The organism is Nocardioides sp. P4_G10 (genome assembly GCF_056401175.1).
Genome location: NZ_JBFUJV010000031.1, coordinates 1 through 41,729, shown reverse-complemented (window position 1 = coordinate 41,729; position 41,729 = coordinate 1). Strand labels below are relative to the sequence as shown.

Below are 41,729 nucleotides of genomic sequence, written 5' to 3'. Positions count from 1 at the left end.
TCCCCGGAGGCCGCACGGCTCAGGCTCCTCGTCGCGGCGGAGTCGGCGGGCGCCCTCGCGGCCGCCGAGATGACCCACGCGGGTGTGCCGTGGCGCGTCGACGTGCACGAGGCGCTGCTGGCCGAGCGGCTCGGCCCCCGCCCGCCCCGCGGCGCGCGCCCGCGGCTGCTGGCGGAGTGCGCCGACGACGTACGACGCCTCCTCGACGCCCCCGGCCTCAACCCGGACTCCCGACCGGAGCTGCTGACTGCCCTGCGCCGGGCTGGCCTCGAGGTCACCGACACCCGGGCGTCGACCCTGCGTGCCGTCGACCACCCGGTCGTGGAGCCGCTGCTGCGCTACAAGTCCCTCGCCCACCTGTTCTCGACCAACGGCTGGGCGTGGATCGACGAGTGGGTCCGCGACGGCCGGTTCCGCGCGGTCTACCAGCCCGCCGGGTCGGCGACGGGACGGTGGTCGTCCAACGGTGGCGGCGCTCTGTCCTTCCCGGTGCAGGTGCGGTCGGCGGCCGTGGCCGACGAGGGCTGGGTGTTCGTCGTCGCCGACGTGGCGCAGCTCGAGCCGCGCGTGCTGGCCGGTATGAGCGGTGACCGCGCCCTGGCCCGGGCCGCGCGGGGTGCGGACCTCTACCAGGGGATGGTCGAGGCCGGAGCGGTCGCCACCCGGCAAGACGCCAAGCTCGGCCTGCTCGGCGCGATGTACGGCGCCACGAGCGGCGAGAGCGGCCGGATGGTCGCCGGGCTGACCCGGCGCTACCCGCAGGCGTTCGGGCTCGTCGAGGAGGCGGCCCGCGCGGGCGAGCGGGGGCAGGTGGTCCGCACCCTTCTCGGGCGGGGCAGCCCGACCCTCGGCGGGTCCTGGAACGAGTCCCCCGACGCACCTCCGGCCGACCTCGACGACCTCGACCGGCGACGTCGCTCCTTCGGCCGGTTCACCCGCAACTTCGTGGTGCAGGGCACGGGCGCCGAGTGGGCACTGTGCTGGATCGCCGACCTCCGCAACCGCCTCTGGCGACTCGGCGGCGAGGGAGTCCTCGAGGAGAGGCCGCACCTCGTCCTCTTCCTGCACGACGAGGTCGTCGTGCACGCCCCGGCCAGGCTCGCCGACGCCGTCGCCGCGGAGGTGACGGAGGCAGCGTCCACCGCCGGCCGACTGCTGTTCCGCGAGCTGCCCGTCGACTTCCCGCTCAACGTCTCGGTGGTGCGCTCCTACGCCGACGCCGGCAAGCCGGGGACCTAGGTCCCTGCCGGCCACGACCTTCGCCCCTGACCCTCCCCGGCGCTGCGGTGGATGCTCGAGGTGGAGGACGGAGGAACCGCCATGACCGCACTGGTCGTCCACGAGTCCCACTGGGGCAACACCCGCGCAGTCGCCGAGGCGATCGCCGACGGGCTGTCCGACAGCGACGGCGGCCCGGTGCAGGTCGTCGACGTCGGGTCGGCACCGTCGCCGCTGCCCGACGGCGTCGACCTCGTCGTCCTCGGCGGCCCCACCCACGCCTTCTCGATGAGCCGGCCCACCACCCGGCACGACGCCCACGACCGCGGGGCCGAGCCCGGGCACGAGGACCGGGGCATCCGCGAGTGGCTGGCGACCCTGCCGGCCGGCGGACCCGCGTGCTCCGTCGCGACCTTCGACACCCGCGCCGAGCAGGTCCGTCGGCTGCCCGGCTCGGCGGCCCGCGCGGCCGCCCGGTTCGTCGCGCGGCACCGGCTCGRCCGGATGGTCGCCACCGAGTCCTTCTACGTCGAGGACTCCCCCGGCCCGCTCGTCGACGGGGAGCTCGAGCGCGCACGTGCCTGGGGCCGGGCCCTGGCGTCAGGGCGTGCCTGACCCGTCCTCTCCGGGCTCGTCCGCCTGACCGACGAGCCCCCGCCGTGTGGGCCTCGTCTCAGTTTGAGCGAACATGCATACTCCCGGTTTGCGCACCGGTGCGGATGTTTGGTCTGGTCCTCGGATGGCCACCGGAATCGAACACCCGCGAGACCTGCCCACACCCGACGTCACCGACGAACCACACCCCGCACTGGACGCGGCCATCGAGCCCACCGAGCCTCGAGAGACAGGCCTGGACAAGGTCGTCTTCGGCGTGACCGCGGTCGTCAGCCTCGCGTTCCTCGTCTGGGGCTTCCTCAGCACCGACAGCCTCGCCGACGCCTCGGGCAGCGGCCTGGGCTGGACGATGAAGAACACCGGCTGGCTCTTCGTGCTCACCTCGAGCGCGTTCGTCGTCTTCGTGATCTGGCTCGCGCTCGGCAAGTTCGGCAACATCCCGCTCGGTCGCGACGACGAGGAGCCCGAGTTCCGGACCATCTCCTGGGTCGCCATGATGTTCAGCGCCGGCATGGGCATCGGGCTCATGTTCTACGGCGTCAGCGAGCCGATCAGCCACTTCGTCACGCCGCCGCCCGGCACGGGCGCTGCCGGCAACACCGAGGCTGCCCAGCACGCCATGGCGACCACGATGTTCCACTGGACCCTGCACCCGTGGGCGATCTACGCCGTCGTCGGCCTCGCGGTGGCGTACGGCGTCTACCGCAAGGGCCGCCTCCAGCTGATCAGCTCGGCCTTCGAGCCGCTCATCGGCCGCCACGCCCACGGGCTCGGTGGCAAGGCCATCGACATGTTCGCGATCTTCGCGACCCTGTTCGGCTCCGCCACCTCGCTGGGCCTCGGCGCCCTCCAGATCGAGTCGGGCCTGCAGATCGTCGCCGGCCTCGGCAACACCGGCAACGGCGTCCTCGTCGGCATCATCGCCGTCCTCACCGCCGCCTTCGTGCTGTCCGCCGTCTCCGGCGTGGCGAAGGGCATCCAGTGGCTGTCCAACATCAACATGGTGCTCGCCGTGGGGCTCGCCCTGTTCGTCTTCATCGTCGGCCCCACCGTCTTCATCCTGAACCTGGTGCCCACCTCGATCGGCAGCTACGTCGCCGACCTCCCGATGATGGCCGCGCGCACCGCCGCCGAGGGTGACGAGGTCAGCACCTGGCTCTCGACCTGGACGGTCTTCTACTGGGCGTGGTGGCTGTCCTGGACGCCGTTCGTCGGCATGTTCATCGCGCGCATCTCCCGCGGTCGCACCATCCGCCAGTTCGTCACCGGCGTGCTGCTGGTGCCGAGCCTGATCAGCGTCGTGTGGTTCTGCATCTTCGGCGGCGCCGCGATCAACCTGCAGCAGAACGGCACCGACATCGCCGGTGCCGGCGGGCTCGAGAACCAGCTCTTCAGCACCCTCGAGGCCTACCCGCTCGCCACCGTGTCGAGCATCGTCGTGATGGTGCTCGTCGGCATCTTCTTCGTCTCCGGCGCCGACGCCGCCTCCATCGTGATGGGCTCGCTGTCCGAGCGCGGCACCATCCACCCGAGCCGCCCGACCGTGATCTTCTGGGGCGTGGCCACCGGTGCCGTCGCCGCCGTGATGCTGCTCGTCGGTGGCCCGGACGCGCTGAGCGGCCTGCAGACCATCACCGTCATCGCCGCGCTGCCGTTCGTGCTGATCATGATCGGCCTGGCGGTCGCCCTGGTGAAGGACCTCGCCCAGGACCCGAGGGTCGTGCGCCGCAAGTACGCCATGGAGGCCGTCGAGGCCGCCGTCATCACCGGTGTGACCGAGCACGGCGACGACTTCGTCTTCTCCGTCGAGAAGGGCGAGACCGACACCGTCAAGGACGGGGTCGAGGACGAGCTCCACAACGAGCTCCACGACGAGCTCCACGACGAGCTCGAGATGGACCACGCCCGACGCTGACGTCCACCGTCGCGGGAGCCGCTCACCACGGATGGGGCGAGCGGCTCCCGCGGTGCGTCGGCCTCACGCCTAGGCTCGGCCCCATGACCGTCACCATGCGCATCGGCTTCGTCACCGGCGCGACCCCCGACAAGTGGGCACGCCACTGGCGCGACCGCCGTCGCGAACGGTTGGAGCTCGTGCCGCTGACGGAGGCCGACCAGCTCGACGGCGTGCGCGACGGGAGCCTCGACATGGCGCTCGTACGCCTCCCCGTCGACCGGGACGGGCTGCACTGCGTCCGGCTCTACGACGAGCTGCAGGTGGCCGTCGCCTCGCGCGACCACGTGCTCGCCGCCGCCGACGAGGAGGTCACGACCGGTGACCTCGACGACGAGCAGCTCGTCCGCCCCCATCCGAGCGGATGGACACCCGCGGCCGACCAGCTCGACTGGCCGCCGATGAGCGAGCAGGAGGCGATCGAGACGGTCGCCGCCGGCACCGGCGTCGTCGTCGTACCCATGTCGGTCGCGCGGCTCCACCAGCGCAAGGACGTCGTGACCCGCGTCGTCACCGACCTCGAGCCCACCACGATCGCGCTGGTCTGGCTCGTGGAGCGCGACGACGACGTGACCCAGGCGTTCGTCGGCGTCACCAAGGGACGGACGGCCAGGACCTCGCGCTGAGTCTGCGCCGCCCGCGACTGGGTACAGGTCGCGCATGCGCATCGTCATCACGGGAGCCAGCGGCAACGTCGGCTCCGCCCTGGTCCGACGGCTGGCCGACGACGGCGGGCACGAGCTCGTCGGGGTCGTCCGGCGCCCACCGACGGGCGACGTGTCGCTCCCCGCGATGGAGTGGGTGTCCGCCGACCTCACGGACGACGCGGACACGGGAGCGCTGCACGCCGCCTGCGAGGGCGCCGACGCCGTCGTGCACCTCGCGTGGGGCTTCCAGCCCTCGCACCGCGAGGCCCACCTGCGCGCGCTGGGCGTCGGCGGCACGGAGCGCGTCATCGACGCCGTGGTGGCCACGGGCGTGCCGCACCTCGTGCACATGTCGTCGGTGGGCGCCTACTCCCCCAAGCGAAACGACGTCCCGGTCGACGAGACGTGGCCGACCGACGGCGTGCCGACGTCGATGTACAGCCGGCACAAGGCCGCCGCCGAGCGGCTCCTCGACGAGCTGGAGGTCGACGCCCCCGACGTGACCGTCACCCGTCTGCGGCCCGGCATCATCGGCCAGCGCGCCGCCGGCAGCGCGCTGTTGCGCTACGGGCTGCCCGCCCTCGTCCCGGCCGGGCTGCTCCGGCACGTGCCGGTGCTGCCCATCGACTCGGGGCTCGTGATCCCGATGGTGCACGCCGACGACGTCGCCGACGCCGTGTCCCGGGTGCTCGACTCGCGGGCGACGGGCGCGTTCAACCTGGCCGCCGGGCCGCCCGTCACCGCCCAGGACGTGGCCGACGCCCTCGGCGCCCGACTCGTCCACGTCCCGTCCGCCGCCGTGCGCGCCGCCGTGTCGGCCAGCTGGCACGCCCGGGTTCAGCCACTGGACCCCGGCTGGATCGACATGGGCTACGCCGTGCCACTGCTCGACACGACCCGCGCGCGGACCGAGCTGGGCTGGGCGCCGTCGACGGACGCGACGTCGGTCCTGGCCGAGACGCTCGCCGGCATGCAGGACACCGCCTCGTCCGGCACGCCGGTCCTCCGACCTCGCACCGTCGCCGGTGGCCTGACCCGCGCGCTGCGTCGCGGTCCGGTCAGCTCTCGCCGAGCACCGTGAGCAGCACCCGCGTGGCCGCCGGGACGAACCCGGCAGCAGCCAGGCGCGCCTCCTCCTGCTCCTCACCGGTCGCCGCGAGGACCGTCACGTGCCGCGCATGGCGGCGCGCCTCGACCGCTGCTGCGCCGAACACGGCCTCCACGTACGCAGCCTCGCCGCCGGGCGCGTAGCAGGCACCCATCCGCACCGTGTCGCCGAGCACCCGGCTACGGCTGCACATCGCGACCGGGTCGCCGTCGACCTCCCACAGCACCAGCCCACCGACAGCGAGCGGGTCGTCGACGACGTACGCCCGCTCGCTGGGGTCGCCGGGAAGACCCGCCATCAGCGCGTCGAACCACCGGTGGAGCATCGGCTCGTCCGCCGGAGCCGCGATGCGCGGGCCTCCCGCGCAGGAGGGCGCCGCCGGCCGTCCCTCGAGCGCGTGCACCGTGAAGGACCGCGCGGGCGTCAGCGCTGCGCCGGCCGCTGCCCAGGCCTGGACCACGTCATCGGCGACCACGCCCGGCACGCCCACGGCGACCAGGCCGCTCTCGAGCAACGGCACCAGCTCGTCGAGAGCGGCACGGGGCATCCGCGTCAGGAGCGGGTTGTGCCGGGGTGCCCGGACGTACACCCCACCCACGGCGCCGGACTCATCGCTCCACCAGCCGCACTCGAGCCCCTCGGGCGCGGCATCCGTCGCAAGGAGGTGGGCGACCTCGGCCAGCAGCGGCGCGTTCTCGACCGGGTGCTCACCCAGCCACGCCCCCGCCTGACGCCAGAGCTCGGCCGCGCCGGTCGTCCGCGTCCACGTCACGCCCGATCGTCCCACGGGCGACGGCACACCTCAGGAGCCGAAGAACGACACCAGCACCATGATCCCGACGATGAGCAGCAGGAACGGCATCAGCACCCAGAAGTACCGGGTGTCGATCCACTTCTCCTTCGCGTCGGGGTCCCACGGACCCTGCTGACGATCGCTCCCGGGATTGATGATCATGGGCGCACCCTTGCACAGGTGCCGCCCCGTCCGCCGCTGAGTGATGTCGACTCACCCGTCCCTCAGCTCAGCCGTGGAAGAGCGCTCTGCACGACATTGCGACCTCGGCGACGTCCACGGGGCCGGACGTGTCGACGTCGAGGACCGGTCCCAGCCCCAGCGGAGCGACCTCGCCGCCCCACAGCTCGGACGACGAGCGGCGATCGTCGAGGTGGCGCGCATCCCGGGTCCGCGCGGCGTAACGGTCCTGGGCCGTCGCGAGCCGCACCCGGCAGCGCACCTCGACGACCGGACCCGGCAGTGCACGCGCCAGATCCCCCGCGTACGGGTACCAGGTGCTGTCGATCACCGCACCGGGACACCCTCGTGCCGCTGCCAGCACCGCGAAGACCGCCGCCCGCCCGAGACGGCGGGACTCCTCGACGTCGGCCGAAGCACCGAGAGCGTCCATCAGCGCTTCCTTGACCTGGTCCTTGGACAGCAGCGGCAGGTCGAGCTCGCCTGCGAGCGCACGCGACAGCGTGGTCTTGCCCGATCCCGGCCAGCCGCCGACAAGCACGAATCCACGCACGTGCCCAGCGTGCCACCGCGGCGGATGCGCTACCGGGCGTGCACGGGTGATGACAGAGGCGCTGCTCGGGACAGGACGTCAGGACGTCCTGCCCGCGCTCGCTGGCGCGATCAGTCGATCCGGATGTCTGTGACCGGGGTGCCCGGCGGCAGCGCCCAGGAGGACAGTGCCTGCGCGCAAGCGGCGCTCGCGAACTGCCTCACCACGTCCATCCCGCCACCGTAGGGCGGTGGACGCCGAGTCATGGGCAGCCAGGCCGGCAGCGGTGTCGCGGCGCCACGAAGGACGGTGAACGTGCCTGTGGCCCCGCCACCGGCGGGTGGCGGGGTGTGGGGCGAGGTCATCGTCGGCGTGGTCGCGGAATGTCAGGCGGGTCGGGTGGCTGGGCTTGGTCGACCGCGGTGGTGCCGTGGCGGTCGCGTCGGTAGTGGTGGCCGTGAGGGCTCGTCCACTCGAACACGCCGGGCTCGACCATCTGGTAGCGCCAGGTGGTGTGGGTCTTGAGCCGGTGGTGGAACCTGCAGAGCGCGGCGAGGTTGTCGCTCTGCGTCGGACCCGGTTGTGGTCGCCCCGCCGCCTCGGCGTCGGGGTCGTGCGGGATCACGTGGTCGATATCGCAGCCGCGGGCCGGGCGGGTGCACCCCGGGAAAACGCACGTCACGTCGCGGAGGATCACCTGCTCGCGGATCCGGTCGGGGACCTCGTACGCCGGTGTCGACAGATCGGCGTTGAGGTCGATCACCGGCTTGATCGTCACCTTCGTCCGGGAGTCGGCGCACCAGTCCCTGACCTGGTCCAGCAGCACCAGGCGCTGGCCTTCCTCCATGCGGCCGGTCGGCCCGAACACAGTGGTCAGGTCGTCGAGGGACGCATCGAAGTGGGCGTGGAGGACGACCTCGCGGGCGGCGGGTAGATCGTCGGCATCGCGTGCGCCGGCGGCGCCCTGGGTGTGGAGGTCGAGCGCGGTCTGGGTACGGGCGAGGTTGCCGAGCGCTTTCGCGCGGCGCACCTGCAGCGACTCGGTGGAGCCGAGGGCGGCCTGGGTGGCGGCGTCGTGGGCGACACGGCGCTCGAGGTCGAGCATGTCGGCGATGTCGAGCTCGGCCTCCATCCGCATCGTGCCGGCGAAGTGCACGTCCTGGGTGTCGACGCTCACATGGCGCGGGTCGACGTAGAGGTGGCCGTCCTCCGGATCAGCAGCCCGGTCCGGGGCGGCGAGGTCGAACCGCTTGATCGTCTCGGCGACGAGCCGGTCGAGCTGCGCCTGCCCGATCCGCCCGGCGACGGCGGCGACCTGGGCGTCGACGAACCCAGCAGCCTCGACCGTCAGGGCCGGGGTCGAGTGGATGGTGACCTCCGCGACCGCGCGGGCCCGCCACGCCGGCACACGCCCGCACTGGACCTGCGCCCATAGCCGCGGGAGGCGGTGGCGCAGCTCGAGGGCGTGACCGACGAGCTTCTTCGCCGCGGTCGTCGAGACACCCAGGACGGTGCCGAGCTCAGCGACACAGAACTCCGCCACGAGTGGCGCACCCTCACCGGCGATCGGCTCCTCGTGCTCGCAGCCCGGCACGGTGAACGCGGCGGCGTCGTGGATCGACTCCGGCGGGTGCAGGTCGGCCCACTGCGCCGCCAGGACCAGCTGGGCAGCTGCCGCACGCTCCTCATCAACGCGCTGCGCACGGATCGCGGACAGGATGGCAGAGGCGCTGAGGTCCTCGACCTCACCTGCCCCGGGTCCGGCCAGCGTCTCGATCATGTGTTCGATTCTACCGGCGACCACCGACAGTGACACCTACCGTGACCATCGCTGTGGACTGGTTCTTGGCCACCCTTTCTCGATTGGTCTCGGGACGGGACTGCGTCCCTCCGCAACCACCGCCAGCACCCCCGTCAGACCAGGGCGTGCAACCACTCCCCGAGCGCGAGCGCGGAGGCCTCGACCATCGAGGCCCAGTCGAGGGCGGACTCGTCGGCGGAGTCGGAGACGTGCTTGACGAGCCGCACGGGCACGCCGGCCTCGCGGGCAGCCCAGGCGACGGCGTACCCCTCCATGTCGACGAGGTGCGCGCGCTCGGCGAGGGCGTCGCGCACGGCGGGGTCGCTGACGAAGACGTCGCCGGTGGCGAGGACGACGTCGGACCCGCCCACCTCGAGGCGCTCCTGCGGGTCGTAACCCAGCGCCCGGATCAGGTCGGCGCTGATGTCGTGGTTGAGCACCGTGCCGGGCTCGAACAGCCCGGTCAGGCCGGGCCGCAGCGCTCCGGCGGTGCCGATGTTGACGACCGTGAGGCCGGCGAGGTCGTCGTACGACGCCAGCGCGCGGGCGGTCGCGGCGGCGGCCGCGGTCTTGCCGAGGCCGGTGATGACGAGAGGCAGGTCGGCGGGGACGTGGGCGGCCTCGGCGGCGGTCGCCGAGACCACCAGGACGCGGTCAGTCACGGTGGTTCCCGCGGCGCGAGTGGGGGGTCGCGAGCACGGACTCGACCCGGTCCTGGTCGTAGACCTCTCCGAGCCAGTCGAACAACCCGCGCAGCACCTCGGGGTCGGCGACGTAGTCGTCGTAGTGCACGCGGTAGGCGGCATCGCCCAGTCCGGCCACCGTGGCGAGGATCTTGTCCTCGATCGCCCGGACCTGCGCCAGCGGGTCGTCCTTGTGCGTCCAGTAGTTGCTGGCCGCGACGTCGTCCAGGTTGCGGGTGTTGACCACGAAGCGGGCGCCGGGGAAGACCTGGCGCAGGAACTCGACGTAGTCCGGCAGGTCCTCGTCGTACCAGCGGATCTCCTTGTAGCCGGTGACCCTCGTGCCGTGCTCCGGACGCAGGAGCGTGGCCTCCGCCAGCGAGCGGATGTGCTGCAGGGAAGCCGCCTCCGGGAACGCCTCGATGCCGAACCACGGGTGCGTCGGCTGGCTCGCACGGGCCGGGTCGACGCGTGCCCGCTCGGCCAGGCCGCTGCGGTGGAAGTCGTAGAGGTGCCGCATGGCGTGGCGGTTCTCGCCGCGCAGCAGCCACCCCGGGATCGAGTTGAGGATGCCCATCAGCAGGGTCGAGCCCGACCTGCCGTACGTCATCACGAACACATGGCGCAGCTCGTGCACGTCACCACGACTTCTCGAGCGGGCGGCCCTCGTGGAAGCCGGCGGCGGACTGGACGCCCACGAGCGCACGCTCGTGGAACTGCGCGAGGTCGGTCGCACCGGCGTAGGTGCAGGCCGACCGGACGCCGGAGCAGATCTGGTCGATGAGGTCCTCGACGCCGGGGCGGTCGGGGTCGAGGTACATCCGGGAGGACGAGATGCCCTCCTCGTAGAGGCCCTTGCGGGCGCGGTCGTACGACGACTCCCCCGACGTGCGGTTGGCGACGGCGCGGGCCGAGGCCATTCCGAACGACACCTTGAACGGGCGGCCGTCCGCGTCGAGCATCAGGTCGCCGGGCGACTCGTGGGTGCCGGCGAACCAGGAGCCGATCATGACCGACGAGGCGCCGGCGGCCAGCGCGAGCGCGACGTCGCGCGGGTGGCGTACGCCTCCGTCGGCCCACACGTGCTTGCCGAGCTCGCGTGCGGCGGCGGCGCACTCCCGCACCGCGGAGAACTGCGGCCGGCCGACGCCGGTCATCATCCGCGTGGTGCACATCGCGCCGGGTCCGACGCCGACCTTGACGATGTCGGCGCCGGCCTCGAGCAGCGTGCGGGTGCCCTCGGCGGAGACGACGTTGCCGGCCGCGATCGGTACGTCGGGCGACAGGGCGCGCACCGCCTGCAGGGCCTGGACCATGCGGTCCTGGTGGCCATGGGCGGTGTCGACGACCAGGCAGTCCACGCCTGCCGCGAGCAGCTCGGCCGCCCGGTCCGCGACCTCTCCGTTGACGCCGACCGCGGCCGCGATCCGCAGGCCCCCGGACGTGTCGACGGCCGGCGTGTAGAGGGTGGCGCGCAGGGCGCCGAGGCGGGTCAGCACGCCCACCAGCTCGCCGGAGTCGGACACGGCGACCGCGAGGGGCGCCTTCGCGCGCTCGATCGCGTCGTACACCTCGCGGGGGTCGGTGCCCTCCGCGACGGTGACGACGTCCTGGTTCATCACCGCCGAGACCTGGGCGAAGCGGTCGACCTCGGCGCAGTCGCGCTCCGAGACGACGCCCACCGGACGCCCGTCCTGCACCACGACCGCCGCCTGGTGCGCCCGCTTGGGGATGAGGGAGAGCGCCTCGGCCACCGTCTGGTCGGGTCGGAGCTCGATCGGCGTGTCGAAGATCCGGTGCCGCTGCTTGACCCACCGGACGACGTCGGTGACCACCGGGATCGGGATGTCCTGCGGGATCACCGTGAGGCCGCCGCGCCGAGCGACCGTCTCGGCCATCCGCCGGCCGGCGATCGCGGTCATGTTGGCCACGACCAGCGGCAGCGTCGTGCCGGTGCCGTCGTCGGTGGCGAGGTCGACGTCGTAGCGGCTCGCGACCGATGAGGAGCGCGGGACCATGAAGACGTCGTCGTAGGTCAGGTCGTGGGGCGGCGTCACGCCGTCGAGGAACTGCACGTGTCTGGACTCTACGCGGCCGGCAGGTTCTTCGGACGCAGCCCGACGTCCGCGAGCTCGAGCGCAGCGAGACGTCGTACGACGTCCGGGTCGCGCTCGCGCCAGGCACCCGCCGGGTCGTCGCTCACCCTCGCCAGCACGTGCATCGGCTGGTGGGCCAGCGCGCGCAGGGCGAAGAGGTCGAGGTCCTCGGACGCGTCGATGAACCGCGCGCCGGCTGTCGCCTCGCGGATGAAGCGCCACCTGAGGGGCAGGTGGATCGCCGACACGATGAGGATCGGGATCAGCGCCACCGACAGGCCGAGCAGCAGCGCCAGACGCTCGACGGCCGCGACCGTGTCGCGCCCGGCCTCGGCGAGCCCGTCGGAGGCGTCCGCCGCGCGGTCGAACGGGACCGCGAGCTCGTCGCCGACGAGCGGCGCCTCCCCGAGGCGGCCGCCGGCGTCGCGCAGCTGCTCGGCCATCGACGTCGCCGCGGTGTCGGTCTGCCGGGCGGGCGCCGCCAGCTGCTCGGTGCCGTCGTGGACGGCCATCCCGATCCAGACCCAGAGCACCAGCCACACGACGAACACGAGGTCGGCGACCACCTGCAGCGTGCGGCGGAGGGGCGTGTCGGCGAAGAGCTTCATGCCGCCCACCCTGCCAGTCCCGGTCAGCCCTGCGCGGACGCCGCTCGCTGCAGCGCACGCCACGTGCGGTCGACGTCGGCCTCGGTGGTGCGCCAGCTGCCGACGGCGAGCCGGATCGCGGCCCGACCCTCGACCGTCGTGTGCGAGAGGTACGCCTCGCCGGAGGCGTTGACGGCCTCCATCGCCGTCAGCGTCGGCTCGTCGCCCGCGGTGAGCCGGAAGACCACCAGCGACAGCGACGGCTCGGTCACCATCTCGAAGCGGTCGTCGGCGGCGACCAGGTCGGCGACGTGCTCGGCGAGCGCGACGCCGCTGCGGACGTGCCGGCGCAGCCCCTCCAGCCCGTAGGTGCGCAGCACCGCCCAGAGCTTGATCGCGCGGAAGCGTCGGCCGAGCTGCGGGTGCCAGTCGCGGTAGTCGACGACCTCCCCGGACTCGGTGGCCGCGTTGCGGAGGTACTCCGGGAGGATCGACAGGGCGCCGGTGAGGGCGGCCCGGTCGCGCACCCAGAAGGTGCTGCAGTCGAAGGTCGTCAGCAGCCACTTGTGCGGGTTGGTGACGAACGAGTCCGCGTGCTCGACGCCGGCGAGGTGGCCGCGGTGCTCGGGACAGACGGCGGCGACACCGGCCCAGGCGGCGTCGACGTGCAGCCAGACGCCCTCGGCGCGCACGACCTCGGCGACGGCGGTGACGTCGTCCATCGCGCCGGTCGACGTGCTGCCGGCGGCGAGGTGCACCATCACCGGTCGCAGCCCTGCCTCGGTGTCCTCGGTGATCGCGGCGCGCAGCGCGTCGACGTCCATCGCCTGCGTGGCGGGGTCGACGGCGATCTCGCGGACGGCGTCCTCGCCGAGGCCGGCCATCATCGCGGCCTTCACCAGCGACGAGTGGGCCTGCGTGGACCCGTAGACCCGCCACCCCGCGTCGCCGACGCCGTGACGGCGTACGTCTCCCCCGCTGGCGCGGTGCAGCGCCGACAACAGGGCGGTGAAGGTCGCGGTGGAGGCGGTGTCCTGGATGACGCCGCCGCCCGGGCCGTCGCTGCGGAACGCCTCCGGGAGTCCGAGCGCCTCGGCGAACCAGTCGAGCACCACCTGCTCGACCTCGGTCACCGCGGGGCTCGTCGCCCAGATCATCCCCTGCGCACCGATGCCGCTGGAGATGAGGTCGCCGAGGATGGCGGCGGGCGAGGAGTTGGCCGGGAAGTAGGCGAAGAACCGCGGGTGCTGCCAGTGCGTGAGGCCGGGCACGACGACGCGGTCGAGGTCGGCGAGCACGGCGTCGAACGGCTCGGCGTCCTCCGGGGCCGACGCCGGCAGCAGGCGTCGTACGTCACCGGGCGCGACCTGCGCGCGGACGGGCAGGTCGTCGAGGGAGGCCCAGTAGTCGGCGATCCAGTCGATGGCGGCGTGCCCGTGGCGGCGGAACTCCTCGGGCGTCATGTGGGCTGGCTGGTCGGGCATGAGCAGAACGTACTCGGAACGGTTGAGCACCCGTGCTCAACCCGGATCGGGTAGGCCTGCGGCTCCGGCGGGTCCCGCCTAGGACGACGGTTGACCCATGACCTCCTCGACCCCGACCAAGAACACCAACGCCTTCTTCCTGCAGGCCGGCGTCTCCTTCGCCGTCGCGCTGCTGACCATGATCTTCGCGATCTTCTACCTCCCTGCCGACCCGTGGATCCGCGCCTTCCTCGGCCTCGGGACGATGTTCCTCACGACGTCGAGCTTCACGCTCGCCAAGTGCGTCCGCGACGCCCAGGAGGACTCCTACGTGGTCTCCCGCATCGACCAGGCCCGCGTCGACCGGATCCTCTCCGAGCACGACCCCTTCAAGTCGGTCTCCTGACGCACGCTGACCGGGCGCCTCCTCGCGCTACAGATAGCCGACCGGGCACCTCCTCGCGATTCAGCGCGAGGAGGTGCCCGGTCGGCGCGTTCATGCGCGAGGAGGTGCCCGGTCAGCGGAGCTCGGCGCTCGTCAGCCCGAGCACCCGGCGGGCGACGATCAGCTGCTGGATCTGCTGCGTGCCCTCGAAGATGTCGAGGATCTTGGAGTCACGGGCCCACTTCTCCAGCAGCTCGCCCTCGCTGTAGCCGAGGGTGCCGCACAGCTGGACGCACGACAGCGTGACGTCGGACCCGACGCGCCCGGCCTTCGCCTTGGCCATGGAGGCCTCGAGCGAGTTGGGCTTGCGGTTGTCGGCCATCCACGCCGCCTGCATCATCAGCAGCTTGGCGCCCTCCCAGTCGGCCTCGAGCCGCAGGAACGTCGCCGCGGCCGCCGACTGCGACTGCGCCGGGCGGTCGTAGTCGACCTCCACGCCCGCCTGCTCGAGCAGGTCGCGGGTCAGGTCGAGCGAGGCGCGGGCGCACCCGACGGCCATCGCGGCGACCAGGGGGCGGGTGTTGTCGAAGGTCGCCATCGCACCGGCGAAGCCCGACTTCGTGTCGACCTCGGGCGAGCCGAGCAGGTCCTCGGCCGGGACGCGGCAGTCGGTGAAGGTGATGACCGCGGTGTCGGAGGCACGGATGCCGAGCTTGTGCTCGAGCCGCTCGACCTTCAGGCCGGGGTTGTCCTTGCGGACCAGGAAGGACTTGATCGCCGCGCGGCCCAGCTCCTTGTCGAGCGTCGCCCAGACCACGACGGAGTCGGCGCGCTCGCCGGAGGTGACGTAGATCTTCTCGCCGTTGATGACGTACTCGTCGCCGTCCTTCACCGCCGTGGTGGTGATATTGGCGGAGTCCGAGCCAGTGCCGGGCTCGGTGATCGCCATCGCCGCCCAGGTGCCGCGGTAGCGCTCGAGCTGCTCCTCGTTGGCGACCGACGCGATCGCGGAGTTGCCGAGGCCCTGGCGCGGCATCGACAGCAGCAGCGCGGTGTCGCCCCAGCACATCTCGGCGACGGAGAGGACCGAGGCGAGGTTGGCCCCGTTGCGGACCTTGCCGGTGTCGTCGGCGGCGGAGTCGTCGCGTCGTACGCCGCTCGCGCCGGCGCCGCTGCTCGCCCCGGTCTCGGACACGCCGTCGATCAGCGCGGCGAGCATGTCGAGCTCCTTGGGGTACGCGTGCTCGGCGCGGTCGTACTTGCGCGAGATCGGTCGGAGCATGTTCATCGCCAGCTGGTGGGCCTGGTCGATGAGCGTCGCGTGCTTCTTGGGGGTCTCCAGGTTGATCATCAGACGAGCACCGCGCCTTCCATCAGGCCGACGGCCCGCAGGTCGCGGTACCACCGTTCGACCGGGTGTTCCTTGACGAAGCCGTGCCCGCCGAGGAGCTGGACGCCGTCGAGGCCGATCCGCATGCCCTTCTCGGTGCACAGCTGTCGGGCCAGCCCGACCTCGCGCGCGAAGTCCTGGCCGCGGGTGGCGCGCGAGGCGGCCTTCCAGGTGAGCAGGCGCATCGCCTGCACCTCGATGGCCATGTCGGCGACCATGAAGGCGACCGACTGGCGGTGGCTGATCGGCTCGCCGAACGCCTCACGCCCGTTGACGTAGTCCTTGACGTAGTCGAGCACCGCCTGCCCGGTGCCCACGGCCAGCGCACACCACGCGAGGCGCGAGAGTCGGACGCACTCGGTGTACGCGGTGCCGTCGGTGTCGCCGAGCAGCGCGTCGGCGCCGACGCGTACGCCGGTGAGGTGCAGGCGCGACAGCCCGGCGGCGCGCACGCCCATCGAGGGGTCGGCCTCCACCTCGAGCCCGTCGGTGCTGGACTCGACGAGGAAGAGCGCCGGGGTGCCGTCGAGCATCGCCGCGACCACGAAGAGCTCGGCCTCGGCTCCGCGGACGACGGCCGACTTCACCCCGTCGAGGACGAAGCCGTCCCCGTCTCGCAGGGCGGTGGTGGCGAGGTCGAAGGGGTCGAAGAGCACCGTCGGCTCGGCGAGCGTCAGCGCGGCGGCCGGGACACCCGGTCCCGACCCGTCGCCGGTGAACGCGGGCAGGTAGGTCTGCTGCTGGGCCTCGGTGCCCCAGAGACCGATGGCGGTGGCGACGGCGCCGGGGGCGAGGGTGGCGACGGCGAGACCCATGTCGCCCTGCGCCAGGGCCTCGGCGACGAGGGCCCCGGCCGTGGCCGAGCGCTCGTCCATGATCCCGCCGAGCTCCTCGGGCACACCGAGGGCGGGCAGGCCGACGTCCTGAGCGGCGGCCAGGACCTCCGCGGGCGGTGCGCACGCCTCGTCGGCGGCGGACGCGGCGGGCCGCAGCACCTCGGTGGCCAGCTCGCGGACCACGTCGAGGAGCATGGCCTCGTCGTCGGTCGGCGTGAGGTCGAAGACACCGCGCGACGCGGCGTTGGCGGGACGGGCCCCGGGGGTGCGTCGACCGGCGCGGGCGAAGGTCCGACCGGCAGCCGTCGCCACCCGGAAGCCGTTGCGCGTGGTCGAGTAGACCGCGTGCTCAGCCTGCTTGCGCAGGCCCACCCGGTCGATGAGGTCGCTCTGCGCCAACCGGTTGACCACGGCGACCGCGAGACCGATCGGGTCACGGGACTCGCGGGACGACAACCCATGACGGCCTCCCGGCCGGAGGGTGTTCATGAAGGACATGACGAAACTGTAACTCTGAGTTACACCTTTGGCCAGAGGCCCTCCCGTGGTGCAGGCCACCCGCGCCCCTCTCGTTAGGATCGCCCGCATGCCAGACGAGCAGCCGACTGACACCACAACCGATCTCCGGGCGCCGCACGGCGCCCTCCCCGAGGGTGGCACGGTGCGCGCGATCACCCGCTGGGGCACGCCGGTCATGCACCGCCCCCAGGCCCCCGTGACGGAGTACGACGACGCGCTCGCCGCGCTGGCCGCCGACATGGTGGCGACGATGTACGCCGCCGAGGGTGTCGGGCTGGCGGCGTGCCAGATCGGCGAGGACGTCGCGATGTTCGTCTTCGACTGCCCCGACGGCGAGGGCGTGCGCACCGTCGGCGTCGTGTGCAACCCCGTGCTCACCCTCCCTGAGGGCAAGGACCGCCGCCTCGAGGACGACGACGAGGGCTGTCTGTCCTTCCCCGGATCCTTCGAGCCCTGCCCCCGCCCCGACTGGGCGCGCGTCGACGGCCAGGGCCTCGATGGCGCGCCGGTCACCTTCGAGGGCGACGGACTGCTCGCGCGGTGCCTGCAGCACGAGACCGACCACACGCTCGGCACCGTCTTCGGCGACCGTCTCTCCTCGAAGTCGCGCAAGAAGCTGACCAAGAAGCACGACGCCGCCGCCGAGGACTACCCGCTGTCCTGGCCCGTCGACGCCGCAGGCTGACGCACGATGCATGAACACCCCACGATGTTCTCGGCCTCCCCCGCTTCGCTCCTCCGACCGACAACTCCGTGGGGACCCCGAAATGCATGAGCTGCGCATCACGCGGGAGAACGCGCGCTTCCAGCAGTGGGAGGCGCTGCTGACCAACCGCTCCAAGCGCCACCGCAACCGTGAGTTCCTGGTGCAGGGCGTCCGCCCGATCACCCGGGCCGTCGAGGAGGGTTGGACCGTGCGCGCCCTGCTGCGCGCCGACGGCGCCGCCTCCGCGTGGTCCGACGGACTCTGGTCGACGACCGACGCCGAACGGGTGCTGCTCTCCCCCGAGCTGCACGCCCGGCTCAGCGGGCGCGAGGAGGGTGCCGAGCTGGTCGCGGTCGTCGGGATGCCCGACGACGGCGTCGCGCGCCTGGAGGACTCGCGACGGCCGCACGGCCCTGTCGTGGTCTTCGACCGCCCCACGAGTCCCGGCAACATCGGCACCCTGGCCCGTTCGGCGGACGCCTTCGGCGCCTCCGCGCTCGTGGTCACGGGCCACGCCGCCGACCCCTACGACCCGCAGGCCGTGCGCGCCAGCACCGGGTCGCTGTTCGCCCTGACGGTGCTGCGCGTGCCCGGCCCCGGCCCCGTCGTCGAGCACGCCCACGCCCACGGCTACCGCATCGTCGGCACCGACGAGGAGGGTGGCGTCCTCGCGGACGCCGATCTGGGCGGGCGGGTGGTGATCGTCGTCGGCAACGAGACCCACGGCCTGTCCTCGGGGTGGCGGGACGCGTGCGACGAGGTCGTCGCCATCGCGATGGTCGGCACCGCCTCGTCCCTCAACGCCGCCGTGGCCGGCTCGATCGTGCTCCACGAGTCGCTGCGCCAGCGCGGCTGAGCGACGGCGTACGACGTGGAGGCAGTGCTCGACTGGGTCGTGCTCGTCATGCGCACGGTCGGCTCCCCCGGGGTCGGTCTCGCCACCGCACTGGAGACGGTGTTCCCGCCGGTCCCGAGCGAGCTGGTGCTGCCGCTCGCCGGCTACACCGCCAGCCAGGGCTACTACAGCGTCACCGCCGCCATCGCCTGGGCGACGGCCGGGTCGTTGGCGGGGGCGCTCGTCCTCTACTGGCTCGGCGCGGCCTGGGGGCTGGAGCGCATCTGCGCGCTGGCCGACCGGATCCCGCTGATGCACGCGCACGACGTCCGCCGGGCCGTGGCCTGGTTCGGCCGGCACGGGCGCACCGCGGTCTTCGTCGGTCGGCTGGTGCCGGGCGTTCGCAGCCTCATCTCGATCCCCGCCGGCATCGACCGGATGCCGCTGCTGCGCTTCTGCGTCTTCACGACCGCGGGCAGCCTGGTCTGGAACGCCGCGCTGATCCTGGCCGGCTACGAGCTCGGCGAGCGGTGGCACGTCGTCGAGGGGTACGTCGGCCCGGTCAGCAACGTCGTCTACGTGCTGATCGGCATCGCCCTGGTCTTCGTGGCCGCCCGACGGCTGCGACACCGCCTGACCTGAGCCGTCAGCGGCGGGCGGCGGCGTAGCAGGCCACGGCGCTGGCCGCCGCGACGTTGAGGGAGTCGATGCCGGCCGCCATCGGGATCACGGCACGGCGGTCGGCCGACGCCTCCCAGCGCGACGACAGGCCGTGCCCTTCCGACCCCAGCACGAGGGCGAGGCGATCGACGCCGGCGACGGCCTCCTCGATGGGCACCGAGTCGGGCCCGAGGGTCAGCGCGACCGTCGTGAAGCCGCGGCGGGAGAGGTCCGGCAGGGCGTCGTACCAGTCGGGGATCCGGGTCCACGGCGTGGAGAACACCGCACCCATGCCGACCTTGATCGAGCGGCGGTAGAGCGGGTCCGCGCACCGCGGTGCGAGCAGCACGGCGTCGAAGCCGAGGGCGGCGCCGGACCGGAAGACCGCGCCGACGTTGGTGTGGTCGACCAGGTCCTCGAGCACCAGCACCGAGCGTGCTCCGGCGAGCACGTCGTCCACGGGCGGGAGCGACCGCCGGCGCAGCGACGCCAGCGCCCCGCGATGGACGTGGAAGCCGGTGACCTGCTCGATCAGCGACTCGGACAGGACGTAGCAGGGCGCGGAGCTGCGCCCGAGCACGTCGGCCAGGCCGTCGAGCCAGCGCGGTGCCATCAGGAACGACCGCGCCTCGTGCCCGCCCTCGATCGCACGGCGCACCACCTTCTCCCCCTCCGCCAGGAAGAGGCCGTGCTCGGCCTCGAGGCTCTTGCGGAGCTCGACGTCGCGCAGGTCGCGGTAGTCGGCCAGTCTCGGGTCGCCGGGGTCGTCCAGCTGGACGACCCCGCCGGGTGCGCCTGCCGTGCCGGTCTGGTCGGTCGGGTCGGGGTCAGCCACGCCCGTAGTGTGCCGGACGCGCCACGGCGACGACCTCGCCCACCACGATGATCGCGGGCGGGACGACCCGGTGGGCGGATAGGTCCGCGGCCAGCGTGCCGAGGGTGCTCAGGACCGTGCGCTCGGTCGGCATGGTGCCGTCGACGATGACGGCCACGGGGGTGGCGGCGTCGCGACCGCCGGCGAGCAGGGCCTCCGCGATCGCGGGCGCGTTGTCGACCGCCATCAGCAGGACGAGGGTGCCCCGGAGGCCGGCGACCGCGTCCCACGCCACCAGCGAGTCCGGGTGGCCGGGCGGGAGGTGCCCGGAGATGACGGTGAACTCGTGGGCGACCCCGCGGTGGGTGACCGGGATGCCGACCCGGGCCGGGACGGCGATGGCGGAGCTGAGCCCGGGGACGACGGTGACGGGCACGTCGGCGGCCGCGCACGCGAGCAGCTCCTCGTAGCCGCGGCCGAAGACGAAGTTGTCGCCTCCCTTGAAGCGCACCACCCGCTTGCCGGCGCGCGCCCGGTCGACGATGACCTCGTTGATCGTCTGCTGCGAGGCGGACCGGCCGCGGGGCAGCTTGGCGACGTCGATCAGCTCGACGTCGGGTCCCAGCTCGTCGAGCAGCTCGCGCGGCGCCAGCCGGTCGGCGACCACGACGTCGGCGGTCGCGAGGGCATGGCGGGCCGCGACCGTGACGAGCTCCGGCTCGCCCGGCCCGCCGCCCACGAGGACGACGCCGGGGCTGCGGTCGAGCGCGTCGGATGCCGCCAGGTGCCCGTCGCGCAGCGCGGTGACGATGTCGTCGCGCAACGCCGCCGACTTCCTCGGCTCACGGTTGCCGAGCACCCCCACGGTCACCGTGCCGTGGTGACCCACTGCCGGGGTCCACGCGGTGCCGCCGAGCGCGTCGTCGGCGCGGACGCAGAAGGTGTGACGAGCGTCGGCAGCCGCCACCACGCGCGCGTTGACCGCGGGGTCGTCGGTCGCGGCGACGACGTACCAGGCGCCGTCGAGGTCGGTCTCGGTGAACTCGCGCAGCACCAGAGTCAGCTCGCCCTGGAGCCCCTCGAGCGCAGGGGTCACGTCGAGGCTGACGACCGTCACGTCGGCGCCGGCGCCGAGCAGGCCCGAGACGCGGCGCTGCGCGACGTGCCCGCCGCCCACCACCACGACCTTGCGACCGGTGAGCACCAGCCCCGCCAGGTAGGGATGGGGGGCGGCACCGCGATCGGTCATGCACCGATTGTCCCTTTCGGGCGCGCAGGCGGGTGGCTACGTTCGAGGAATGAGCATCGAGCGACCAGTGGCCCCCAATCCCTACGACTACCTGCCGGCGACCGAGTCCTTCACCGTCACGAGCGAGGACGTCACCGACGGCGCACCGCTGAAGGACGACCAGGTGGCCGACCGCGGCAACACCTCACCGCAGCTCACCTGGTCGGGGGCCCCGGAGGGCACCCAGTCCTTCGTGGTCACCTGCTTCGACCCGGACGCGCCCACCCCGAGCGGCTTCTGGCACTGGAACCTGGTCGACATCCCGGCCGACGTGACCTCGCTGCCCGCCGGCGCGGCATCGGGAGACCTGCCCGGCGGCGCCTTCCACGTCCGCAACGACGGTGGTGACGCAGGATTCATGGGAGCGGCACCGCCCGAGGGCGACCACCCGCACCGCTACTTCTTCGTGGTGCACGCGGTGAAGGACGCCACGTTGGGCGTCGACGCGGACGCCTCCAACGCGGTGGTCTCCTTCAACCTGGCCTTCAAGACGCTGGGGCGCGCGATCCTGCACGGCACCTACCAGCACTGACCGCTCGGGCACTCGGCGCCCCACTGGTCACATCTGTCCCACCCAACCCACGAGACCCGTGTGCTGGACCGAGAGGTCCAGACCACGGGTCTCTTTTTCTGCGTTTCGGTCATGCAGAAACCGTCAAGCCGTTTTCATCTGTACTGGCGGTCTACCTGCCAAATATTGATGAAACCTTCCGCATGAACCGCACAGAGTCGCCGCGGGCTCGACATCACCCACAGGAACTACCTAGGGTCAACCCCTAGTTTCAAGAGATTCCATCAAGATTCACCCCACCCCCGACGTCGTGGATCTCCCCCGGAGGACCCCCGTGCAGCACTCCCGCTTGTTCTCGCGCCTGGCCGGCCTGGGCCTCGCCGCCGCCGTCGCGGCCGGCGTCCCCGCCGCGGCCGAGGCCACCACGTGGTCCGTGCCCCGCGCCGCCTCCGCCATCGCCGCCAACTCGAGCAGCGACCAGCTCGAGGACGCGCTGATGGTGCGGATCAACGAGGCGCGCGCCGAGCACGGCCTGCGCAAGATCTGGAACTTCGACGTCTGCACCGACCAGCTCGCCGAGCAGTGGGGCGCCCGGATCGCCCGGACCGGGGTGCTCGAGCACCGCGACCAGCGCGACGTCATCCGCAAGTGCGACAACTCCTGGGCCGGCGAGACGCTCGTCCGGGGCACGAACCTGAGCCCGGAGGCCATGGTCTCCCTGTGGCTCGACTCCCCCGGCCACCGGGAGATCCTGCTGAGCCCGCGCGCCAAGCGCGCCGGCGTCGCCATCACTCGCGACGCCCAGGGCCGCACGATCGGCGTGGTCAACCTCGTCCGCCACGGCTGAGGTGCACCGCACCCCTCCCATGTGAGACGATCCCCGGCCCCCTCGTGGGTGGGCCGGGGATCGAACACGCGTGAGGGGGAAGCCGGTGCTGCACGTCGCCGTCGCGACCCGAGCGTTCCGCCGCTACTCCACCTACCGGGCCGCCACGCTCGCCGGGATCTTCACCAACTCGGTCTTCGGGATCATCTACTCCTACGCCTACCTCGCCCTCTGGGACGCGAACCCGATCGCCGGCGGCTACGACGCCCAGGACGCGGTGACGTACGTCTGGCTAGGCCAGGCGCTGCTGATGACGATCGCGCTGTGGGGCGGTGGCACCACCGACGACCTCGCGGAGCGGGTCCGCACCGGCGACGTGGCGATCGACCTCTACCGGCCCGTCGGTCTGGTGGGGTGGTACCTCGCCAGCGACCTGGGCCGGGCGGCGTACCACCTCCTCACCCGGGGGCTCGGGCCCACGGTGATCGGCTACGTCGTCTTCGACATCGCCCTCCCGTCCTCTCCGCTGACCGCGCTCGCCTTCGCCGTGTCGCTGGTGCTCGCGGTCGTCGTGAGCTTCGCGATCCGGTTCCTCGTCGCCAGCACCGCCTTCTGGCTGCTGGACCAGTCGGGCGTGAAGGTGATGAGCGGGGCCTTCGCGATCTTCTTCAGCGGGATGATGCTGCCGCTCGTGCTGTTCCCCGGGTGGCTCGGCACGCTCGCGCAGGCGCTGCCGTGGGCGTCGTACGTCCAGGTGCCCGCGGACATCTGGCTCGGCAAGCACACGGGCGCCGACCTCGTGGCAGCCCTCGGGTTCCAGGTGATGTGGGCCGTCGTCCTGCTGGCCGCCTGCCAGGGCGTGCTCCGCCTGGCCACGCGCAAGGTGGTGGTCCAGGGTGGCTGAGTCGGCGGCGGCGCTGCACCTGCGCTCCTACCTGCAGATCGCGTCGCTGTGGATCCGCGCGGCGTGGCAGTACCCCACCTCGTTCGTGCTGCTGGCCGTGGGCAACGGGCTGATCACCGCTCTCGACTTCGTCGGCCTGTGGATCATGTTCGCCCACCTCAACGACCTCGCGGGCTTCACGCTCCCGGAGGTGGCGCTGCTCTACGGCAGCGCCTCGCTCGCGCTGGCCGTGGCCGACACGGCGATCGGCAGCGTCGAGCGGATCGGCACCTACATCCGCACCGGCCGGTTGGACCAGATGATGACCAAGCCGGTGCCGCTGCTCGTGCAGGTGTGCGCCGACCAGTTCACGCTGCGCCGACTCGGGCGGCTGACCCAGGCCAGCATCGTGTTCGGGTGGGCGTGCACCTACGTCGACTGGACCCCGGCACGGGTCCTGGTGGCCGTGTCGATGCTGGTGAGCGGCGGACTGGTGTTCTTCGGGCTCTTCGTCGGCTTCTCGTGCGTCCAGTTCTGGACGACGGACGCCACGGAGTTCGCCAACGCCTTCACGTACGGCGGTGCCACGGTGACGCAGTACCCGCTCAACATCTTCCCGCGCGAGGTGCTCGTCGGGCTGACGTTCGTGATTCCCGTCGCCTTCGTCAACTGGTACCCCTGCCTCTTCCTCCTCGGCCGCTCCGACCCGACCGGGATGCCCGAGGCGTTCCAGTTCGCCTCGCCGGTCGCCGGCGTGCTCACCATGGCCGCCGCCCTGCTCGTGTGGCGCTCCGGCGTCCGCCACTACACCTCCACGGGGAGCTGACCATGTCCGTCACCGAGCCACTCATCGACGTGCGCGACCTCGAGCGCACCTTCGACGTACGCCGCCGGGTCGAGGGGCGCCGCCGCCGGGTGCGCGACTCCGTGCTGGCCGTGCACGACCTGACGTTCTCCGTCGATGCCGGCGAGATGGTCGGCTACATCGGGCCGAACGGTGCCGGGAAGTCGACCACGATCAAGATGCTGACCGGGATCCTCGTGCCGACAGGTGGGCAGGTGCGGGTGGCCGGTCTGGACCCGAGCCGCGACCGCGTCGAGCTCGCGCGTCGCATCGGGGTGGTCTTCGGCCAGCGGTCCACGCTGTGGTGGGACCTCCCGCTGCGCGACTCGTTCGCCCTGCTCCAAAAGATGTACCGCATCCCGCCGGCGCGCTACCGCGACAACCTCGACCGGTTCGTCGACCTGCTCGACCTCGGCGGCCAGCTCGACACCCCCGTGCGCCAGCTCAGCCTCGGCCAGCGGATGCGCGGCGACATCACCGCGGCGCTGCTGCACGATCCCGAGGTGCTCTACCTCGACGAGCCGACGATCGGCCTGGACGTGGTGAGCAAGGGTCGCCTGCGCGAGTTCCTCCGGGCGCTCAACGACGAGCGCGGCACCACCCTCGTCCTCACCACCCACGACCTGCAGGACATCGAGGCGCTGTGCGACCGGGTGATCGTGATCGACCACGGCACGTCGGTCTTCGACGGCCCGCTGGCCGGGCTGCACGAGCAGGGCGGCTCGACCCGCACCCTGGTGGTGGACCTGGTGGACGAGGCACCGCCCATCGAGGTGCCCGGTGCGGTGGTGCGCCGGGTCGAGGGACCGCGGCAGTGGCTGTCGTTCCCGACCGAGGCGAGCGCCGCGCCGGTCGTGGCGGCCGTCGCAGCGTCGTACGACGTCGCGGACCTGTCCATCCAGGAGCCCGACATCGAGGACGTCATCCGCGAGCTCTACTCGCGGGGCGCCTGAGCCTCAGACACCGAGGCTGCGGGCCCGCTCCGAGTCCAGCTCGGGCGACGTGAGCGGCTGCCGCTCGAGCACGAGCAGGGCACGGTCGTCGTCCCCGCGAGGCACCTTCTTGAGCACGCGCTTCGGCATGCCGGTGAAGCCGCGGGTCTCGACGGCCTGGAGGGCGGCGTGCCGCAGCCAGTCGATGCCCGCGTCGAGGTCGCGGTCCGCGGACTCGATGACACCGTCGGTGTAGAACATCAGCGCCTCACCGGGGCGCAGCCGTCCGCGGCTCGGGGTGAACTCGGCGTCGTCGATCACGCCGAGCGCCATGCCCCGCGCGTTGTCGATGGACCATCCGCGCTGGGCCAGGTGCCAGTGCAGCGCCGGCGGGTGCCCGGCGCTGGTGATCGTGTAGTCGCCGGTGACCAGGTCGATCTTGAGGTGCACCGCCGTCGCCAGCGACTCGTCGGACTCCTGGCGCAGCAGGAAGTGGTTGGCCGCCGCCATCAGCTCGGCCGGAGGCAGGGCGCCGATCAGGCCGCCGAGCGCCCCGGCGAACTGCAACGCCTGCGGGCCGACGGAGGTGCCCTTGCCGCACACGTCGACGAGCGCCATCTCCAGCCACCGCCCCTCGCGCAGGTCGGCGACGAGGAAGTCGCCGGCGTAGCTGGGGCCGTTGGCCGTGATCGTCGCTGACTCGGAGCGCCAGCCGTTGGGCAGCGGCGGGACCACGCCCTGGCGCTGCAGCCGGTCACGGAGCTGGGTCAGCACCGCCTCGCTCAGCGCCATCGGCAGGCCGGACCGCTGGCGGCTCGACTGGTAGATCGCGAGCAGCACGCCGACGGCGAGGGTGGTCAGTGCCGCCTCGCGGCTCGGGGTGGTGAAGCCGGTCTGGACCGACGTCCAGAAGGCGGCGGCCCCCAGCACCACGGTCAGCATGAGCAGCGGCACGAACCGCAGCAGCATGAGGCCGAGCATGAGGACGAGGAACCACAGCGACACCGGGACGACGACCTGGGCCAGCTCGCCGATGCCCACCGCCGCGCCGACGAGGGCGACGAAGACCAGCAGGAGGAACGACTGGCTGCCGCGCGAACCGGTGCGCCAGCCCTCGACGCGCTGCTGGACGTACGACGTGATGCCGCGAAGCACAGACCCCACGGCACTCGACACGGCCAAATGTTAGGGCTCGACAGACCTTCGCCGAGGTGGAACCGGGAAAGTCAGCGACGGTGGATAGGCTCGTCACATGCCTCTGGTCCCGCTGCAGGCCGACATCCTCGGACCTGACTTCCGGGTGGAGACGATCTCCCTCCCGCCCGACCCCGAGGGCCCCGTCGTCGCGACGCTCGTGACGCTGGCCCCCGAGCGCCCCAACGGGCGTGCCGTGCTGCACGTGCACGGGTTCGCCGACTACTTCTTCCACACCGAGTACGCCCGGTGGTGGGCCGACCGGGGCTACGCGTTCTACGCCCTCGACCTCCGCAAGTACGGCCGGTCGCTGCGCGAGCACCAGACGCCGCACTACGTCGCCGACCTGGGCGAGTACTTCGCGGAGATCGACCTGGCGTGGTGGCGGATCACCCAGCGCGACGGGCACCGCGACGTCATCGCCTCTGGCCACTCGACCGGCGGCCTGACGGTCCCGCTGTGGGCGAAGGAGCGGCGACCGTCCCAGCTTACGGCGATGGTGCTCAACTCCCCCTGGTTCGACATGCAGGGTGCCGCGTGGCTGCGCAGCCCCGCGACGCGGCTGGCGATCGAGCGGCTCGGCACCAGCCGGCCGATGCAGGAGATCCCACGCCGGATCAGCAACGTCTACGGCCGCTCGCTGCACCACGAGCACGCCGGCGAGTGGGACTACGACCTCGCCTGGAAGCCGCTGGACTCCCGTCCGATCTACGTCGGGTGGCTGCGCGCCGTACGACGTGGCCACGCGCTGCTGCACGCGGGGCTCCACATCGACTCCCCCACCCTCGTGCTGTCCTCCGCGCGGTCGTGGTTCGGCGAGCAGACCGAGGAGACCGCCGCGACGCACGACATCGTGCTCGACGTCGAGCAGATCCGCCGCTGGGCATCGTCGGTCGGCACCCACGTCACGTCGGTCGCCGTCGAGGGCGCGATCCACGACGTCGTCCTCTCCCGACCCGCCGTGCGCGCCCAGGCGTACGACGTCCTCGGCACGTGGCTCGAGGCGTGGGTGGAGAAGGCATCGGAGCGGGCGACGGGCCGTCACCGCGACCAGGGCCGGTCGTGACCCAGCAGCCCGAGCGCTTGCCCGGTGAGCCCAACCCGGTCCCCGACGCCGACGCACCGATGCGGGCGATCCGCGACAGTCAGGCGCTGGGACGGGAGTCGCTGGCGATGGGCGCCGGCGCCGCCGGCGGAGGCCTTGCTGAAGGCGGCCTCGCCCGGGGCATCATGCAGCTCGTGCGTCGGTGGAAGCGACGGGCCAGCGGCGGCTCCTGGAACGCATAGCGCCTCTGGTCATGAGCCGTCGCCACGCATCGGGCCGTGACGGGACTTCGTCTCTGTACGAGCGAAGTGGAAGTCAGTGCTCGTGCCGCCGGTGGTTGAGGCGGAGGGACTCCCTTGGCGCCTGAGCGCCAGGTCGTCTCACTCACACGGTCAGGTGAGCAGCACGACGAGCGCGACGACCCCGACCGTGGCGATGACGGCGCGGAGCAGGACGGGTGGCAGGCGCCGCCCGACGGTGGCACCGATCTGACCGCCGATGACCGAGCCGACCGCGATCAGGCCGGCGACGGTCCAGTCGATGTCGGCGACGGCGATGAAGACCAGCGCGGCGACGGCGTTGACGATGAGGGCGAGGACGTTCTTGGTGGCGGTGTGCCGCTGCATCGAGTCGGCGACCCCGATGCCGAGGATCGCCATCAGCAGCACGCCCTGGGCGGCGCCGAAGTAGCCGCCGTAGACGCCAGCGGCTGCGACCGCCGGCCACACCCACCACACGCCGTGGTCGGGGATGCCGCCCCGCGACTCGGCGCGAGCCGCGACGGAGCGCTGGATCCGCGGGCCGAGGAGGACCAGCACCACGCCGAGTGCGATGAGCGCGGGGACGATCGCGTCGAACGCGGACGACGGCAGCCAGAGCAGCAGAAGTGCGCCGGCGACGCCGCCGACCAGCGACGCCGCCCCCAGCCGGAGCACGCGGGCCCTCTGCCCGGCGAGCTCGCGGCGGTAGCCGAAGACGCCGGACATGCTGCCCGGGACGAGCCCGACGGTGTTGCTGACGTTGGCGGTCACCGGGGGTACGCCGAACGCGAGGAGGGTCGGGAACGTGATCAACGTCCCCGACCCCACCACGGTGTTGATGGTGCCGGCCGCCACTCCTGCGAGGGCGATCAGCACCGCTTCGGTCGGACTCACTGGCCGGCGGGTGCTCCCGGCTCAGCGGGGTCGGCGCCCGGGGCGGTCGCGCCCGGAGCGGTCGACCGTGCGGCGCGGCCCGGGTTGGCGGCACTCTCGGCAGCGGCGATCGCCTCCTGCACGGCCTCGTTGGTCCTCCGCATCTCCAGGTCGGCCGACGAGCCCGGCAGCTGGGGCTCGGCCGGGCCCATGTCCACCCGCGTGCGCGGCGTGGCGTCCTTCGGGATCCCGGCGATCTCGTGGATCGACGAGCCGAGGCCCTCCATCGCCTTGGTGATCTCGGAGGGGATGACCCACACCTTGTTGGCGCTGCCCTCGGCGATCTTCGGCATCATCTGGAGGTACTGGTAGGCCAGCAGCGACTGGTCGGGCTGGCCGTCGTGGATGGCCTGGAACACCGTCTGGATGGCCTGTCCCTCACCCTGGGCACGCAGGATCTGCGCCTCGCGGTCGGCCTGGGCACGCAGGATCAGCGATTCGCGGTCACCCTCGGCGTTGAGGATCGCCGACTGCTTGTTTCCCTCCGCGGTGAGGATCGCCGACTGGCGCTGGCCCTCGGCCGTGAGGATGAGGGCTCGCTTGTCACGATCCGCGCGCATCTGCTTCTCCATCGCGTCCTTGATGGACGGCGGCGGGTCGATGCCCTTGATCTCCACGCGGTTCACCCGGATGCCCCACTTGCCCGTGGCCTCGTCGAGCACGCCACGCAGGCCGGTGTTGATCTCGTCACGCGAGGTCAGCGTCTGCTCGAGGTCCATGCCACCCACGATGTTGCGCAGGGTGGTCATGGTGAGCTGCTCGACAGCCTGGATGTAGTTCGCGATCTCGTAGGTCGCGGTCACCGGGTCGGTCACCTGGAAGTAGATGACGGTGTCGATCGACACCACCAGGTTGTCCTCCGTGATCACCGGCTGCGGCGGGAAGCTCACGACCTGCTCGCGCAGGTCGATGAGGTAGCGCAACCTGTCGATGAACGGTATGACGATGTTGAGTCCTGCCGGCAGCGTCCCCTTGTACTTGCCGAAGCGCTCGACGATGCCCGCGCGTGCCTGGGGCACGATGCGGACCGTCTTGGCGAGCATGACGACGACGAACAGGACGACGAGCAGGAGCAGGACCAGTAGAGCAGTCCCCATGGGTTCCCCCGATCTTGTGTGGTGCAGTGGCTGGCGGTGAGCGGTCGTGAGGCGGCGCAGGACGCCGGGTCAGGGCTCGAGCGTGCCCACCGGGTGGACGTAGGCGGTCGCGCCCTTGATCTGGAAGATCTCGACGGTCGCGCCCGGCTCGATCGTCAGGTGCTCGTCGTAGGGCAGTGCCGACCAGATCTCCCCCGCGGCCTTGATCCGGCCCGGCGCCAGGCCGGTGATCTCCTGGGTGACGAGCGCGCGGGTGCCGACCAGCTTGCCGTGGCCGAGCGAGAGCTCGGGGCCGCTGTGGAGCCGCTTGACGAAGGCCGGACGGACGAAGGCCAGCATGGCGATCGACGCGGCCAGTGCGGCGAGGATCTGCACGACGACCGGCAGGCCGATGATGGCGGCGACCATCCCGATCACCGCTCCCGCGGCGAGCATCGCGAGGATCAGGTCGAGGCTGAACATCTCCGCCACGCCGAGCACGATCGAGAGACCGAGCCAGGTCTCCCAGAGGTGGTCGCGGATCCAGTCCATGGTCCGACCCTATCCAGTGGGGCGTGAGGTCAGGCGGGAGCGACGCGCTCGGCGGGGCGTCGGCGCGCCGCGAACCGGTCGTCCGAGCGGCTCAGCAGCAGCGGCATCGCGAAGGTCTCCGACAGCGACTCGGCGGTGACGACGTCCTCGACCGGCCCGGAGTCCACGACCCGGCCCTCGCGCAGCAGAAGGGCGTGGGTGAAGCCGGGCGGGATCTCCTCGACGTGGTGCGAGACCAGCACGGTCGCCGGAGAGTCGGGGTCGAGGGCCACCTGGGACAGCGTCGCCACCAGGTCCTCGCGCCCGCCGAGGTCGAGGCCGGCGGCCGGCTCGTCGAGCAGCAGCAGCTCGGGGTCGGTCATGAGCGCCCGGGCGACCTGCACCCGCTTGCGCTCGCCCTCGCTCAGGGTGCCGAAGGTGCGCTCGGCCAGGTGCTCGACCCCGACCTCCGCGAGCAGGGCGGCGGCCCGGTCGTGGTCGAGGTCGGCGTACTCCTCGCGCCAGCGGCCCAGGACGCCGTAGGACGCGGAGACGACGACGTCCTTGACCAGCTCGGAGCGCGGGATCCGGTCGGCGAGCGCGGCGCTGGTGAGGCCGATGCGCGGGCGCAGCTCGAAGACATCGGTCGTGCCGAGGACCTCGTCGAGGATCCCGGCCACCCCCGAGGTCGGGTGCATCTGCGCGGCGGCGACCTGGAGCAGCGTCGTCTTGCCGGCGCCGTTGGGCCCGAGGACCACCCAGCGCTCGTCCTCCTCGACCAGCCAGCTGACGTCGTCGAGCAGCAGCGACTGGCCCCGGCGCACCGTGACCCCTGCGAACTCGATGACGGCGACCATGCGCGTCACCCTATCCAGCACCGACCACGCCTCGGCCCCGGACACGACGGTGCAGGACGGCGAGTAGCCTCGCCCGCGATGTCGCGCACCCACCTGGCCCTCCCCCACTCGGCGAACCTCGCCTGGTGGCTGACCGCGTGGCTGCGCGGACACGAGCAGACCGACCACGTGCTCGACGCGCTGGCCGACGACACCCACCTGCTGGCGGGCGGCTCGACGCTCGACCTGCTGGTGCGCGCGCGGGGCACCGGTGCGACGTACGCCGGACTGGCACTGCCAGTCGACGGCGACCCGCTGGGCCTGGGCGGCCCGCGCGACTTCAACGGCGCCGCGCTCGAGGCCGGACAGGCAGTCGTGGTGGGCGACCTGGGCCTGGTGCCCGAGGAACAGGGCGAGACCGTGCAGTGGCAGCCCCTGGAGGCGTCACGCCGGCAGCTGCCGGACGTCGGCGAGGCCGACCGCACCCTGCGCGGCGCGCTCGTCGACGCGGCGGGTGACCTGGCCGACCTCGACGTGGCGAGGTGGCGGCCCGAGGCAGCCGACGCCCTGATGAACCTGCACCACCGCCCCTCCCTCGACGCCCCGCTCGGCACCCCGCCGCGGTGCGTCGACCTCGCCGCGCGCGGCCTGCAGGCGTGGGCGATCGTCGACCTGGCCCTCGTCGACGACGGCGGCGCGCTGTCGTCGTACGAGGTGGACCGGCGTCGCGACCTCCTGCAGCCGCTCGGCCGCGCTGCCCGGCGTGCGATCGTGGCCGCCTGCTCGCCCGAGGTGTGGCCCGACCGCTGAGTGGTCCTCGGGCGGCTAGGTCGTCGCCCAGACGCCCAGCACGTTGCCGCTCGGGTCGCTGAACTCGAACCGGCGCCCGCCGGGGAACTCGGAGGGGCCGGTCGTGACGGCGCCGCCGGCCGCTCCGACCGCGAGCACCGTGGCGTCGAGGTCGTCGGAGAACAGCAGGACGAGGGGACCGCCCGGGCCTGGAGTCCCGGTGCCGTTGAGACCGCCCACCTCACCGTCGCCGGACGCGGCCCGGATGCCGGAGTAGGTGGGACCGTAGTCGTTGAACGCCCAGCCGAACGCCTGCGCGTAGAACTCGCGCGCCGCGGCCATGTCGGAGACGTTGATCTCGATGTAGTCGATGGTGTGGTGGGTTCGGCTCATGCCCCGACGCTAGGACCAGCCACCGACAACGTCAGCCGCCGTACTGGCCGCTGCCGTAGGCCGGGGGCGGCGGGTAGTCGCCGGGGTGGCCGGTCGGTCCCGTCTTGGGGTCGGGCCCGTACTGGTTGTCGGCCTTGGAGTCGGTGCAGAACCACACGAGGAGCAGGATCCAGCCGATGATCGGGATGAGGCCGATGAGGATCCACCAGCCGCTGCGGTCGGTGTCGTGCAGCCGGCGCACGGCCACGGCGAGGCTGGGCAGGAAGAACGCCAGGCCGACCACGGTCTGGATCAGGCCACCGCTGGTGGCCCCGTCGTAGTCGGTGCCGATCACGGCGTCGACGATGCTGGCCGCGAGGCTGACCAGGAACGAGAACAGCGCGAAGTACCAGTACTCGGAGCGCCGCGCGCGGCCCGAGAAGTCGACGTACTTGGACAAGCACGTGCGCACTGCCGTCATGAAGTCCATGGAAACCCCCGGTTGTCCAGCGGCGCCGAGGCCGGGACCGCCTGCAACAACAACGTAGGGGACCGGGCCGCTGCCCGCCAGCACCACGTCGAGGCACTGCCCGATGCGCGGACCCGGCAGCGGTCCGCGCCGCACCGCGACTAGCCTTCGACGCACGATGGAAGACGAGCCGAAGACTCTCCTGGTCACCCTCACGGGCAAGGACCGGCCTGGCGTCACCTCAGCGATCTTCGCCGCGCTCGCCGCAGCCGGCGTCGAGGTCGTCGACATCGAGCAGATCGTGCTCCGACGTCGGCTCGTGCTGGGCATCCTGGTCACCGCGCCGCGGGACTGGAAGAAGCTGCGCGACACCATCGAGCGCACCGCCGCCGACCTCGACATGAGCGTCGAGGTGGACCGCGGTGCGGGCGACAACCGCAGCCGGCGCGGCGAGCGATCGCACATCACGATCATCGGCAACCCGCTCAAGGCCTCGGCGATGTCCGCGATCGCGGGCCGGATCGCCGACTCGGGCGCCAACATCGACAAGATCGAGCGGATGGCGCGCTATCCCGTCACCGCCATCGAGCTGCACGTCTCCGGCGCGCCGGCCGAGACCCTGCGCCCGCTCCTCTCGGTCGAGGCCGTCAAGCAGGGCATCGACCTGGCCGTGCAGCGCGACTCCCTCCACCGCCGCGGCATCCGGCTCATCGTGATGGACGTCGACTCCACCCTCATCCAGGGCGAGGTCATCGAGATGCTCGCCGCCCACGCCGGCCAGGAGGTCGAGGTCGCCCGCGTGACCGAGGCCGCGATGCGCGGCGAGCTCGACTTCGAGGCATCCCTGCGTGAGCGGGTCGCGCTGCTCGCGGGCGTCCCGGAGTCCGCCCTCGACGAGGTCTACCAGTCGATCGTGCTCGCGCCCGGCGCCCGCACGATGGTGCGCACGCTGCGCCGCCTCGGCTACCGCTTCGCGATCGTCTCCGGTGGCTTCACCCAGATCACCGACCGCCTCGCCGCCGACCTCGGCATCCACTTCGCGCGCGCCAACGAGCTCGAGGTCGTCGACGGCCGCCTCACCGGTCGCATCGTCGGCGACGTCGTCGACCGGGCGGGCAAGGCAGCCGCGCTGCGCGAGTTCGCCGGCGAGGTCGGCGTACCCCTCGACGCGGTGATCGCCATAGGTGACGGCGCCAACGACCTCGACATGCTCAACGCCGCCGGGCTCGGCATCGCCTACAACGCCAAGCCGATGGTCCGCGACGCCGCCGACACGGCGGTCAACGTCCCCTACCTCGACGCGATCCTCTACCTGCTCGGCATCTCGCGGGAGCAGATCGAGGAGGCCGACGCGGCGGTGGGCATCACGACACCCGCGCCGCCGCTCATCGGCTGACGTCGGGGCGTACGCCGACCGCGACGCACCCACCGACCTCGGTGTCGGTCTCGACCCGCGTCGCGAGCCCCGCCGCCTCCATCGCGCCGGTCGTGAGTCCCGCCTGTCCGGGGCTGGTCTCGACGAGCAGCACTCCCCCGGGCGCCAGCCAGCTGGCGGCGTCGGCCGCGAGCCGACGGTGCAGGTCGACGCCGTCGGCGCCACCGTCGAGCGCCACCCGCGGCTCGTGGTCGCGAGCCTCCGGCGGCATGTCGGCCACCCGGTCGCTGGGGACGTAGGGCGCGTTGGCGGCCAGCACGTCGACGCGGCCGAGGAGGCCGGTCGGCAGCGCGTCGTACAGGTCGCCGAGGTGGAGCGACGCAGACGGCGCGTTGGCCCTGGCGCACCCGAGGGCCGTCGCGCTCACGTCGGACGCGTGCACCTCGGCGTGCGCGTCCTCGAGGCTCGCGGCCACGGGCGCCACGCCGCAGCACATCTCGACCACGACGGGTCGTCCGCGGCCCACCGGGACTGCGCGGGTGTGCTCGAGGGCCGTCCTCGCCAGGAGCTCGGTGCGGCGCCGGGGCACGAAGACGCCGGGGCCTACCACCAGCCGGCGGCCCAGGAACTCCGCCCAGCCGAGCACCGTCTCCAGGGGCTCGCCCGCGACCCGACGTACGACGAGGCTCTCGAGCTCGTCGGGCGACGCCGCAGCCGCGGCGAGCAGCGCAGCCTCGTCCTCGGCCCACACGCAGCCGGCGGCGCGGAGCCGCGCTACGACGTGAGGATCGCTCACGCAGCCCCGACGTGGAAGGCGGCGAGCCGCGCCGTGCCGGGACCGAGGTCGGCCCACTCGCCCTCGACGGTGAAGACCGCGACGGCCGAGGTCGGGAAGCCACGCGTCAGCATGGCGGTCGTCGCCTCGCTGTCGCCCTCACCGTCGTCGACGAGCTCGGCCAGCGATCCCATCGTCGGGTTGTGGCCGATGACGACCAGGGTCCGTACGTCGCCACCGACCTCGCGCAGCAGGTCGAAGGCCGAGTCGGTGCCGGCGGCGTAGAGGGCCTCGGAGAAGACGACGATGCCCTCGTCCCAGCCGGCGCCGGCCGCGACCTGCTGCCACGTCTGCTGCGTGCGGAGCGCGTCGGAGACCAGCGCGGCATCGGGCTCGACACCGTGGTCGCGCATCCAGCGGCCGACCGCCTCCGCGTCGCCCAACCCACGCTCGGCCAGCGCACGCACGTGATCGGTGCTCGCACTGTGCTCGGCCTTGGCGTGACGCATGACGACCAGTCGGCGCGAACCCGCGTCCGACGCCTTCCCCACATACTCCTGCATTCCCTCACCCTTCCAGCCGCTAGCCTGCGTGTCATGCCCAGGGGACCACTCATGATCATCGGGGGCGCCGAGGACAAGGTGCGCAAGCCCACCATCCTCAAGCACTTCGTCACGCTGAGCGGCGGCAAGGACGCCCGCATCGCCGTCATCCCGACCGCCTCCTCGCTGGGACGCGAGGTGGTGGACGTCTACGACGCGCTCTTCACGAAGTTCGGCGCGGCCAGCGTGGACGCCGTACGCCCGGAGTCCCGCGACCAGGCCCACGACCCGGTGCTGGCCAAGGCGCTCGACGAGGCCACCGGGATCTTCATGACCGGCGGCAACCAGCTCAAGCTGTCGTCCATCGTGTGCGGCACGCCGGTCGGTGACGCGATCCTGCGGGCCCACGAGCGCGGTGCGGTCGTCGCGGGCACGTCGGCAGGCGCGAGCATCCAGTCGTCGCACATGGTCGCCTTCGGCGTCGGCGGGGCCACGCCCAAGCAGCGGATGACGCAGGTGGCGGCGGGCCTCGGCCTCGTCGACATGGCCGTCATCGACCAGCACTTCGACCAGCGCAACCGCTACGGCCGGCTGCTGATGATCGTGGCCCAGAGCCCCCAGCTGCTCGGCATCGGCGTCGACGAGGACACCTGCGGCCTGGTCGAGGACGTCGAGGGCGACACGGTCATGCGGGTGCTGGGCAAGGGCGCGGTGACCATCTTCGACGGGTCGCGCATGGTCTCCAACGCCTACGAGGCCACCCGGTCCTCGCCTCTGCTGGCCAGCGGGGTCGTGTTCCACACCCTGCCGGCCGGCACCGTCTTCAACCTGACCACCCGCGAGCTCGTGCCGCAGGAGCCGTCCATCCAGCCCGAGGACGCAGAAGAGCTCGCCGAGGCCGGACGCGACCTGCGCCAGCTGGTCCGCGACATCGCCGCTGCCGACGCGACCCCCGCCGCGATCCGCCGACGCCTCAAGCTGCGCCGCGGCCCGGCCCCCCAGACCCCCGCGCCCGACCAAGGAGAAGATGCATGAGCGAGCGAAGCGAGCGAGTCAGTCAGCACAGTGCGATTGGTGCCTCATGCGCGCACGGAGCGAAGCGAGTACGTGCATGAGTGAACGACCCACGCCGGACCTGGAGATCGTCGAGACCCGCGTCTACCGCGGCGCCAACGTCTGGTCCTACGACAAGTCGATCCACCTCGTGGTCGACCTGGGCTCGCTCGAGCAGTTCCCCACCAACACCATCCCCGGGTTCACCGACGACCTGGTCGCGATGCTGCCCGGCCTCCGCGAGCACTCGTGCTCGCGCGGCCGCCGCGGCGGCTTCCTCGAGCGCCTCAACGAGGGCACCTGGCTGGGCCACGTCGCCGAGCACGTCGCCCTGGCCCTCCAGCAGCTCGTCGGCCACGACATCCGCCGCGGCAAGACCCGGCAGGTCAAGGGGCAGCCGGGTCGCTACAACATCATCTACGGCTACATCGACGAGAACGTCGGCCTCACCGCCGGGCGTCTCGCCGTCCGACTGGTCAACCACCTCGTCGAGGGCGACCCCGACTTCGACTGGGAGACCGAGCGCGACGACTTCATCCGTCGTGCCGAGCGCACCGCGTTCGGCCCGTCGACGCAGGCGATCGTCGACGAGGCGGTGTCCCGCGACATCCCGTGGATCCGGCTCAACCAGTACTCCCTCGTCCAGCTCGGCCAGGGTGTCCACGCCAAGCGGATCCGCGCCACCATGACCTCGGAGACGTCGTCGATCGCCGTCGACATCGCCTCCGACAAGGACCTGACGACCAAGCTGCTCGGCGCCGCCGGCCTGCCGGTGCCCAAGCAGGAGTCGGTGCGCAGCGAGGAGGGCGCGGTGGCCGCGGCCCGACGCATCGGCTACCCGGTCGTGCTCAAGCCGCTCGACGGCAACCACGGCCGCGGGGTGTGCCTCGACCTGCAGGACGAGGCCGACGTACGCGCCGCGTTCCCGATCGCCGAGGGCCAGTCACGCCGTGGCAACGTCATCGTCGAGTCGTTCGTGACCGGCAAGGACTACCGCTGCCTGATCATCGACGGCCGGATGGTCGCGATCGCCGAGCGCGTGCCCGCGTCCGTGACCGGCGACGGCACGTCGACCGTGCAGGCGCTGGTCGACCTGACCAACGCCGACCCGCGCCGCGGGGTGGGYCACGAGAAGGTCCTCACCCGCATCAAGATCGACGACGCCGCCATCGAGGTGCTGGCCGACCAGGGCCACTCGCTGGACTCGGTGCCGGCCGAGGGCGAGATGGTCAAGCTCGCCCTCACCGGCAACATGTCCACCGGTGGCATCTCGATCGACCGCACCTTCGAGGCGCACCCGGAGAACGTCGAGATCGCGGAGGAGGCCGCCCGGATGGTCGGCCTCGACATCGCGGGCATCGACTTCATCTGCCCCGACATCACCGAGCCGGTCCGCGAGGCGGGCGGCGCGATCTGCGAGGTCAACGCGGCCCCGGGCTTCCGGATGCACACCCACCCGACGATCGGTGAGCCGCAGTTCATCGCCAAGCCGGTGGTCGACATGCTGTTCCCGCCGGGTGCCACCTCGCGCATCCCGATCGTGGCCGTCACCGGCACCAACGGCAAGACGACCACGAGCCGGATGATCGCCCACATCTTCAAGGGCCTCGGACGCAAGGTCGGCATGACCTCCACCGACGGCGTCGTGATCGACGAACGGCTGGTGATCCGTGCCGACGCCTCCGGCCCGCGGTCGGCACGGATGGTGCTGCAGAACCCGCGCGTCGACTTCGCCGTGTTCGAGGTCGCCCGTGGCGGCATCCTGCGCGAGGGACTCGGCTACGAGCGCAACGACGTCGCCGTGGTGCTCAACGTCCAGCCCGACCACCTCGGCCTGCGCGGCATCGACACCGTCGAGCAGCTCGCCGACGTGAAGGCGGTCATCGTCGAGGCGGTGCCGCGCGACGGCCACGCCGTGCTCAACGCCGACGACCCGCTGGTGCGCGAGATGCGGCGCAAGTGCTCGGGGCAGGTCGTCTGGTTCTCGATGGAGGAGCCCGGCAGCGAGGTGCGCGACATGATCGACGCCCACTGCCGCCGTGGAGGCAAGGCCATCGTGCTCAACCCCACGGAGCGTGGCGAGATGATGGTGGTCCAGCACGGCCGGCGCGAGATGCAGCTGGCGTGGACCCACCTGCTCCCCGCGACCTTCAACGGCCGCGCGCGGATGAACGTCCAGAACTCGCTCGCGGCTGCGGCGGCCGCCTTCGCCGCCGGGGCCCCGCTGCACGACATCCGCCAGGGCCTGCGGACCTTCTCGACCAACTACTACCTCTCCCCCGGCCGACTCAACGAGGTCGACGTCAACGGCGTCAACGTCATCGTCGACTACTGCCACAACGCTCCCGGCATGAAGATGCTCGGCGACTTCGTGGACCGCGTCGGTGACTCGCTCGAGTCGTCGCACGACCTGGCCCGACCGTCGCGCATCGGCATCATCGCCACCGCGGGTGACCGGCGTGACCAGGACATGGTCGAGCTCGGCCACATCGCCGCCCAGCACTTCGACGTGTGCATCGTGCGCGAGGACGTGGCGCTCCGCGGCCGCGAGCGCGGGGCGACCGCCCAGCTCGTCCTGGACGGCGTACGCGCCGCGATGGATGAGGGCGCGCGTTGCAAGCAGGCCGAGCTCGTGCTCGAGGAGATCGAGGCCGTGCGCCACGCGATGAGCCGCGCCAACCGCGGCGACCTCGTCGTGGTGTGCGTCGACAAGCACGCCGAGGTGATGGCCGAGCTGGAGAACTGGTCCGACGTGGCCCAGGCCGGCTCGACCACCAACCCCGACGCGCCCTCCGCCGACCCCGACTACACGCCTCCGGCCGACCAGGTGGCGGGCGGCGCGTGAGGATCCTCGACCTGACGGACCTCCCGCACCGTCCGATCGAGGCGCACGGCAGCCGCGGCTTCTCCGTCGGCGCCTTCGGCCTGAGCGCCGACGCCCACCTCGTGTCGGTCGCGCTCGCACCCGGCGGCGTCATCGGGCGGCACCCGGCCGTCGGCCGCCAGCTGCTCGTCGTGCTCGTGGGCGAGGCCGAGGTGGCGGGCGCGGAGGGCGTCGTGCATCGGCTCGGCGCCGGCCAGGCAGCCGTCTGGGAACCCGGAGAGCTGCACGAGACCCGGTCGGCGGGCGGCGTGTCGGCGCTGATCGTCGAGGGCGACCTCGACATCGGTGCGCCCGGCGAGCAGGTGGACCCGGGCGACACCTGACCTCGGCTGCCGACTACTCCCCGCGCGACGGGGCGCGCCAGACGACGATCTCGTAGATCGCGGGACCGTCGTCGCTGCGCTCGAAGGCGACGCCGACGTCCGAGGCGACGCGCTGGAGGCCGTACGACGCCGCGCGGCGCTCGACCTCGTCGCTCGGGTGGCGCCGGACCTGGTGGTGGCCGCCCACCACGCTGACCGGGGTGGCCTGCACGGACCCGTCGTCCAGCAGCGGCTCGTGGCTCACGACCAGGTGGGCGCCGGGCGCCAGTCGCGCGGCGGACTGCCGCAGGACCTCGAACAGGTCGGGCAGCAGCTCGAGGAAGCCGATCGCCGTGACGAGGTCCCACGCGCCGTCGCAGGCGCGGAGGAACGACTCGGCGTCCGCAGCCACCACCTCGGCGTCCGGCACCTTGCCACGGGCCAGCGCCAGCATCCGGGGCGAGGGGTCGACGAGCGTCAGGGCGGCAGCGGGGAACAGCTCGCGCAGCACCACCGCCGTCTGCCCGGTCCCGGCGCCCAGGTCCAGGACCCGCGCCGGCGCCAGGCCGAGCGGGACGAGCAGGTCCCGGGCCCGTTGGTTGGCCGACCAGCCGTTCCCAGTGGTCATCTCGTCGTACGTCGGTGCGAGGGCGTCGTACACCTGCGCCCAGCCGTCGGTCACCCCTGCGCCGCCCGCACCTTCTGCGAGAGGACCTCGGGGCTGTCGGGCGTGCCTCCGTGCTCGGCGATCCAGTCGTACGCCTCCTGCCGCTCGGCGTGGCACATGAGGCCGACGACGTCGCCGGGCTCGGCGCGCTCGACCAGCGCGGCGAGGCAGGCGACCTCGGTGGTGTAGGTGTCGATGTCGGTGACGCCCACCCGAGCAGCGCCGGCGCGGAGCAGTGCGTCGATCTCGTCCATGGTGCGGCCGCGGAGGTACCACTCCTTGTGGCCGATCGCCACGACGTCGCTGCCCTTGGCGCCGATCTCACCGAGCGCGTCGATCAGCTCGTCGGTGCGGTCACCGACGGCGCCGAGGCCGAGCAGCAGGCGGGCACCGGGACGTCGTACGCCCGACATGATCTCCAGCAGCGCCTCGAGGCCGGCCTCGTTGTGCGCGAGGTCCATGACGACCGACACGCTCTGGCCGTCGCCGGCGGGGAGCGAGAAGAAGTTCATCCGGCCGGGGTTGTGCTCCGCGTCGGGGAGGAACGACGTCAGCCCCCTGACCACGGCGTCGCGCGCGAGACCGATCGCGAGGGCGGCGGACGCAGCAGCGAGGGCGTTCTCGATGTTGAAGCGGGACAGCCCTGCCAACGTCATCGGCACGTCGACGAGCTCGACGAGCGGGTCCGGATCGGCTCCCGGCGCCAGCACGGTGATCCACCCGTCGATCACGGTCGTGGCCCGGCCGCCGTCGGTCAGCACCTCCCGCACCGCCGGCGAGTCGGGGTCGCGGCTGAAGATCCACGGGTGCGCCGAGATCACGCTGCGCATCGCCAGCACCCGGGGGTCGTCGCCGTTGAGCACCGACCAGCCGTCCTTGCGGGTGATCCGCGGCACCACGGACTTCACCTCGGCGAGCTGGTCGACCGTGTCGATGCCCTGGAGGCCGAGGTGGTCGGCGGTCACGTTGGTCACGACCGACACGTCGTTGCGACTGATGCCGATGCCCTTGAGCAGGATGCCGCCGCGGGCGGTCTCGGTCACCGCGAACTGCACGCCGTCGAGCCCGAGCGCCCGGCCGGCGCCGGAGGGCCCGGAGTAGTCGCCCGCCTCGACGAGCACGCCGTCGCGGTAGATGCCGTCGGTGTTGGACCACCCGACGACCAGTCCGCTGGTGCGCGCGATGTGCGCGATCATCCGGCTGGTCGTGGTCTTGCCGTTGGTGCCGGTCACCGCCACCACCGGGATGATCGGCGTGATGGTGCCGGGCCGGTCGCCACGGGGCGCGGCGGCGACCTCGGCCGCGGCGGCGCTGACGGCTTCCTCGACGTCGGGCGTCGGCAGCGCGTCGAGCGCGTGGGCGACGGCCTGGCCGAGCGCCTCCGCCCGGCCGCGGTTGCGCCACGGGAAGGCCACGATGACCACATCGGGATTGCTGGTGGGGCGCACGCGGACGGCGAGGCGACGGGTGCCCGCCTCCGCCGCAATGGCGCGGACCAGCCGCTCGACCGCCCGCAGGGC

45 protein-coding genes are annotated in these 41,729 nt (G+C 72.3%); 21 read left to right on the top strand and 24 right to left on the bottom strand.

Annotation, left to right across the window (positions count from 1 at the left end; all coding sequences use genetic code 11):
* The 5 genes from AC1DP1_RS21820 to AC1DP1_RS21800 all read left to right on the top strand — a co-directional run.
* Positions 1-1,239: bifunctional 3'-5' exonuclease/DNA polymerase (locus AC1DP1_RS21820; RefSeq protein WP_477508617.1), on the top strand; the 1,239-nt coding region annotated here is incomplete at its 5' end.
* Between the two features lie 81 nt (positions 1,240-1,320).
* Entirely contained in the window at positions 1,321-1,833 is a 513-nt protein-coding gene (locus AC1DP1_RS21815) for a flavodoxin family protein (protein ID WP_477508616.1), read from the top strand.
* 124 nt (positions 1,834-1,957) lie between these two features.
* Positions 1,958-3,748: a BCCT family transporter gene (locus AC1DP1_RS21810; protein ID WP_477508615.1), complete on the top strand. Its 1,791-nt coding sequence runs from the start codon at positions 1,958-1,960 to the stop codon at positions 3,746-3,748.
* 83 nt (positions 3,749-3,831) lie between these two features.
* Complete coding sequence (locus AC1DP1_RS21805; RefSeq protein ID WP_477508614.1) at positions 3,832-4,413, top strand: LysR substrate-binding domain-containing protein; 582 nt, start codon at positions 3,832-3,834, stop codon at positions 4,411-4,413.
* Positions 4,414-4,447: 34 nt separating this feature from the next.
* Entirely contained in the window at positions 4,448-5,515 is a 1,068-nt protein-coding gene (locus AC1DP1_RS21800) for an NAD-dependent epimerase/dehydratase family protein (protein ID WP_477508613.1), read from the top strand.
* Here AC1DP1_RS21800 and AC1DP1_RS21795 read toward each other — a convergent pair.
* From AC1DP1_RS21795 to AC1DP1_RS21755, 9 genes are all read right to left on the bottom strand, one after another.
* Positions 5,493-6,314, bottom strand: a complete 822-nt coding sequence (locus AC1DP1_RS21795) for a hypothetical protein (RefSeq protein WP_477508612.1) — start codon at positions 6,312-6,314, stop codon at positions 5,493-5,495. The two genes, AC1DP1_RS21800 and AC1DP1_RS21795, sit on opposite strands and share 23 nt — an antisense overlap.
* A 30-nt stretch (positions 6,315-6,344) precedes the next feature.
* Positions 6,345-6,497, bottom strand: coding sequence for a hypothetical protein (locus AC1DP1_RS21790; protein WP_477508611.1), 153 nt, complete (start codon positions 6,495-6,497; stop codon positions 6,345-6,347).
* Positions 6,498-6,564: 67 nt separating this feature from the next.
* Positions 6,565-7,068 (bottom strand): P-loop nucleotide/nucleoside kinase family protein, encoded by a 504-nt coding sequence (locus tag AC1DP1_RS21785; protein ID WP_477508610.1) that lies wholly within the window; start codon positions 7,066-7,068, stop codon positions 6,565-6,567.
* A gap of 340 nt (positions 7,069-7,408) precedes the next feature.
* On the bottom strand, positions 7,409-8,827 hold the full coding sequence (locus AC1DP1_RS21780) for an HNH endonuclease signature motif containing protein (protein WP_477508609.1): 1,419 nt from the start codon (positions 8,825-8,827) through the stop codon (positions 7,409-7,411).
* 134 nt (positions 8,828-8,961) lie between these two features.
* A complete protein-coding gene (locus AC1DP1_RS21775) occupies positions 8,962-9,510 on the bottom strand; it encodes a nucleosidase (RefSeq protein ID WP_477508608.1) in 549 nt (182 codons plus the stop codon).
* Positions 9,503-10,168: a sulfotransferase gene (locus tag AC1DP1_RS21770; protein WP_477508607.1), complete on the bottom strand. Its 666-nt coding sequence runs from the start codon at positions 10,166-10,168 to the stop codon at positions 9,503-9,505. The genes AC1DP1_RS21775 and AC1DP1_RS21770 overlap by 8 nt, the downstream gene beginning before the upstream one ends.
* Before the next feature lies 1 nt (position 10,169).
* A complete protein-coding gene (locus AC1DP1_RS21765) occupies positions 10,170-11,606 on the bottom strand; it encodes a GuaB1 family IMP dehydrogenase-related protein (RefSeq protein ID WP_477508606.1) in 1,437 nt (478 codons plus the stop codon).
* A gap of 11 nt (positions 11,607-11,617) precedes the next feature.
* A complete protein-coding gene (locus AC1DP1_RS21760) occupies positions 11,618-12,235 on the bottom strand; it encodes a hypothetical protein (RefSeq protein ID WP_457192262.1) in 618 nt (205 codons plus the stop codon).
* 23 nt (positions 12,236-12,258) lie between these two features.
* The gene (locus tag AC1DP1_RS21755; protein ID WP_477508605.1) at positions 12,259-13,698 is read right to left on the bottom strand and encodes a pyridoxal phosphate-dependent decarboxylase family protein; all 1,440 of its coding nucleotides are present in this window, start codon (positions 13,696-13,698) and stop codon (positions 12,259-12,261) included.
* 97 nt (positions 13,699-13,795) lie between these two features.
* On the opposite strand from AC1DP1_RS21755, the gene AC1DP1_RS21750 reads away from it, so the two are divergent.
* Complete coding sequence (locus AC1DP1_RS21750) at positions 13,796-14,083, top strand: YiaA/YiaB family inner membrane protein (RefSeq protein ID WP_477508604.1); 288 nt, start codon at positions 13,796-13,798, stop codon at positions 14,081-14,083.
* A 112-nt stretch (positions 14,084-14,195) separates the two neighbouring features.
* On the opposite strand, the gene AC1DP1_RS21745 is transcribed toward AC1DP1_RS21750, so the two are convergent.
* Both AC1DP1_RS21745 and AC1DP1_RS21740 read right to left on the bottom strand, forming a co-directional pair.
* Positions 14,196-15,413 (bottom strand): acyl-CoA dehydrogenase family protein, encoded by a 1,218-nt coding sequence (locus tag AC1DP1_RS21745; RefSeq protein ID WP_477508603.1) that lies wholly within the window; start codon positions 15,411-15,413, stop codon positions 14,196-14,198.
* The gene (locus tag AC1DP1_RS21740; protein WP_477508602.1) at positions 15,413-16,786 is read right to left on the bottom strand and encodes an acyl-CoA dehydrogenase family protein; all 1,374 of its coding nucleotides are present in this window, start codon (positions 16,784-16,786) and stop codon (positions 15,413-15,415) included. Before AC1DP1_RS21740 ends, AC1DP1_RS21745 begins: the two co-directional genes overlap by 1 nt.
* An 88-nt stretch (positions 16,787-16,874) precedes the next feature.
* Between AC1DP1_RS21740 and def the strand changes: the two genes are divergently transcribed.
* The 3 genes from def to AC1DP1_RS21725 all read left to right on the top strand — a co-directional run bounded on the left by def (position 16,875) and on the right by AC1DP1_RS21725 (position 18,990).
* On the top strand, positions 16,875-17,492 hold the full coding sequence (def, locus tag AC1DP1_RS21735) for a peptide deformylase (RefSeq protein ID WP_477508601.1): 618 nt from the start codon (positions 16,875-16,877) through the stop codon (positions 17,490-17,492).
* A gap of 82 nt (positions 17,493-17,574) precedes the next feature.
* Positions 17,575-18,369, top strand: a complete 795-nt coding sequence (locus AC1DP1_RS21730) for a TrmH family RNA methyltransferase (protein WP_477508600.1) — start codon at positions 17,575-17,577, stop codon at positions 18,367-18,369.
* Positions 18,370-18,384: 15 nt separating this feature from the next.
* Positions 18,385-18,990: a DedA family protein gene (locus AC1DP1_RS21725; RefSeq protein ID WP_477508599.1), complete on the top strand. Its 606-nt coding sequence runs from the start codon at positions 18,385-18,387 to the stop codon at positions 18,988-18,990.
* 4 nt (positions 18,991-18,994) lie between these two features.
* Here AC1DP1_RS21725 and AC1DP1_RS21720 read toward each other — a convergent pair whose 3' ends face one another.
* On the bottom strand, positions 18,995-19,780 hold the full coding sequence (locus tag AC1DP1_RS21720) for a TrmH family RNA methyltransferase (protein ID WP_477508618.1): 786 nt from the start codon (positions 19,778-19,780) through the stop codon (positions 18,995-18,997).
* A 55-nt stretch (positions 19,781-19,835) separates the two neighbouring features.
* Positions 19,836-21,071 carry a uroporphyrinogen-III C-methyltransferase gene (gene cobA, locus AC1DP1_RS21715; RefSeq protein WP_477508598.1) on the bottom strand — a complete coding sequence of 412 codons (1,236 nt, stop codon included), beginning with the start codon at positions 21,069-21,071 and terminating at the stop codon, positions 19,836-19,838.
* 49 nt (positions 21,072-21,120) lie between these two features.
* Here cobA and AC1DP1_RS21710 point away from each other — a divergent pair, with 49 nt between their 5' ends.
* The 5 genes from AC1DP1_RS21710 (at position 21,121) to AC1DP1_RS21690 (ending at position 25,127) form a co-directional block, all read left to right on the top strand.
* Entirely contained in the window at positions 21,121-21,642 is a 522-nt protein-coding gene (locus AC1DP1_RS21710; protein ID WP_457192278.1) for a YbhB/YbcL family Raf kinase inhibitor-like protein, read from the top strand.
* Positions 21,643-21,955: 313 nt separating this feature from the next.
* Positions 21,956-22,468, top strand: coding sequence for a CAP domain-containing protein (locus tag AC1DP1_RS21705; RefSeq protein WP_477508597.1), 513 nt, complete (start codon positions 21,956-21,958; stop codon positions 22,466-22,468).
* 70 nt (positions 22,469-22,538) lie between these two features.
* Entirely contained in the window at positions 22,539-23,351 is an 813-nt protein-coding gene (locus AC1DP1_RS21700; protein WP_477508596.1) for an ABC transporter permease, read from the top strand.
* Positions 23,344-24,156, top strand: coding sequence for an ABC transporter permease (locus AC1DP1_RS21695; RefSeq protein WP_477508595.1), 813 nt, complete (start codon positions 23,344-23,346; stop codon positions 24,154-24,156). Before AC1DP1_RS21700 ends, AC1DP1_RS21695 begins: the two co-directional genes overlap by 8 nt.
* Positions 24,157-24,158: 2 nt before the next feature.
* Positions 24,159-25,127: an ABC transporter ATP-binding protein gene (locus AC1DP1_RS21690; protein ID WP_457192197.1), complete on the top strand. Its 969-nt coding sequence runs from the start codon at positions 24,159-24,161 to the stop codon at positions 25,125-25,127.
* A 3-nt stretch (positions 25,128-25,130) separates the two neighbouring features.
* On the opposite strand, the gene AC1DP1_RS21685 is transcribed toward AC1DP1_RS21690, so the two are convergent.
* Complete coding sequence (locus AC1DP1_RS21685; protein WP_477508594.1) at positions 25,131-26,282, bottom strand: PP2C family protein-serine/threonine phosphatase; 1,152 nt, start codon at positions 26,280-26,282, stop codon at positions 25,131-25,133.
* Positions 26,283-26,358: 76 nt separating this feature from the next.
* Here AC1DP1_RS21685 and AC1DP1_RS21680 point away from each other — a divergent pair, with 76 nt between their 5' ends.
* A complete protein-coding gene (locus AC1DP1_RS21680; protein WP_477508593.1) occupies positions 26,359-27,366 on the top strand; it encodes an alpha/beta hydrolase in 1,008 nt (335 codons plus the stop codon).
* Entirely contained in the window at positions 27,363-27,587 is a 225-nt protein-coding gene (locus AC1DP1_RS21675) for a hypothetical protein (protein ID WP_477508592.1), read from the top strand. The genes AC1DP1_RS21680 and AC1DP1_RS21675 overlap by 4 nt, the downstream gene beginning before the upstream one ends.
* Positions 27,588-27,737: 150 nt before the next feature.
* Here AC1DP1_RS21675 and AC1DP1_RS21670 read toward each other — a convergent pair whose 3' ends face one another.
* The 4 genes from AC1DP1_RS21670 to AC1DP1_RS21655 all read right to left on the bottom strand — a co-directional run bounded on the left by AC1DP1_RS21670 (position 27,738) and on the right by AC1DP1_RS21655 (position 31,002).
* Positions 27,738-28,499 carry a sulfite exporter TauE/SafE family protein gene (locus AC1DP1_RS21670; RefSeq protein ID WP_477508591.1) on the bottom strand — a complete coding sequence of 254 codons (762 nt, stop codon included), beginning with the start codon at positions 28,497-28,499 and terminating at the stop codon, positions 27,738-27,740.
* Positions 28,496-29,635, bottom strand: a complete 1,140-nt coding sequence (locus AC1DP1_RS21665) for an SPFH domain-containing protein (RefSeq protein ID WP_457192211.1) — start codon at positions 29,633-29,635, stop codon at positions 28,496-28,498. Before AC1DP1_RS21665 ends, AC1DP1_RS21670 begins: the two co-directional genes overlap by 4 nt.
* A gap of 69 nt (positions 29,636-29,704) precedes the next feature.
* Positions 29,705-30,166 carry an NfeD family protein gene (locus AC1DP1_RS21660; RefSeq protein ID WP_477508590.1) on the bottom strand — a complete coding sequence of 154 codons (462 nt, stop codon included), beginning with the start codon at positions 30,164-30,166 and terminating at the stop codon, positions 29,705-29,707.
* Positions 30,167-30,195: 29 nt separating this feature from the next.
* Positions 30,196-31,002, bottom strand: coding sequence for an ABC transporter ATP-binding protein (locus AC1DP1_RS21655; protein ID WP_477508589.1), 807 nt, complete (start codon positions 31,000-31,002; stop codon positions 30,196-30,198).
* A gap of 78 nt (positions 31,003-31,080) precedes the next feature.
* Between AC1DP1_RS21655 and AC1DP1_RS21650 the strand changes: the two genes are divergently transcribed.
* Positions 31,081-31,791 carry a hypothetical protein gene (locus AC1DP1_RS21650; protein ID WP_477508588.1) on the top strand — a complete coding sequence of 237 codons (711 nt, stop codon included), beginning with the start codon at positions 31,081-31,083 and terminating at the stop codon, positions 31,789-31,791.
* A 15-nt stretch (positions 31,792-31,806) separates the two neighbouring features.
* Here the strand turns inward: AC1DP1_RS21650 and AC1DP1_RS21645 are convergent, their stop codons facing one another.
* Both AC1DP1_RS21645 and AC1DP1_RS21640 read right to left on the bottom strand, forming a co-directional pair.
* Complete coding sequence (locus AC1DP1_RS21645) at positions 31,807-32,163, bottom strand: VOC family protein (protein ID WP_477508587.1); 357 nt, start codon at positions 32,161-32,163, stop codon at positions 31,807-31,809.
* A 31-nt stretch (positions 32,164-32,194) separates the two neighbouring features.
* Positions 32,195-32,623, bottom strand: a complete 429-nt coding sequence (locus AC1DP1_RS21640) for a DUF805 domain-containing protein (protein ID WP_477508586.1) — start codon at positions 32,621-32,623, stop codon at positions 32,195-32,197.
* 166 nt (positions 32,624-32,789) lie between these two features.
* Between AC1DP1_RS21640 and serB the strand changes: the two genes are divergently transcribed.
* Positions 32,790-34,007 carry a phosphoserine phosphatase SerB gene (gene serB, locus AC1DP1_RS21635; RefSeq protein ID WP_477508585.1) on the top strand — a complete coding sequence of 406 codons (1,218 nt, stop codon included), beginning with the start codon at positions 32,790-32,792 and terminating at the stop codon, positions 34,005-34,007.
* Here the strand turns inward: serB and AC1DP1_RS21630 are convergent.
* A complete protein-coding gene (locus AC1DP1_RS21630; RefSeq protein ID WP_477508584.1) occupies positions 33,997-34,782 on the bottom strand; it encodes a putative protein N(5)-glutamine methyltransferase in 786 nt (261 codons plus the stop codon). The genes serB and AC1DP1_RS21630 overlap by 11 nt on opposite strands.
* Positions 34,779-35,324 (bottom strand): SixA phosphatase family protein, encoded by a 546-nt coding sequence (locus AC1DP1_RS21625; protein WP_477508583.1) that lies wholly within the window; start codon positions 35,322-35,324, stop codon positions 34,779-34,781. Before AC1DP1_RS21625 ends, AC1DP1_RS21630 begins: the two co-directional genes overlap by 4 nt.
* Positions 35,325-35,357: 33 nt before the next feature.
* Here AC1DP1_RS21625 and AC1DP1_RS21620 point away from each other — a divergent pair, with 33 nt between their 5' ends.
* From AC1DP1_RS21620 to AC1DP1_RS21610, 3 genes are all read left to right on the top strand, one after another.
* A complete protein-coding gene (locus AC1DP1_RS21620; RefSeq protein ID WP_477508582.1) occupies positions 35,358-36,338 on the top strand; it encodes a cyanophycinase in 981 nt (326 codons plus the stop codon).
* Positions 36,339-36,414: 76 nt separating this feature from the next.
* The gene (gene cphA, locus AC1DP1_RS21615; protein ID WP_477508581.1) at positions 36,415-39,201 is read left to right on the top strand and encodes a cyanophycin synthetase; all 2,787 of its coding nucleotides are present in this window, start codon (positions 36,415-36,417) and stop codon (positions 39,199-39,201) included.
* Positions 39,198-39,563 carry a cupin domain-containing protein gene (locus AC1DP1_RS21610; protein ID WP_191197179.1) on the top strand — a complete coding sequence of 122 codons (366 nt, stop codon included), beginning with the start codon at positions 39,198-39,200 and terminating at the stop codon, positions 39,561-39,563. The genes cphA and AC1DP1_RS21610 overlap by 4 nt, the downstream gene beginning before the upstream one ends.
* A gap of 13 nt (positions 39,564-39,576) precedes the next feature.
* Here the strand turns inward: AC1DP1_RS21610 and AC1DP1_RS21605 are convergent, their stop codons facing one another.
* Positions 39,577-40,224 carry a class I SAM-dependent methyltransferase gene (locus tag AC1DP1_RS21605; RefSeq protein ID WP_477508580.1) on the bottom strand — a complete coding sequence of 216 codons (648 nt, stop codon included), beginning with the start codon at positions 40,222-40,224 and terminating at the stop codon, positions 39,577-39,579.
* On the bottom strand, positions 40,221-41,729 hold a 1,509-nt coding region (locus AC1DP1_RS21600), incomplete at its 5' end, for a Mur ligase family protein (RefSeq protein ID WP_477508579.1). The genes AC1DP1_RS21605 and AC1DP1_RS21600, both read right to left, overlap by 4 nt.

Bases quoted from the DNA above. Each gene is read 5' to 3' on its own strand.
- AC1DP1_RS21655 (WP_477508589.1), bottom strand. From the start codon at position 31,002: ATGGTCGCCGTCATCGAGTTCGCAGGGGTCACGGTGCGCCGGGGCCAG.
- AC1DP1_RS21810 (WP_477508615.1), top strand. From the start codon at position 1,958: ATGGCCACCGGAATCGAACACCCGCGAGACCTGCCCACACCCGACGTC.
- AC1DP1_RS21640 (WP_477508586.1), bottom strand. From the start codon at position 32,623: ATGACGGCAGTGCGCACGTGCTTGTCCAAGTACGTCGACTTCTCGGGC.
- AC1DP1_RS21690 (WP_457192197.1), top strand. From the start codon at position 24,159: ATGTCCGTCACCGAGCCACTCATCGACGTGCGCGACCTCGAGCGCACC.
- AC1DP1_RS21645 (WP_477508587.1), bottom strand. From the start codon at position 32,163: ATGAGCCGAACCCACCACACCATCGACTACATCGAGATCAACGTCTCC.
- AC1DP1_RS21750 (WP_477508604.1), top strand. From the start codon at position 13,796: ATGACCTCCTCGACCCCGACCAAGAACACCAACGCCTTCTTCCTGCAG.
- AC1DP1_RS21665 (WP_457192211.1), bottom strand. From the start codon at position 29,635: ATGGGGACTGCTCTACTGGTCCTGCTCCTGCTCGTCGTCCTGTTCGTC.
- AC1DP1_RS21740 (WP_477508602.1), bottom strand. From the start codon at position 16,786: ATGTCCTTCATGAACACCCTCCGGCCGGGAGGCCGTCATGGGTTGTCG.
- AC1DP1_RS21660 (WP_477508590.1), bottom strand. From the start codon at position 30,166: ATGGACTGGATCCGCGACCACCTCTGGGAGACCTGGCTCGGTCTCTCG.
- serB (WP_477508585.1), top strand. From the start codon at position 32,790: ATGGAAGACGAGCCGAAGACTCTCCTGGTCACCCTCACGGGCAAGGAC.
- AC1DP1_RS21805 (WP_477508614.1), top strand. From the start codon at position 3,832: ATGACCGTCACCATGCGCATCGGCTTCGTCACCGGCGCGACCCCCGAC.
- AC1DP1_RS21745 (WP_477508603.1), bottom strand. From the start codon at position 15,413: ATGATCAACCTGGAGACCCCCAAGAAGCACGCGACGCTCATCGACCAG.
- def (WP_477508601.1), top strand. From the start codon at position 16,875: ATGCCAGACGAGCAGCCGACTGACACCACAACCGATCTCCGGGCGCCG.
- AC1DP1_RS21710 (WP_457192278.1), top strand. From the start codon at position 21,121: ATGAGCATCGAGCGACCAGTGGCCCCCAATCCCTACGACTACCTGCCG.
- AC1DP1_RS21780 (WP_477508609.1), bottom strand. From the start codon at position 8,827: ATGATCGAGACGCTGGCCGGACCCGGGGCAGGTGAGGTCGAGGACCTC.
- cobA (WP_477508598.1), bottom strand. From the start codon at position 21,071: ATGACCGATCGCGGTGCCGCCCCCCATCCCTACCTGGCGGGGCTGGTG.
- AC1DP1_RS21755 (WP_477508605.1), bottom strand. From the start codon at position 13,698: ATGCCCGACCAGCCAGCCCACATGACGCCCGAGGAGTTCCGCCGCCAC.
- AC1DP1_RS21680 (WP_477508593.1), top strand. From the start codon at position 26,359: ATGCCTCTGGTCCCGCTGCAGGCCGACATCCTCGGACCTGACTTCCGG.
- AC1DP1_RS21730 (WP_477508600.1), top strand. From the start codon at position 17,575: ATGCATGAGCTGCGCATCACGCGGGAGAACGCGCGCTTCCAGCAGTGG.
- AC1DP1_RS21650 (WP_477508588.1), top strand. From the start codon at position 31,081: ATGTCGCGCACCCACCTGGCCCTCCCCCACTCGGCGAACCTCGCCTGG.
- AC1DP1_RS21620 (WP_477508582.1), top strand. From the start codon at position 35,358: ATGCCCAGGGGACCACTCATGATCATCGGGGGCGCCGAGGACAAGGTG.
- AC1DP1_RS21800 (WP_477508613.1), top strand. From the start codon at position 4,448: ATGCGCATCGTCATCACGGGAGCCAGCGGCAACGTCGGCTCCGCCCTG.
- AC1DP1_RS21790 (WP_477508611.1), bottom strand. From the start codon at position 6,497: ATGATCATCAATCCCGGGAGCGATCGTCAGCAGGGTCCGTGGGACCCC.
- AC1DP1_RS21625 (WP_477508583.1), bottom strand. From the start codon at position 35,324: ATGCAGGAGTATGTGGGGAAGGCGTCGGACGCGGGTTCGCGCCGACTG.
- AC1DP1_RS21760 (WP_457192262.1), bottom strand. From the start codon at position 12,235: ATGAAGCTCTTCGCCGACACGCCCCTCCGCCGCACGCTGCAGGTGGTC.